Source organism: Streptococcus sp. HMSC034E12, from assembly GCF_001835915.1.
In the GTDB taxonomy this organism is placed as follows: domain Bacteria; phylum Bacillota; class Bacilli; order Lactobacillales; family Streptococcaceae; genus Streptococcus; species Streptococcus vaginalis.
This window is the reverse complement of record NZ_KV826482.1, coordinates 1-57037: the sequence shown is the minus strand read 5'-3', so window position 1 is coordinate 57037 and position 57037 is coordinate 1. Positions and strand designations below refer to the sequence as shown.

The 57037-nt window shown below is 39.2% G+C and carries 62 protein-coding genes, 5 pseudogenes and 1 riboswitch (1 of these 68 cut by a window edge); of the genes and pseudogenes, 9 read left to right on the top strand and 58 right to left on the bottom strand.

The features are described from left to right. The 9 genes and pseudogenes from HMPREF2574_RS09680 to HMPREF2574_RS09645 all read right to left on the bottom strand — a co-directional run. Positions 1-1784: the 5' portion of an HAD-IC family P-type ATPase gene (locus tag HMPREF2574_RS09680; RefSeq protein WP_257374317.1), read on the bottom strand. 517 nt of this gene lie to the left of the window's left edge; only the first 1784 of its 2301 coding nucleotides appear in the window; its start codon is at positions 1782-1784; its stop codon lies off the left edge, out of view. A 248-nt stretch (positions 1785-2032) separates the two neighbouring features. Further along, positions 2033-4330 (bottom strand): DNA translocase FtsK, encoded by a 2298-nt coding sequence (locus HMPREF2574_RS09675; protein WP_070812518.1) that lies wholly within the window; start codon positions 4328-4330, stop codon positions 2033-2035. Between the two features lie 86 nt (positions 4331-4416). Continuing rightward, a complete protein-coding gene (locus HMPREF2574_RS09670) occupies positions 4417-4626 on the bottom strand; it encodes a PspC domain-containing protein (protein ID WP_022525195.1) in 210 nt (69 codons plus the stop codon). 108 nt (positions 4627-4734) lie between these two features. Next, on the bottom strand, positions 4735-4920 hold the full coding sequence (locus HMPREF2574_RS09665) for a DUF2798 domain-containing protein (protein WP_042754003.1): 186 nt from the start codon (positions 4918-4920) through the stop codon (positions 4735-4737). A gap of 147 nt (positions 4921-5067) precedes the next feature. Continuing rightward, positions 5068-5519: pseudogene (locus HMPREF2574_RS10325) on the bottom strand (terminase large subunit); the annotation flags it as partial. Between the two features lie 126 nt (positions 5520-5645). Beyond that, positions 5646-5771, bottom strand: a pseudogene (locus HMPREF2574_RS11010) (KGG domain-containing protein); the annotation flags it as partial. 49 nt (positions 5772-5820) lie between these two features. Next, entirely contained in the window at positions 5821-6051 is a 231-nt protein-coding gene (locus tag HMPREF2574_RS09655; RefSeq protein ID WP_070241577.1) for a hypothetical protein, read from the bottom strand. Beyond that, a complete protein-coding gene (locus HMPREF2574_RS09650; protein ID WP_049507591.1) occupies positions 6048-6266 on the bottom strand; it encodes a hypothetical protein in 219 nt (72 codons plus the stop codon). Before HMPREF2574_RS09650 ends, HMPREF2574_RS09655 begins: the two co-directional genes overlap by 4 nt. A gap of 22 nt (positions 6267-6288) precedes the next feature. Beyond that, positions 6289-6735 carry a hypothetical protein gene (locus HMPREF2574_RS09645; protein ID WP_024051994.1) on the bottom strand — a complete coding sequence of 149 codons (447 nt, stop codon included), beginning with the start codon at positions 6733-6735 and terminating at the stop codon, positions 6289-6291. A 25-nt stretch (positions 6736-6760) separates the two neighbouring features. Between HMPREF2574_RS09645 and HMPREF2574_RS09640 the strand changes: the two genes are divergently transcribed. The 4 genes from HMPREF2574_RS09640 (at position 6761) to HMPREF2574_RS09630 (ending at position 8926) form a co-directional block, all read left to right on the top strand. Then, positions 6761-6964 (top strand): hypothetical protein, encoded by a 204-nt coding sequence (locus HMPREF2574_RS09640; RefSeq protein WP_024051995.1) that lies wholly within the window; start codon positions 6761-6763, stop codon positions 6962-6964. 22 nt (positions 6965-6986) lie between these two features. Beyond that, a complete protein-coding gene (locus HMPREF2574_RS09635) occupies positions 6987-7559 on the top strand; it encodes a type II toxin-antitoxin system PemK/MazF family toxin (protein ID WP_024051996.1) in 573 nt (190 codons plus the stop codon). Then, the gene (locus HMPREF2574_RS10315) at positions 7460-7732 is read left to right on the top strand and encodes a tyrosine-type recombinase/integrase (protein ID WP_081333900.1); all 273 of its coding nucleotides are present in this window, start codon (positions 7460-7462) and stop codon (positions 7730-7732) included. The genes HMPREF2574_RS09635 and HMPREF2574_RS10315 overlap by 100 nt, the downstream gene beginning before the upstream one ends. Before the next feature lie 390 nt (positions 7733-8122). After that, a complete protein-coding gene (locus HMPREF2574_RS09630; RefSeq protein WP_024051998.1) occupies positions 8123-8926 on the top strand; it encodes a peptidylprolyl isomerase in 804 nt (267 codons plus the stop codon). Positions 8927-9198: 272 nt separating this feature from the next. Here HMPREF2574_RS09630 and HMPREF2574_RS09625 read toward each other — a convergent pair whose 3' ends face one another. The 10 genes and pseudogenes from HMPREF2574_RS09625 to HMPREF2574_RS09585 all read right to left on the bottom strand — a co-directional run bounded on the left by HMPREF2574_RS09625 (position 9199) and on the right by HMPREF2574_RS09585 (position 16414). Next, entirely contained in the window at positions 9199-10740 is a 1542-nt protein-coding gene (locus tag HMPREF2574_RS09625; RefSeq protein ID WP_070812516.1) for an ABC-F family ATP-binding cassette domain-containing protein, read from the bottom strand. A 111-nt stretch (positions 10741-10851) separates the two neighbouring features. Further along, on the bottom strand, positions 10852-11160 hold the full coding sequence (locus HMPREF2574_RS09620; RefSeq protein WP_024052000.1) for a DUF898 family protein: 309 nt from the start codon (positions 11158-11160) through the stop codon (positions 10852-10854). A 14-nt stretch (positions 11161-11174) separates the two neighbouring features. Beyond that, positions 11175-11867: a 5'-methylthioadenosine/adenosylhomocysteine nucleosidase gene (locus tag HMPREF2574_RS09615; RefSeq protein ID WP_070812515.1), complete on the bottom strand. Its 693-nt coding sequence runs from the start codon at positions 11865-11867 to the stop codon at positions 11175-11177. A gap of 51 nt (positions 11868-11918) precedes the next feature. Then, positions 11919-12227, bottom strand: coding sequence for a cell wall synthase accessory phosphoprotein MacP (gene macP / locus HMPREF2574_RS09610; protein WP_024052002.1), 309 nt, complete (start codon positions 12225-12227; stop codon positions 11919-11921). 10 nt (positions 12228-12237) lie between these two features. After that, the gene (locus tag HMPREF2574_RS09605) at positions 12238-12789 is read right to left on the bottom strand and encodes an NUDIX hydrolase (protein WP_024052003.1); all 552 of its coding nucleotides are present in this window, start codon (positions 12787-12789) and stop codon (positions 12238-12240) included. Positions 12790-12797: 8 nt separating this feature from the next. Next, a complete protein-coding gene (gene glmU, locus HMPREF2574_RS09600; protein ID WP_024052004.1) occupies positions 12798-14177 on the bottom strand; it encodes a bifunctional UDP-N-acetylglucosamine diphosphorylase/glucosamine-1-phosphate N-acetyltransferase GlmU in 1380 nt (459 codons plus the stop codon). 93 nt (positions 14178-14270) lie between these two features. Next, positions 14271-14711: an ASCH domain-containing protein gene (locus HMPREF2574_RS11005; protein ID WP_042754033.1), complete on the bottom strand. Its 441-nt coding sequence runs from the start codon at positions 14709-14711 to the stop codon at positions 14271-14273. A 39-nt stretch (positions 14712-14750) separates the two neighbouring features. Beyond that, a pseudogene (locus HMPREF2574_RS11000) lies at positions 14751-15473 on the bottom strand (GNAT family N-acetyltransferase); the annotation flags it as partial. 13 nt (positions 15474-15486) lie between these two features. Then, the gene (locus HMPREF2574_RS09590) at positions 15487-16185 is read right to left on the bottom strand and encodes a 3-oxoacyl-ACP reductase (protein ID WP_024052006.1); all 699 of its coding nucleotides are present in this window, start codon (positions 16183-16185) and stop codon (positions 15487-15489) included. Beyond that, positions 16178-16414 (bottom strand): DUF2829 domain-containing protein, encoded by a 237-nt coding sequence (locus HMPREF2574_RS09585; protein ID WP_024052007.1) that lies wholly within the window; start codon positions 16412-16414, stop codon positions 16178-16180. Before HMPREF2574_RS09585 ends, HMPREF2574_RS09590 begins: the two co-directional genes overlap by 8 nt. Positions 16415-16605: 191 nt before the next feature. Here HMPREF2574_RS09585 and HMPREF2574_RS09580 point away from each other — a divergent pair, with 191 nt between their 5' ends. Continuing rightward, on the top strand, positions 16606-16809 hold the full coding sequence (locus tag HMPREF2574_RS09580; RefSeq protein ID WP_003032129.1) for a cold-shock protein: 204 nt from the start codon (positions 16606-16608) through the stop codon (positions 16807-16809). 349 nt (positions 16810-17158) lie between these two features. On the opposite strand, the gene HMPREF2574_RS09575 is transcribed toward HMPREF2574_RS09580, so the two are convergent. The 12 genes and pseudogenes from HMPREF2574_RS09575 to HMPREF2574_RS09530 form a co-directional block, all read right to left on the bottom strand. Beyond that, entirely contained in the window at positions 17159-17824 is a 666-nt protein-coding gene (locus tag HMPREF2574_RS09575) for an RpiB/LacA/LacB family sugar-phosphate isomerase (RefSeq protein WP_070812514.1), read from the bottom strand. After that, entirely contained in the window at positions 17821-18282 is a 462-nt protein-coding gene (locus tag HMPREF2574_RS09570) for a GNAT family N-acetyltransferase (protein ID WP_070812513.1), read from the bottom strand. Before HMPREF2574_RS09570 ends, HMPREF2574_RS09575 begins: the two co-directional genes overlap by 4 nt. A 12-nt stretch (positions 18283-18294) precedes the next feature. After that, the gene (locus HMPREF2574_RS09565) at positions 18295-18723 is read right to left on the bottom strand and encodes a GNAT family N-acetyltransferase (RefSeq protein WP_024052010.1); all 429 of its coding nucleotides are present in this window, start codon (positions 18721-18723) and stop codon (positions 18295-18297) included. A gap of 59 nt (positions 18724-18782) precedes the next feature. Continuing rightward, the gene (locus HMPREF2574_RS10995) at positions 18783-19193 is read right to left on the bottom strand and encodes a S41 family peptidase (protein ID WP_024052011.1); all 411 of its coding nucleotides are present in this window, start codon (positions 19191-19193) and stop codon (positions 18783-18785) included. Continuing rightward, complete coding sequence (locus HMPREF2574_RS10990; protein ID WP_024052012.1) at positions 19186-19731, bottom strand: S41 family peptidase; 546 nt, start codon at positions 19729-19731, stop codon at positions 19186-19188. The genes HMPREF2574_RS10995 and HMPREF2574_RS10990 overlap by 8 nt, the downstream gene beginning before the upstream one ends. Positions 19732-20000: 269 nt before the next feature. Beyond that, positions 20001-21389 carry an APC family permease gene (locus HMPREF2574_RS09555; protein WP_024052013.1) on the bottom strand — a complete coding sequence of 463 codons (1389 nt, stop codon included), beginning with the start codon at positions 21387-21389 and terminating at the stop codon, positions 20001-20003. Between the two features lie 146 nt (positions 21390-21535). Further along, positions 21536-23524 (bottom strand): ABC transporter permease, encoded by a 1989-nt coding sequence (locus HMPREF2574_RS09550; RefSeq protein WP_070812512.1) that lies wholly within the window; start codon positions 23522-23524, stop codon positions 21536-21538. Beyond that, positions 23517-24284, bottom strand: coding sequence for an ABC transporter ATP-binding protein (locus HMPREF2574_RS09545; protein ID WP_070812511.1), 768 nt, complete (start codon positions 24282-24284; stop codon positions 23517-23519). Before HMPREF2574_RS09545 ends, HMPREF2574_RS09550 begins: the two co-directional genes overlap by 8 nt. A gap of 14 nt (positions 24285-24298) precedes the next feature. Next, positions 24299-24427 carry a hypothetical protein gene (locus HMPREF2574_RS10985; protein WP_024052016.1) on the bottom strand — a complete coding sequence of 43 codons (129 nt, stop codon included), beginning with the start codon at positions 24425-24427 and terminating at the stop codon, positions 24299-24301. Between the two features lie 61 nt (positions 24428-24488). Next, positions 24489-25243, bottom strand: a pseudogene (locus HMPREF2574_RS09540) (TraX family protein). A 122-nt stretch (positions 25244-25365) separates the two neighbouring features. Continuing rightward, positions 25366-26346, bottom strand: coding sequence for a sensor histidine kinase (locus HMPREF2574_RS09535; RefSeq protein WP_024052018.1), 981 nt, complete (start codon positions 26344-26346; stop codon positions 25366-25368). Continuing rightward, the gene (locus HMPREF2574_RS09530) at positions 26330-27016 is read right to left on the bottom strand and encodes a response regulator transcription factor (RefSeq protein ID WP_003073462.1); all 687 of its coding nucleotides are present in this window, start codon (positions 27014-27016) and stop codon (positions 26330-26332) included. The genes HMPREF2574_RS09535 and HMPREF2574_RS09530 overlap by 17 nt, the downstream gene beginning before the upstream one ends. Before the next feature lie 93 nt (positions 27017-27109). Between HMPREF2574_RS09530 and HMPREF2574_RS09525 the strand changes: the two genes are divergently transcribed. After that, entirely contained in the window at positions 27110-28291 is a 1182-nt protein-coding gene (locus HMPREF2574_RS09525; RefSeq protein WP_070812510.1) for a DUF2974 domain-containing protein, read from the top strand. A gap of 435 nt (positions 28292-28726) precedes the next feature. Here HMPREF2574_RS09525 and metG read toward each other — a convergent pair whose 3' ends face one another. Beyond that, entirely contained in the window at positions 28727-30724 is a 1998-nt protein-coding gene (gene metG / locus HMPREF2574_RS09520) for a methionine--tRNA ligase (protein ID WP_024052021.1), read from the bottom strand. 249 nt (positions 30725-30973) lie between these two features. On the opposite strand from metG, the gene HMPREF2574_RS09515 reads away from it, so the two are divergent. Next, positions 30974-31219 (top strand): SemiSWEET family transporter, encoded by a 246-nt coding sequence (locus HMPREF2574_RS09515; RefSeq protein ID WP_024052022.1) that lies wholly within the window; start codon positions 30974-30976, stop codon positions 31217-31219. A 362-nt stretch (positions 31220-31581) separates the two neighbouring features. On the opposite strand, the gene HMPREF2574_RS09510 is transcribed toward HMPREF2574_RS09515, so the two are convergent. The 6 genes from HMPREF2574_RS09510 to HMPREF2574_RS09480 form a co-directional block, all read right to left on the bottom strand. Then, complete coding sequence (locus HMPREF2574_RS09510; protein WP_003034245.1) at positions 31582-32214, bottom strand: DUF421 domain-containing protein; 633 nt, start codon at positions 32212-32214, stop codon at positions 31582-31584. Further along, positions 32211-32666: a DUF3290 family protein gene (locus HMPREF2574_RS09505; RefSeq protein ID WP_024052023.1), complete on the bottom strand. Its 456-nt coding sequence runs from the start codon at positions 32664-32666 to the stop codon at positions 32211-32213. The genes HMPREF2574_RS09510 and HMPREF2574_RS09505 overlap by 4 nt, the downstream gene beginning before the upstream one ends. A gap of 179 nt (positions 32667-32845) precedes the next feature. Continuing rightward, positions 32846-33481, bottom strand: a complete 636-nt coding sequence (locus HMPREF2574_RS09500) for an SdpI family protein (protein WP_024052024.1) — start codon at positions 33479-33481, stop codon at positions 32846-32848. Next, entirely contained in the window at positions 33471-33749 is a 279-nt protein-coding gene (locus HMPREF2574_RS09495; RefSeq protein WP_024052025.1) for an autorepressor SdpR family transcription factor, read from the bottom strand. The genes HMPREF2574_RS09500 and HMPREF2574_RS09495 overlap by 11 nt, the downstream gene beginning before the upstream one ends. Beyond that, positions 33736-34635 (bottom strand): CPBP family intramembrane glutamic endopeptidase, encoded by a 900-nt coding sequence (locus HMPREF2574_RS09490; protein WP_070241570.1) that lies wholly within the window; start codon positions 34633-34635, stop codon positions 33736-33738. Before HMPREF2574_RS09490 ends, HMPREF2574_RS09495 begins: the two co-directional genes overlap by 14 nt. Before the next feature lie 369 nt (positions 34636-35004). Beyond that, positions 35005-35238: a hypothetical protein gene (locus HMPREF2574_RS09480; RefSeq protein WP_024052027.1), complete on the bottom strand. Its 234-nt coding sequence runs from the start codon at positions 35236-35238 to the stop codon at positions 35005-35007. Positions 35239-35353: 115 nt separating this feature from the next. On the opposite strand from HMPREF2574_RS09480, the gene HMPREF2574_RS09475 reads away from it, so the two are divergent. After that, positions 35354-36181 (top strand): exodeoxyribonuclease III, encoded by an 828-nt coding sequence (locus HMPREF2574_RS09475; protein WP_024052028.1) that lies wholly within the window; start codon positions 35354-35356, stop codon positions 36179-36181. 24 nt (positions 36182-36205) lie between these two features. On the opposite strand, the gene nth is transcribed toward HMPREF2574_RS09475, so the two are convergent. From nth to tmk, 7 genes are all read right to left on the bottom strand, one after another. Then, a complete protein-coding gene (gene nth, locus HMPREF2574_RS09470) occupies positions 36206-36829 on the bottom strand; it encodes an endonuclease III (protein WP_024052029.1) in 624 nt (207 codons plus the stop codon). Positions 36830-37152: 323 nt separating this feature from the next. Beyond that, positions 37153-37506 (bottom strand): arsenate reductase family protein, encoded by a 354-nt coding sequence (locus tag HMPREF2574_RS09465; RefSeq protein ID WP_024052030.1) that lies wholly within the window; start codon positions 37504-37506, stop codon positions 37153-37155. Positions 37507-37525: 19 nt separating this feature from the next. After that, entirely contained in the window at positions 37526-38032 is a 507-nt protein-coding gene (locus HMPREF2574_RS09460; protein ID WP_070812509.1) for a methylated-DNA--[protein]-cysteine S-methyltransferase, read from the bottom strand. Positions 38033-38034: 2 nt separating this feature from the next. Next, positions 38035-38901, bottom strand: a complete 867-nt coding sequence (gene rsmI, locus HMPREF2574_RS09455) for a 16S rRNA (cytidine(1402)-2'-O)-methyltransferase (protein ID WP_070812508.1) — start codon at positions 38899-38901, stop codon at positions 38035-38037. A gap of 2 nt (positions 38902-38903) precedes the next feature. Then, positions 38904-39221 carry a DNA replication initiation control protein YabA gene (gene yabA, locus HMPREF2574_RS09450; protein WP_003025601.1) on the bottom strand — a complete coding sequence of 106 codons (318 nt, stop codon included), beginning with the start codon at positions 39219-39221 and terminating at the stop codon, positions 38904-38906. A 34-nt stretch (positions 39222-39255) separates the two neighbouring features. Next, positions 39256-40149 (bottom strand): DNA polymerase III subunit delta', encoded by an 894-nt coding sequence (locus HMPREF2574_RS09445; RefSeq protein WP_024052033.1) that lies wholly within the window; start codon positions 40147-40149, stop codon positions 39256-39258. Further along, entirely contained in the window at positions 40146-40784 is a 639-nt protein-coding gene (tmk, locus tag HMPREF2574_RS09440; protein WP_024052034.1) for a dTMP kinase, read from the bottom strand. The genes HMPREF2574_RS09445 and tmk overlap by 4 nt, the downstream gene beginning before the upstream one ends. Before the next feature lie 154 nt (positions 40785-40938). Here tmk and HMPREF2574_RS09435 point away from each other — a divergent pair, with 154 nt between their 5' ends. Beyond that, a complete protein-coding gene (locus tag HMPREF2574_RS09435) occupies positions 40939-41802 on the top strand; it encodes a YitT family protein (RefSeq protein ID WP_024052035.1) in 864 nt (287 codons plus the stop codon). A gap of 69 nt (positions 41803-41871) precedes the next feature. On the opposite strand, the gene HMPREF2574_RS09430 is transcribed toward HMPREF2574_RS09435, so the two are convergent. The 13 genes and pseudogenes from HMPREF2574_RS09430 to HMPREF2574_RS09370 all read right to left on the bottom strand — a co-directional run bounded on the left by HMPREF2574_RS09430 (position 41872) and on the right by HMPREF2574_RS09370 (position 56661). Then, entirely contained in the window at positions 41872-42528 is a 657-nt protein-coding gene (locus HMPREF2574_RS09430; protein ID WP_024052036.1) for a CBS domain-containing protein, read from the bottom strand. A gap of 145 nt (positions 42529-42673) precedes the next feature. Further along, on the bottom strand, positions 42674-43384 hold the full coding sequence (locus HMPREF2574_RS09425; protein ID WP_003032369.1) for an ABC transporter ATP-binding protein: 711 nt from the start codon (positions 43382-43384) through the stop codon (positions 42674-42676). A gap of 5 nt (positions 43385-43389) precedes the next feature. Further along, positions 43390-44148 carry an ABC transporter ATP-binding protein gene (locus HMPREF2574_RS09420; protein ID WP_070812507.1) on the bottom strand — a complete coding sequence of 253 codons (759 nt, stop codon included), beginning with the start codon at positions 44146-44148 and terminating at the stop codon, positions 43390-43392. Next, positions 44148-45098, bottom strand: coding sequence for a branched-chain amino acid ABC transporter permease (locus tag HMPREF2574_RS09415; RefSeq protein ID WP_024052037.1), 951 nt, complete (start codon positions 45096-45098; stop codon positions 44148-44150). Before HMPREF2574_RS09415 ends, HMPREF2574_RS09420 begins: the two co-directional genes overlap by 1 nt. 3 nt (positions 45099-45101) lie before the next feature. Beyond that, positions 45102-45971, bottom strand: a complete 870-nt coding sequence (locus HMPREF2574_RS09410) for a branched-chain amino acid ABC transporter permease (protein ID WP_070812506.1) — start codon at positions 45969-45971, stop codon at positions 45102-45104. 391 nt (positions 45972-46362) lie between these two features. Next, entirely contained in the window at positions 46363-47526 is a 1164-nt protein-coding gene (locus HMPREF2574_RS09405) for an ABC transporter substrate-binding protein (protein ID WP_070812505.1), read from the bottom strand. An 82-nt stretch (positions 47527-47608) separates the two neighbouring features. Beyond that, positions 47609-47878, bottom strand: a complete 270-nt coding sequence (locus tag HMPREF2574_RS09400; RefSeq protein ID WP_042754006.1) for a DUF2129 domain-containing protein — start codon at positions 47876-47878, stop codon at positions 47609-47611. Between the two features lie 92 nt (positions 47879-47970). Then, the gene (locus HMPREF2574_RS09395; protein WP_224783675.1) at positions 47971-48585 is read right to left on the bottom strand and encodes an ATP-dependent Clp protease proteolytic subunit; all 615 of its coding nucleotides are present in this window, start codon (positions 48583-48585) and stop codon (positions 47971-47973) included. Between the two features lie 88 nt (positions 48586-48673). Further along, positions 48674-49303, bottom strand: a complete 630-nt coding sequence (gene upp, locus HMPREF2574_RS09390; RefSeq protein ID WP_003025639.1) for a uracil phosphoribosyltransferase — start codon at positions 49301-49303, stop codon at positions 48674-48676. 97 nt (positions 49304-49400) lie between these two features. Next, entirely contained in the window at positions 49401-52055 is a 2655-nt protein-coding gene (gene mgtA, locus HMPREF2574_RS09385; RefSeq protein WP_070812504.1) for a magnesium-translocating P-type ATPase, read from the bottom strand. A gap of 260 nt (positions 52056-52315) precedes the next feature. Continuing rightward, positions 52316-52468, bottom strand: a riboswitch (M-box (ykoK) riboswitch). A gap of 69 nt (positions 52469-52537) precedes the next feature. Beyond that, positions 52538-53704, bottom strand: coding sequence for a MalY/PatB family protein (locus HMPREF2574_RS09380; protein ID WP_070812503.1), 1167 nt, complete (start codon positions 53702-53704; stop codon positions 52538-52540). Position 53705: 1 nt separating this feature from the next. After that, a pseudogene (locus HMPREF2574_RS09375) lies at positions 53706-54800 on the bottom strand (cystathionine gamma-synthase). Positions 54801-55032: 232 nt separating this feature from the next. Further along, complete coding sequence (locus HMPREF2574_RS09370; RefSeq protein ID WP_070241568.1) at positions 55033-56661, bottom strand: putative polysaccharide biosynthesis protein; 1629 nt, start codon at positions 56659-56661, stop codon at positions 55033-55035. Positions 56662-57037 lie beyond the last annotated feature (376 nt).

Here is a 57037-nt window from a genome sequence, read left to right as displayed (position 1 = left end):
CTGGACAAAATAGCTAGTGAAATGGAAAAGATATTTTTTACAAGAAATAAACTAGCGGAACGCTGAATGTTATTGACAACCCTACGTCCTTCTGTCACAATATGCGGCATATGCGAAAAGTCAGAATCCAGCAAAACAACTTGTGCAATCTGTTTGGTAGCACCGTTGCCTGACTCCATAGCAATGCTGCAATCTGCAGTCTTCATTGCTAAAATATCATTTACACCGTCACCTGTCATTGCAACTTTATGTTGATTAGCTTGAAGTGCTTGAACTAATTTTTGTTTCTGTTGAGGGGTCACTCGACCAAAGACCGTATATTTTTCAACTGCTTGAGTGATTTTTTCATCAGTATCCAAGTTTTGCGCATCTACATAATTTTCAGCATGAGGAATCTCTGCTTTGGTAGCCACTGCAGCAACTGTGACAGGATTATCTCCTGAAATAACTTTGACTTCCACACCTTGAACATCAAAATATGAAAAGGTCTCGGCTGCATTTTCTCGAATTGGATTTTCTAATAAGATGAAGAGTAGGGGTTCTACTGTTTGAGTCAAATCACCTGTAAATGGCTGATCTTTTGATTCAGCAAAAACAAGAACACGTGAGCCGCTTTCTGCATATTGTTGAAAATAGCTGCGATATTCTTCCAACTTTTCTTTTAATACAAACTCTGGAGCACCTAAAATAAAATTGCCTTCTTTGAAAGAAATAGCACCAAACTTGGTCTTTGAACTAAACGGAAAGGTTTTCACTACGGTCCAAGCCTTTTCTACTACTTCTGAAACAAAAAAGTCTCGAATCGCTGCAATCGTTTCATTTTCATCTGGACTTGCTGCCAGATATTGTTTAAGAGCTTCCTGCGAAGCATTCTTGTCTTGCTGAACAGAGAGTACTTGTGCAACTTTCATCGTATTTTCCGTAATGGTTCCTGTCTTATCTACACACAAAACATCTACACGAGAAAGAGACTCAATCCCCTTCATACTGTTTAATAAAACCTGCTGTCTTGCTAGACTAGCTGATCCCAAAGCCAGCGCTAGAGTCATCAAAAGATAAAGCCCTTCTGGAATCATCCCAATAATAGCTCCTACCGTGGAGACAATACTAACTTGAAAACTTTCGTGATTGGTCACATAACTTTGGAAAAATAGAAGAAGCCCTAAAGGAATAATCAAAAATCCAATCACTTTAACCAAATTATTGACCGAACGTACCATTTCAGATTCTTCTTTTCCAGAGACTTCTTTTGCTTTCAACGTCAGTTGATTGATATAGGATTCATCACCTACTTTTTCCAAGCGAGCATAGGCTTTACCAGATACGACAAAACTGCCTGACATAACTGTATCACTTATTTGATTTGCTATTTCATCCGCTTCTCCTGTCAACTGTGATTCATTGACTTTCAATTCACCTGATACAATCTTAGCATCTGCATAGATTTGGTCCCCTGCCGAGAAAAGAACGATATCATCTTGTACTAAATCTTTTGTCTCTAGTTGGATTTCTTTACCGTCTCGCACTGCAATCGCTGTATAGTGATGAAGTAACTGCATGTTGCTCAATATTTTGCGCGCTCTAAGCTCTTGAACAATTCCAATCAAAGAATTGATAATAAGAATAGGTAAAAAAAGTAAATTATTCCATGATTGTACAATAACTAGCAACATAGCAAGGACAAAAAATATAAAATTAAAATAAGTAAACACATTCGACTGAATGATTTGCCAAGTTGTTTTTTCCGTGCTAACTATTACTTTATTGACTAAGCCTTTTTGAATTCGTTCTTCAACCTTTTATTGGCTAAGCCCTGTGTATATCTGTTCTGACATATAGCCTCCATTCACAAATCATATTAGTATTCTATCAAAAAAGTTATCCTTAGGTCATAGAAAAGTCATAAAACTGGAAAACATGAGATTTTTCATACCTTTTCTACAAAACTTTAAAATAGAACAGCTACAAAAAAATCCCAACAGAAATTTGTTAGGAAAGGATGTTACATTTTTTAAACCACACCTATTTAGTTTTAGTTATTCAATAAAACTTTTCTTGGCTTGGTGCCTTCTGCTGGACCGATGACACCCGCAGCTTCTAGCTCTTCCATGAGCCGAGTCGCACGATTAAACCCAACAGACAATCGACGTTGGAGCATTGAAGCACTCGCTTTTTGCGTCTCGATGACTAAAGCCTTGGCTTCTTCAAAGAGTGGATCTCCTTGTTCACTCTCACTACCTGAATCCATGTCATTCTCAGATACTTCGCCTGGGTCAAAATTATCATCATAATCTGCTTCGGCTTGATTCTTAACAAAAGTGACAATGCGCTCTACATCTTCATCGGAAATAAATGAGCCTTGCAGACGGACAGGATGATTTTCATCAATCGGCTTAAAGAGCATATCCCCACGTCCCAAGAGTTTCTCGGCACCATTTTCATCTAGAATCGTTCGGCTATCAGTTCCGCTAGAGACAGCAAAAGCAATCCGCGAAGGAACATTGGCCTTGATGAGCCCAGAGATAACATCAACAGACGGTCGCTGAGTGGCCAAAATCATATGAATACCAGCTGCTCGAGCTTTTTGTCCCAAGCGAATAATGGCATCTTCCACTTCTTTGCTGGCTACCATCATAAGGTCTGCCAACTCATCCACAATGACCACAATCAAGGGAAGAGGAATTTGTTTATATTCTGGTTGACTGGCATTGTACTCGGCTACTTTGGCATTGTAACCTGCAATATTGCGAGCACCGACCTTAGAAAATAGCTCATAGCGATTTTCCATTTCATCTACCACTTTTTGCAAAGCTCGGCTCGCCTTGCGCGGATTAGTCACAACAGGGATCAGCAAGTGAGGAATATCATTATAGACAGACAATTCAACCATTTTTGGATCAACCATCATGAACTTGACTTCATCTGGTCGTGCTTTCATGAGAATACTAGCAATAATGCCGTTGACTGCAACGGATTTTCCAGAACCAGTCGATCCTGCCACCAGCAAATGAGGCATCTTTGCCAAATCAAATGTCCGAACAGAGCCATTGACAGCTTTTCCTAAAGGAATTTCAAGTAATTTCTTGTCGTCTGTCTTAGACTGCTCCCAAAGCTCACGGAAAGTAACCGTCGCAATCTCGGAATTCGGAACTTCAATTCCGACTAAAGATTTGCCCGGAATAGGTGCCTCAATTCGCACATCTTTGGCAGCCAAAGCCAGAGCTAAATCGTCAGCCAGATTGGAAATGCGATTGACCCGCACTCCGACAGCTGGCTTGACCTCGTACTTAGTCACAGACGGTCCGATTTCAGCACGTTCAACGCTAGCACGAATGCCAAAACTAGCAAATGTTTCTTCCAAAATCTTGATATTTTCGCGGACAATTTTCTTTTCTTTGGATTGATTTTTAGGCTTGTCTGGCGCAAATAAATTGATTGTTGGAAGTTTGTAATCTAAACTTTCTTTGGGTGTGAAATTAACCTCAACATCTTCATCTGTGTTATCTTGCTGCTCTTCTTTGTGTTGTTTCTCAGACAAACTCTCATCATAATCATAAATTTCTGGCTCTGCTTCTTCAAACTGAATCGGCGTATGAGCTAAGACCTCATCATCTAAAATTTCTCCCGTTTCAGAATCAATTTGTGGCTCGTCTTGCTCTACCTGAATAGCATTCATCGCTGCTTGCGCAGCTTTTTCTTCTTTTTCGATAAAACGTTGCTGACGCTTTGCTTCTCGCTTCTCACTCCAAGTATGATAGGTTTCACTTAATTTTTCAAAAATATCATAAATCGAATATGGACTGATGAGTAGCGCCCCTAGCAATATTAAGAGGAGTCCGATAAAGTAGGTGCCAATATTTGAAAATAAAAAGGCTATAGGAGTATAGAGTGTCGCTCCTAATAAACCGCCACCAGCAAAAGTACTGACTTTAACAGCTGTCAAATCCGTTAAAATCCGTGACAAGGTTGTACTTAGAACCTGTCCTTTTAAATTTAAAACATTTACAAAATAAGCTTGAAACATAAGCAGCAAGCCAATAAAAATACTGAAAAAGCCTGATTTATACCCTTCATGCTTATTGACCCACTTAAAAAAGAAAAGATAAATGAGACTGGCTATAATAGCCATATAGGCTAAACTTCCTACTAACAATCGAATAAGGTTATATAGAGTGATTCCAACGGCACCCCATTTTAATGCTGCAAAAAGAAGCAAAAAAGCGATACCGAAAGTTGCAAGCATCCTCCGAATGGCTTTTTGCCGCTCCATTTCTGCTTTTGTAGGTCGTCTCGTTGTCCGACCTTTTTTACTATTTTTCTTACTTGCCATAAATTTTATTATACCACAAATTGAACACTAATCCAATGCAAGAAAAAAGCAGAAGCTCCATGCTTCCACTTTTGAAACAACATTGCTTACTTCCATATCACATCATCATTCCCATCATCTTCTGGCAAGACAAACCACAAAATCAAATAAGGGATTAGACCGATTCCATATACAAAAAATGCTACTCCCCAGATCAGTCGTACAATGGTAGGATCAATGTCAAAATAATTTGCTATACCTGCACAGACACCCGCAATTTTCTTATTTCGCACATCTCTTGTCAATCGTTTAGCCATTCTCTGTCCCTCCTTTATAAATCTATTATAACATAAATTTTTTACCATTAAATAAATATCATAAAGAATTTCCATGAACCAATTGTCAAACGTTCATCGTCAGCAAGATTAAAAAAGTTGCTGTTGCAGTTGACCTAAAATAAAGCGAGAAATTGGTCCAACAATCAGAAAATTCAAGGGAAACGCTACAATAAAATTGGTCAACCAAGCTCCAAGGTAATTGGTTACTGAAAGCGGCACGCCGTTAAAAAGCAGATCATAAAGAGACATCAATGAAACCATAATCAGAACCATACCACCTGAAACAACGAGGATCTTCTACCAAGGTTTATGGCGTTCTGTTAAAAAATTAAAAACAAGTCCCTTCACAACTGGTCCTGCCACAAGAAGGTCTAAGAGAAAAGTCTTTTATTTTGTCTAATAGGCTCATTGTTGCCCTCCTTATGTGTTACCCACGCGCAAACCTAGTATTTTAGCATTATCTAATACAAAATATTCGCGGTGTCGCATGTGTGGTCATCTTCTTTGATCACATTAGGATTGTCTGATTTGATAGTTTTCTCATCCCATCTGTACATCTTATGCTCCTCAACAAATATCTTGTTATTCTCTGTATTCAAATAATAAAAGCGACCTTGTGCCAACAATGACTGAAAACTATCAATCATTGTTACCTTTTTGAGTTTAGCTACTGGATGCCATCTGATAGCAAAGTCAAGATACATTTGATTACGCAAAGCACCCTCTGCGCTGTCGATTGTGTATTGCAATACTGGTACTTTATACTTATCCACAATCCGATTGATAAAACTGTTAATATCTTGCGATAGCTGGCTGGGCGCTTTCTTGACAATTTGACCAGCTGGTGAATAGTACCACGTATCAAGTAAGATTGCCATCTCATAAGAGTTTTCAAAGCCCATTTCTTCTAACAATGCTGCTAATTTTGGTTGATGCACTTGCGAGGTCAAAACAACGTTGAGAGCTTTTTTCAACTCTGCTTTTTTGCGTCTCGCAACTCCAGAGGCTTTACCGCCTTTTGATGCAATTTCCCTCTGTTCACTCTTTGTTCGTTGGCTGAATGGCTTTAAGTTTTCTGTTCCATCTCTAGGCAAATTTTGACCTCCTTTCAAACAAAAAATCACAAGTATTTCTACTCATGATTTCATTGTATTTTATAAAAAAGGGGATGTTTTACGCTATTTTTAGGAGCTTTTCAATATTATCGAGTAACTCTCTGTATTTCTCATTGTCATTTTCGTTATTGATTAGATATTCATTTGCGACAATGTTTAGAGATTGATAAAGACCACCCATAATACCAGATTGTTCCTCTGTCATTTTATCTAATTTTGAGTATTTATCATAATACATCTTGCAATTCTCGTAGATGCGTTCATTCAATTTATCATACAAATCAATCATTTTCTATTTCTCCTATCTATTATTTTATTTATATTTCCTTTGAAAGCTCTTATCTCAGCTTCCCAATGGTTAATGTATTCAGTGTCCCGCCCTGTTTTCTTAGCTAACCTTATTTTATCATAATGCTTGTTAATTTGCTTTTGATAACTTGCTATAGCTTTACGTTTGTTTTTAGGTATGCCTGACAAATTTATTTTTGCTCCTCTGCCTCCCATGTTTTAACCTCTTTTTCGTTTATCAATACTTGTGCCAATCCCATTCATTAGAATTAACTACTCTTGATAGTTTCGGATTATATCCTTTAGAGTATTCACCAATAATTTTTCCAATATCATTTTTGGATTTTTTATCTAGGTTCTTATACCCTTTTTGGTTCGCCCATTTTGCTATTGCGTACTCTTCGTTATGAGCTAATATACCGTGAGTCAAGCTGCCATTTTTCTGGAACATTGTAGCAAATGACTTAGCTCCTCTAGGAGTGTTTTCTTTTCTATAAGCAAAATCACTAAATTTACTAATTTCTTTTGCTCTATTAAAGGATGGTTTTGAGTTATTTTTAGGGGCATCCCTTTTCTGCTCTATTTTAAAATATCCTGCTTTTATCAGTCTTCTCCGCTCAGCTCTGGTTATAGAAGGTTTAGATTTATAAAAATTAAAATAATGTGCAATAACTGAACCACACAAAAAGCTGATGTGAAAGGAAAATATTATGGGATTGTTTGCACAACGTTGTCCTTATTGTATGTCAACTGATATTGAGTTTATGAACCAAGAAAGAAAAGGTTTCAATGGTCTTGTAGGATGTATAGGTTTTCTGATAGCTTGGCCATTGGTATTGCTTGGCCTTGTTGGAAAAAACGGAAAAAACAATTGGCACTGTAAAAACTGTGGTAGAACATTTAAAGCAAAATAAAAAGTTTTAGTGGGGTGAAATTTTGGATAGACAAGAAGACTTGGAATTGTTGTCAGCGTCATCTAGCAGATTACTTGAGTTAATCAAGCGTAACCCTCAATATCATAAATCTTTAGGAATGGGGCAAAGTTTTTCAAACTATGTCAATCAACTCGAAAGAGATATTAAACAATATAGACGACGCTATAAAAAATATCTACCCGGTACAATTGTTTATGTTCACTTTGGAATGAATTTTGGGGAAGAATTTTCAAAAACACATTTCGCTATTACCCTATCTAAAAACGATCACAAAAAGAAAAGGACAATAACTGTTGTACCGCTTACCTCAAAGTCAGGAAAAGATAAACTCAAACTTGATTTCAATTTTTCAAGAGAATTATTTCATATGACACATCAAGTTGCGGTTGAAAATAGTAAAAAAGTAGACCAAACATTGCTCGATGAAATCAATTCAGCATTACCATCTAGAATTGAACCAACGACGATTCTTTTATCTTTCTTGCCTCTCATAAAAAGAACCCGCTCTCCATTCGTTCATTTAATTCTGTACTTGCTTCCACAGAAGAAGAGTTACATTTCAAAAAGCATTTAACTAGCCACATATTCAGACATTCTCACATCTCTTTGTTATCCGAGTTAAACCTGCCGCTTAAGGTAATTATGGAACGAGTAGGACACTCTGATCCAAAAACTACTCTAGCTATTTATAATCACGTCACAAAAAACGCAAGAAAAAAAGCTATAGACGCTCTAAACAAGTTATAATCTTTTGCCCCTTTTTTGCCCCTCCTTGCCTTTAATCATGTTTCAGACAATAGTAAAACCCTTGATATTACAAGGGTTTTAGTTATATATACCATCATGCTACACATAAGGGCTGTAAAAAATAATAATTCCTTAAAATTCTTCGGCATAAAAACTCCATTTCTTTGTTGATAAACGCTATTTTAGCACAAAAAATTTTTTTCTCGTAAGCGAATTTACAAAACTTTTCATAAGAAAATATTTTCATACTCAAAACGATTGAGCTATCTTTACATCAAAAAGATAGTCCGATAGTACCTTTCAGTTAGCAGAGACAACCTCTCAAAAGATTTGAAAAAGGCTTTTACTTATAGTAAAATGTGAATAGTTCAACATTCAGAAAGGAAATCTATGAAAAAATTACTTATCTTAGGACTGGCTGCTGGTTTATTTTTGACAGGTTGTACCAATTTACAAAGAGCTATCAGAGGAAATGACTATGTAGACTCCAGTCTTGCTTCCGAATCCAGCTCAAAAGCAGCTGAAAAACAAAAAGAAGAGCAAAAAGCTGCTTTGACCGATAAAAATGCTCATTTCCCACAGTTGTCTGACAAGGTCGCTAACGATGAAGCGGAAGTGAAAATAACCACAACTGAAGGTATTATCTCCTTGAAGCTCTTTCCAAAATATGCTCCACTTGCAGTTGAAAATTTCTTAACGCACGCTAAAGAAGGTTATTATAACGGTGTAACTTTCCACCGTGTCATTAAGGATTTCATGATTCAAACAGGAGATCCTAAAGGAGACGGGACTGGTGGTGAGTCCATTTGGAAAGGCAAAAACTCTAAGATCGACTCTGGAAGTGGCTTTAAAACAGAGATTTCGTCTTATCTCTACAATATCCGTGGTGCATTAGCCATGGCTCGTTCTTCCAATCCAAATTCCAACGGTAGTCAATTTTTCATCAACCAAAACACCAAGGACAGTTCGAGTCAACTCTCTAGCACAATTTATCCTGAAAAAATTATTGAAGCCTATAAAAAAGGTGGAAATCCAAGTTTAGATGGAAATTACACTGTCTTTGGGCAAGTCATTTCTGGCATGGATGTCGTGGATAAAATCGCTACGACTGAGACAGGCGAAAACGACAAACCCAAAAAAGAAATCAAAATCGAGAAAATTGAAGTCATTAAGGACTATACACTTAAGAAATAATTACAAAACGAAGAAGCTGGGATAAAAGTCCGACCTCAAATATAAAAAGCGAACAAAACTAGTTTTCTGGTAATCAGAATTCTGCTTTGTTCGCTTTTCGCATTTAATTATAGATTTGAAGGGCTTAATAATTAAGATTTTTCAAAATTGAAATCTTTTTGTCCCAAACTCTCGTTTACTTTCTAGAATAAAACTCAATACGCAGTAGTTGAGCGCTCTATATGCACTGATGCTATCAGCTTTTACAGACTTACTCCTCATTTTCTTTATTCTCACATTAATTGATTAAAATCCCAAATCTGATCTACCCATCCTTCGTAGAAGTCAGGCTCATGGCAGACCATGAGAATACTGGCTTTGTACGCTTGGAGAGCGCGTTTGAGTTCATCTTTGGCATCCACATCGAGGTGATTCGTAGGCTCATCCAGTACTAAGACATTATTTTCTCGGTTCATCAGGAGACAGAGGCGGACCTTGGCCTGCTCCCCACCTGAAAGAACCTGGATCTGGCTTTCAATATGCTTTGAGGTCAGACCGCAGCGAGCCAGAGCAGCACGAACTTCCGCTTGATTGAGTGACGGGAAAGCATCCCAAACAGCTTCCAGAGGAGTCTGGCGATTACCACCAGCTGTCTCTTGCTCAAAATAGCCCAATTCCAGATAGTCTCCACGTTCTACTTGACCAGCTATTGGAGGAATGATACCTAGCAAACTCTTTAGCAGGGTGGTTTTTCCGATTCCGTTAGCTCCTATAATGGCAACTTTCTGATTACGCTCAAAAGTTAAATTAAGCGGTGAAGTTAATGGACGATCGTAACCAATTTTCAAATCCTGAGTTTGAAAGATAAAGCGCCCTGGTGTACGAGCCATTTTGAAGTCAAAGGAGGGCTTAGGCTTCTCGCCCTGCAGTTCAATCAGTTCCATTTTGTCTAATTTTTTCTGGCGGGACATGGCCATATTACGGGTCGCCACACGGGCTTTATTGCGAGCTACAAAGTCCTTGAGGTCTGCAATTTCCTTCTGCTGACGCTCATAAGCTGCTTCCAGCTGAGATTTTTTCATCTCGTAGACTTCTAAGAATTGATAATAATCACCAGAATAGCGGGTCAAGTTTTGATTTTCTACATGGTAGACGATATTGATTACATCGTTTAAGAAAGGAATATCATGGGAAATGAGCACGAAAGCATTTTCATAATTTTGCAGATAGCGCTTGAGCCAATCAATATGCTCTGCGTCCAAATAGTTGGTAGGCTCATCTAAGAGCAAGATGTCTGGTTTTTGAAGGAGAAGTTTTGCTAAGAGCACCTTGGTTCGTTGACCTCCAGAAAGAGCGGTGACATCCGTTTCCATACCGTAATCCATAACCCCTAAAGCACGAGCTACCTCATCAATCTTAGCATCTAAAGTATAAAAGTCTCGACTTTCCAATCGCTCCTGCAATTCACCCACTTCTTCCATAAGGACATCAACATCAGCTCCATCTTCTGCCATAGCCAGATATATATCATTGATCCGAGCTTCAGTCTTGAAAAGTTCATCAAAAGCAGTCCGCAACACATCACGCACGGATTGACCTTCTTTCAACACAGCATGCTGATCCAAGTAACCAGCTGTCACATACTTAGACCACTCAACCTTGCCTTCATCTGGCAACAATTGACCAGTTACAATGCTCATAAAGGTGGACTTTCCTTCACCGTTGGCTCCAACTAAGCCGATATGCTCACCCTTCAGCAGACGAAAGGATACATCCTCAAAAATAGCCCGGTCTCCAAAACCGTGGCTGAGATTTTTTACTTCTAAGATACTCATCTTTTCTCCTCTATCATTGATTACAGTTTCTTGATTATACCATCAAAAGGGATTTTTTGGCAAGGTAGAACAAATGAAAAGCGAGACTGCTTCATTCTCGCTTGCTTTCATCTAATTCAAATGATGGGTGTGTTTGGTAATCCACTGGGTTAGCTTGATATTAAGCCAAAAACCATAAATGCCAAAAGTAATGATCGTCAAGAGCCACCACTTCACCCAATTTCCAAAAAGCTGCATCGCAGTACCATCAAAATAGAGACGGTGTCCGTCAATGACTGTGTGCTTAATCTTCCAATTATACAGGATACACATGCCCCAAGGAGCACAGATACCCAACGTCATGACAGTAATCAAAATGGCTAAGATGACATGACCAATGTAAGAAAAGAGGCCACCGTCGAAATAAGATTCTTTATACACTATATTCTCCTTGTCTAAACCAATTCTTTCAGAAATTGAATCAGAGTGTCTGCTGAGCGCTTGCCAGCTTCATGAATAAATTCGTCAAAGCTAATATTGGCGTCATGAGAAGCTGTATCACTCATGGCCCGAATAACCATAAAAGGTAGCCCAATCGAATGCGTAGCCTGAGCGACGGCTGCGCCCTCCATCTCAACCGCTAGAACGTCTGGAAAGTGTCCTTTGATACGGTCAATCTTGTCCTGACTGGCAATAAAGCTATCCCCTGTTGCAATCAAGCCAACGCGACTTGTCTGATGTGTCTTTTCTAAAGTCTTTTTCATCTCAGAAACCAAATAACGGCTCGCTTCAAAATAAAGTGGCTGGCGTGCCATTTGTCCGTATTCATAGCCAAAAGCTGTTACATCTACATCATGGTACACTAGCCGGTCAGCCACTACAATATCGCCGATTTGCAAACCTTCAGCTACCGCACCAGCAGAACCTGTATTGATGACAGCCGTCACTTTAAACTCATTGACCAAAACAGCCACGCTCATAGCAGACATAACCTTGCCGATCCCGCTTTCCACCAGCACAACTTCATGACGACCGATATTTCCCGTATGATAAACATGCCCCAAACGTAAGTGTTTTTCGGCATTTTCCAAGTTTTCCACTAAAATTTTTAGTTCCTCAGGCATGGCCGCAATAATTCCGATTTTCATTATTTCCTCTCATTCTATCACAAAAAAAGCGAAAGTCGAGCTTATCGCTTTTTATAGCCAAATAATAGCAGCAATCAAAGCAATCAAAAGCAGGACAATCCAAAATAGAATTTTGTTTAATTTTGCTTGAAATACTCCACGTTTTGCATTTTCAATGCGTCGGCTTTTGGTTACCGTTGGTTCCACATCAATTTGCAGCGTATCTTGATTGAAGACACTATTTTGAGAGGAATAACCAAACTGGCTTCTAGGCGTTTTTAAAATTTTGGTTTCTTCCTCATCATGCAAAGGTGGACCTGAAATATCTTCACCACGATTTGCCCGTTCAATCATTTCATCTGTTAATAAAGGTCTTCCCATGAGCGTCCCCCTATCTTCGATTCATTTCCATTTCCCAATATTGGAGTGCAATAATAGTTTTTGCATCACAAATACCACCACTAGCAAGGAGAGCTTTCGCTTCTTCCAAGGTCACTTCATAGAGTTCTAACGTCTCGTCCTCATCTTGTGGACGAGGATTTTCAACTTTTGTCAAATGGCTAGCGCTATAAAGTCTGATTCGCTCATTGCAAAAGCCAATTGCCGAATAGAAATCATAGAGCAGTTCTAACTCACCTGTATAACCCGTTTCTTCTTCTAATTCGCGCAAAGCTGCAGCCTTTGGATCTGCATTTTCACCAACTTCTAACTTTCCAGCTGGAATTTCATAAGAGGTTGCTTCAATAGCTTTGCGGTACTGCCTGACCAAAATCATTTTGTCTTCTGGCGTTAGCGCAATAACTGCCACCGCTCCATTATGGAAAATCAAATCACGGTAAGCAGTCCCTTTTCCTGCTGGTAGCTGAACTTTATCCTTGACAAGGTTAAAAATAGGACCTTGATAAATTTCTGTTCGTTTTAGCGTTTTTTCTTCAAAATCCATAGCCGTTCCTACTTATTATCTGGATGATGTGGCAAGCGTTTTGCGTATTCATCTTTGTTAATCTGACGTCCACGTCCGATGGCAATAGCGTCTGCTGGTACATCCTTAGTAATGGTTGAGCCTGCACCTACAAGAGAATTGTCCCCAAGTTCTACCGGCGCAATAATGGTCGAATTAGAACCTACAAAGACATTGTTCCCAATGACGGTCTTAAACTTGTGCTGTCCGTCATAATTAACTGTAATTGTTCCAGCGCCAAAATTGACATTCGCACCCACTTCAGAATTACCAATGTAAGTCAGATGCCCAGCTTTGGTATTTTTACCGATAGAAGAACCTTTCACTTCAACGAAATTACCAACATGTACATTTTTAGCAAGGCTTGAATCTGGGCGAACATGAGCGTAAGGTCCCACCGTTACACCGTCTGCAACCGTAGACTCTTCAATCATCGAATTGGTAATAACCGTTTGTTCACCGATAACAGAGTCAACAATATACGTACCATTTGTCAGAATACTGCCTGCGCCAATTTTCGTTTGCCCTCTCAAGCTAACATTAGCTTCAATTTGTACTTCTGGGTCAATCTGTACATCTGCATCAATATAAGTCGCTTCTGGATTTACAAAGCTAACCCCATTCACCATATGAGCTTGATTGATTCGGCGACGCATAATACTTTCTGCCGTTGCCAATGCCACGCGGTCATTGACACCAAGACTTTCATCAAAATCTTTCAGAGTATAAGCGCCGACTTTTTCGCCATTCTCACGGAAAATGCCGATTACATCTGTGATGTAGTATTCTCCTTGCGCATTATTGGTATTGATATTTTTCAAGGCTTCAAAAAGACGAGCGTTATCAAAAACATACGTTGCTGTATTGATTTCCTTGATTTGCTTTTCAAAATCCGAAGCATCCTTTTGCTCCACAATTTTGATCACTTCTTCATGCTGATTACGGACAATCCGCCCATAACCAAATGGATTTTCCGCTTCTGCTGTCAAAATCGTTGCAACATTTTTGTGGTTGACATGAAAGTTAATCAAATTTTTCAGGCTTTCTCCTGTGATTAAAGGAGTGTCTCCTGCAATGACTAATGTTTGCCCTGCCAAACCTTCCAGCACAGGCTCTGCCATCATCACAGCATGACCAGTTCCTAATTGTTCCGTTTGACGAACAAACTCTGTCTGCCCCGCCAATACCTGCTCCACCAGCTCTGCCTTGTGTCCGACCACTGTCACAGTCTTTTCTGGTGCAATGGCAGCAACACTTCTAAATACGTGTTCTAACATCGAAATTCCAGCAACTTTGTGAAGCACTTTTGGTAAATCTGATTTCATGCGAGTGCCTTTTCCAGCTGCTAAAATAATTGCATAGTTTGTCATAATAGTTCCTTTTATCAAAATAAATTTATTTTATTATAGCATTTTTTATATCATTTGTTAAGATTCTCTCTGTAATGCTTTAATCCGCATCTTTTATATCGGATAAACCTTGCAAAACTCCTCCAAGACCACGCCCGTCTCCTCTGAGAAAGCTAAGCCGGCTTCAGCCATCCATTCCGTGAAGAGTTCCTCATGCACCTGCCGCCAGTAAGCCAAAGATTTATCTCCCTCTCCTTCTTTAAAAGCGTGCTCTGCAGACACTTGATTGAAAGGGACAACCGTTACCTTGGTAACTTTAATGATGCAGACAGCTTGACCTTGACCGTCTAAAATCACATCAAAGGTTCCTGCTTGAGGAATCGGCTCACCATCTATCTGATACAAATCGTAGGCAGAAGCTGTCGCACTCTTCTCTCTTTTCAAAACTAAATCCGCCAGCTGATCTGGCTCTACACCAAATGCCCAAGCATCAATGTCATCACCAATTGCGGGGTTGATTATTTTGTATTCATTCCATAATTGTTCTGGGGTAATGGTTTCTCCTATCTGTAATTTTAACTCATAAGCTGGGTAAGCTCCTAAGCATTGATAACCTAGCTTTTCAGCTATTTTCTTTGAGGCTTCATTGTGGGCGTCCCAGAGCGGAAAAACGCCGCATTGCAGGGATGCCAAAATCATCTTCGCCCCAAGAACAGTAGCTAAACCTTGCTGTTGATAAGTCGGTTTTGTTGCAATCTCAATTTCAATGGCTTTTTGGTAGACAAGTGCTGTCGAGACCCCAGCGACGATTTCCTGACCCTTCCGGATCACAAAGCCAAAAGCTCCGCCTTCTTGAAAGTCTTTAAAAGTTGCAAAATTCCCCTGCAAATCCTGAGACCATTCTTCCTGAGCTAGTTCTTGATAGGTTCTTTGATTAATTGCCTCCATACAGAACTGCTCCGATAACTGCTCCACGATGTTTTTCAAAACCTTGTCATCAAAATCTGCCTCATCTTTAAAAGCATAACGGGTAAAAGGAGATAAGGCTGGACAAGAGGACAAGCAGCCTTGCCAAGAAGCCTCTTCAGATATGAGAATGCGGTAGTCTGGCTTACAAAAGTCCCTATAATCCGCCAGTAATGCCATATCTGCCTGCCCAACCAAAAAGAGAAAATCTCCTTGTTCATACAAAACGGCAGTCTCGTCTTTATTTGTATAAAACTGCCCTAACTTCGCCTTCAAACTATATCTCACCATGTTCTTTTGCCAATGTTGGAAACATTCCTGCAGTCTTGGCTCAATGCTCACTGCTTTCATTCTACTTGCCTCTTCACTTCAAACTCCAGCCACCGTCAATCTTGACAATCTCGCCCTGCATGGACTGAGCTTTTCCCGAGGCGAGAAAGAGGGTCAACTCGGCAACTTCTTCTGGTTCTATCCAACGCTTGATGGGAGTTTCGTCTGCTACCCATTGGGCTAAGCCTCCCGGCTCAAAGTCCGTTGCTGTCATACTTGTTTTAACTGCGCCCGGTGCAATCCCAAAAACCTGCACTCCCTGCTCCGCATAATCCAGTGCCAACTGTTTGGTAAATCCTGCCAGAGCATGCTTGGAAGAAGTGTAAGCATGACCACCACCGCCAGCTAAGCTAGATGCAATTGAGCACATATTGATGATGATGCCTGATTGTTTCTTCAGCATCTGCGTCAGATAATAACGAGTTAGCTCTACTGGTGTTACATAGTTAATCTCGAAAATTTCTTGGATCTCCTGAGCAGTCTGCTCCAGTAAGGGCTTGTAGTCATCCAGCACTCCAGCTGTATTACAGAAGACATCTACTTGCGAACACCAAGCAAAAACTGGTTGAAGTCCTAACGTCAAATCTTGTTGAAGGAAATAAAAATCCCCTGTCAAACTTGGCTTTTCAGACCGGTCTACACCGTATACGCGCCAGCCATTTTCCAAAAAAAGCTGCGCCTGAGCCAGACCAATCCCTGAGCTAACACCTGTCACCAAAACCGTCCTAGTCATGGACTTCCACCCAGTCATCTGCTAATACGTCACAAGGCGTCGGACTCCACATGGAAAAGCCTTCTCCCTCGCCTGATACATTGATGAGAAAATAAGGCGTCACTTCAAGCGCCACTCCGTTCTGCTCAATACTGTCAAAAAGCTGGACATAATTCTCGGCACCGCCCCAGCCTGTGCGGACATATTTCTTTTTGGCTTTCAAACCCGGTAAAATTTCTTCAAATGTCATGATATACCTCTTTCTGCTTTTCATATTACTAGTATAGCAAAATATATTGCCAATCGCTGGTTTTTCCTTGCCTTTTGCTGTTACTTCTGTTAGACTAGCAAGAGTAAATGAATTTTGAGTGAGTATTTTTGTTTTTCATCTTTACTTTTTCTATTTTTTACGCAACATTTTAGAGAAAGGAAGTAAGATGTATGGCACAAGGTACAGTAAAATGGTTCAATGCTGAAAAAGGCTTCGGCTTTATTTCACAAGAAAACGGGCCAGACGTATTTGCTCACTTTTCAGCGATTCAATCCGACGGATTCAAATCACTGAATGAAGGCGAAAAAGTAACTTTTGACATTGAAGAAGGTCAACGTGGTCTTCAAGCAGTCAATATTACAAAATTAGCATAAGACAAGAAAAGGCTGGGCAAAAAGTGTCCCAGCTTCTATCATATTTATTAATAAACGAATAACGTAGCTTCAACATTCAGTGAATTGTTGAAGGCGGGAAATCAGCCTTGCACAGCAAGCCACCGTGATTGGACTCTTCATTCGCTTTTCAAGCTCGGAAGAGCACCTTTGACGAAAACTTCGTTTTCTTCATCTGCAACCTTAAATAGCTTGATAACTGTTTAAGCACCCTTGCAGGGGTGGGACTACGAACTAAAAATTTTCTATTTTTAGTTCTATCCCACTCCCTTTTTTCTCAAATAACGATAACTGCAACAGAAGTCAATCTCATACTTTCCCTATTTGATTGTCAAACTTTATTCCACTTTCTATCTGCGTCCATTTTATCTGCTTTCGCTTTCAGCAATCGGATGAACTCTTTATTACTTTCCTTATTTATAATGGCATTCATCACTATCTTTCTTTGCAACAGCTTGTTGAGATTATCTTTTGGAATTTGGTCTAATAATTCTTCCCAACTGCGTTTCGTTAAACGGTTCAAATTCTTTAGGGCACTTGCTTCCAACCTTTTTCTTTCCGCTTCATGTTCAGGATAACCCATACCAAACTCACCATCAAATAGTTTATCTAATGTATATTGCAGGTTCAATTCGCCTTGCCAACCAAAATTTAAGTCGAGTGGCAGGGAAGCAACATTTCCTCCATTGATGCGTCCAAAGAGGAACGCGTCTTGAGGATTTTCTATATAACCACACAAAAGATCCGGTAAACTATTACAGGCAAGCATCATACCTTGACCTGAGGAACATCCTGTTACGACAAAATCGACTGCTCCGCTTTCCATTAAGAAACTGATCAAGATCGCTATTTCAACATAAGAATACTGCTCGTTCTCCTCCTCAAAAATACCAAAATTCAGCACTTCGTCAGACGATTGGACTGCTTTTTTTACAGATTCAAATAGCAGCAAATTCATATTTCTTCGAGTGGTTCCTTGGATAACCGCAACTCTCATTTCAACTCCTTTTCCATTTTGACAAAAAGGTAACTATCGCCATTGCTTTCCTGAGGCTGCCGTCCGATTACGTTGAAACCACAATTGAGATAAATCCTTTGAGCTCTTTGATTAAAATCTGCAACTGAGAGAGTCAGGATTTGCACTGAAATGTTTTCCTCGATAAACCGTAAAATCGTTTGTAAAAACTCTTTGCCTTGACCTTTGCCACAATACTCTGGCTTCATGCCTAAACCTAGCTCCTGCTTGGCCTTGTCAACTGGAAAAAGGCAAAAAAAGCCATATAATTCATCATTTTTGAGAACCTGATAATAGTGATCACCACGCGCTTCAGGAGATAAAATTTCTTCATAATCCTCAGAATCTGCTTGCATATCATAAAAAGCATAGATGCCTTCGTAATGCCAATGATTCGCAATTTCTTCTGCATTGCTTTGACTTAATGGTTCAATTTTCATAGATTTCCTTTCTTAAAATTCCCAATAAAAACGTTTCTGATCAGCTTTTTCCTCACAGCCCAGTTTTCGATAAAATTCATGGGCTTCAGTTCGAGAAATGCCAGAGTTTATGCGAATACCTGCATAGCCTGCAGCTGAACCCTCTTCACGCACGACTCGCATAAGCGATCTGCCATGTCCCTGTCCTTGAAAATCTGGAGCAACAGCCAAAGCCAACAGATTGAGCAAAGATGAAAAGTAAAGGCAGTCATAACGACAAGCGTGGGCATAACCGACAAGTTGACCTGCTGCATTTTCTGCCACCAAGATAAAATGATCTGACCTATCCAACAGCTCTGATAGTTTCTGACGAGTTTCTATCAAGCCAAAATCATAGCCGAGAGCAGTTGCATTGATTTCCTGAATAGCCGCTGCGTCTGAAAGTTCTGCTGGTCGTATCATATTCGCACCTCTTTTTCTTTCTATTATGACAAAAAACAGCGGTAATCGCTATTTAGAGATTATTTCGATATTTGCTCTAGTAACCAAGTTCTAGCATCATTCAATGGTGTGGTTGCAGCAATATCTGGCTCGATTGGAGTATTTTCATAACGATTACCCTTTCGGTCAATAATCCGAGAAACCGTCAGCTGAATTGTTGCCCCGTCATAAAGAGAATAAACCATATTTCCTGTTGTATAGCCAGCTGTTGGCTTGCCAAAAATTTTAACGTTTGGTAAGCCTTTGAAAGCTAATGTCGTCATTTCACCAGAGCTAGCTGTATTACCATTAACTAGAATTGCTATAGGAATTGTTTTGGAACTGCTATTTGAATTTTCTTCTGTCTGCTTGCTTGCCAATATTTGTGATAAAGTAGTACCTATTTTTTGACCATTTGCATATTCAAATTGAAAGAGAGTATCATTAGGCAAAATAAGCAGCTAATCCACCAATCATAGGATACATATTGCCACCGCTATTATTCTCCAAATCCACAATTACTCCCTTGTAAGTTTCCTTAGTTAGTGCCCGATTTAGGATCGTTTGATAAGCCTTAGCTTCTTTCTCGTTTCCCATAAAAGGAGGTAATTTCAAGTAAAGAATGCCATTCTCATTTTTTACAACAGGAAGCTGACTTTCTTCCTTTTGTGAAGTTTTAAATTCCTTCGGTGTATAAAAATAAGAATGTTTTCCTCCCGATAGTTTTGTCATTTTCTTTAGAATTGGATAGGTATCTGCATAAGTTTTGGCAGATTTGACTTCTTTTAATGTTTTTTCCTTTTCTTGTGACCAATTTTCATCAATATAAAGAGCAGAATTCATCTTATTTAGAGCAGATTTTGCGTATTGCTCAGGACTAGGTGGTAAAAGATAGATATCATCATTAGGACCGAAATATAACACTGCTCCCAATGCCGCTAAAAGCAATACTCCTAGCACACCTAGACAACCAATACATCCCTTTTTCATTTTTTCCTCCATCACTTACTTTATTATCACTATTATATGGAAAAATGAGAGTGGGACAGAAATCAATAATTCGAAGAATTTGATTTCGTCGTCCCACCTCCGCACAGTTGGTTAGGATAGCCGTTATCACCGGTATAACAAGAGATAAGGATATCCAACCAACCACTGCGTCTTACAACCCAAACTATAAAATGCATGAAGCTGGGGCTTTTCCCTAACCTCATCTTACAATTTACAATTATTTCTTACATTTTTGTAAGATAAACTCATCAATTGATTTCCGAATGTTGGTAGCCATAGATAAAATAAATAATTGTTCCGACTAGTAAGGCAAGGCCGAATGCTAGCCAAGTATCAGAGCCATATTGGGTCATGAAAGACAGGCAAATAATAATGGATAAGATTGGCGTCAGAGGTACCAGAGGAGTTTTAAACTCCCCTGCTTGAGGAAGTCCTTTATCCTTGCGCAACTTCAAAATAGCCACTGCTAACAAAATCAGATAAGCCAAGGTGCAGATATTTAGAAAAGATGCGATACTGGCTAACGGGAAAATACCAGCACATACTGCCGCAGCTATCCCTACCAAAATCGTAGCATTTTTCGGTACCCGACTAGTGGCAGTTAATTTTCTGAAAGACTTTGGCAACAAACCGTCACGCGCAATGCTGTAAATCATACGCGACAGAGCATAAGTCATGGAAATGCAAACGGTAATCAAAGTTAAAATCGCTACCACTGACACATAATTAGCCGCCCAGCCAAGCCCAGCACTGCGAAGCGCAAAAGCGACAGCATCTGCTACATCTAGCTTGCTATAGTGAACAATCCCTGTCAAAACTAGTGTCACCAATATATAAAGCACCGTTACAATAGACAAAGACAGCACAATCCCTCGTGGAACATTCTTTTGTGGCTCCTTAATCTCGTCCACTGCCATAGAAATAGACTCGAAACCTAGAAAAGCAAAGAACATCAGAGAAGCACCAGCCATAATTCCAACATTACCACCATATAATTTTCCAAAGCCAAATGGGGCAAAATGAGACCAATTTTCAGGTTTAATAAAGAAAATCCCTACAAAGATAAAAAGGGCAAGCGCCGAAAACTTCAAGACAACCAAAGCAGAATTAAATCGCAGAGCTGCTTTAGAATTTAATAAAACCACACCTGTTACAAATACCAAAACAAGAATCGGCAGTAAGTCTACATAGGTTCCCACTTGCGGATTAAAGGTTCCATTAAGCGCTCTTGGCATACTCAAACCAAATCCATTCAGCAAGCCTTTCAAATAGGAAGCCCAACCAGAGGCAACACTAGATACCGCCGTCATAAATTCCATAATGGTCAGCCAACCTGCTATCCAAGCTGGAAATTCTCCAAAAACAGCATAGAGATAGCTATAAGCACCTCCATTTGCAGGAATTCTTGACGCAAATTCTGCATAAAAGAAAGCAGAAATACTCACGCAAAGAGCAGAAATAATAATCGAAATCACCAAAGCTGGACCAGCTAGAGTTGCAGCCGCCGTTCCAGTAATAGTGAAAATACCCGTTCCCACCATAGCGCCAATTCCTAACAAAATCAAATCAAGCAACCGTAAATGACGACGCATGCCAGTCCGATCTCTACTGACATCTTTTTTACGAAAAATATTCATCCTAAACTCCAATTTATTAGATTGAATTATTCTACCATAAAAGCAATCAAAAAGGAATCAAACGTCCCTCTTTTTTGTTAAATAAATTGAAAAAGGAGCAAGAATAGCCCTACTCCTTTTCACTATTATCCGTACCTATCGCTAACTCACATCGACACAATTCTACGATAACTGCGTGATGTGATGAAAAAGACAAGTACATAGACGATAAAGAAAACAGCACAAACGCCAAGCGTAACTTCCAACATCAATGTAGCATTTACGACACCCAGCACTTTCAACATGAGACTCAGCATATGATAAGCAAATGCCAGATGCACAAAAGCGAAAGCAAGCGGTAAGAAGAACACAGTCAAAATTTGTTTGCGAATGGCGCGCTTGGTCTGCTTTTCATCTAATCCTACCTTTTGTAAAATTACAAAGCGATCGCGGTCTTCATACCCTTCTGAAATCTGTTTGTAGTAGATTACCAAAACCGTTCCCAGCATAAAGACAATTGAAAGGAAAATACCAATAAATAAAACGCCACCTAACATACTCATAATTTCCTGCACACCTTGGATTCTTGTATAACCATACACACCGGCATTATCGGGGAGCGTCGTATTGAACTGTTTCAGCTTCTTCTGGTAAGCTGTATCCAAATCGCCCTTTTTCTTATTAGAAGCCCTGATATTCAAACCGCCATATAATTCTGTATTAATCGTGTAATGTTGCTTTTGTGAATCCACCAATTTTTGTGGGTCATTGACCACCATAAAAAGTGACTGCGGCACAATGATATTATACTGATCTACGACATTTCCAAGAACAAAGTCCTCTGTTAAAAGTTCTTTCACTGTCAATTCTTGTCCAATCAGTTTAAGAGGTTGATCTTGTTTAATAGACATTCCTTTTGCAAAGATTGCTGTCTCATTATCTTTTAAATTCAATATTTTGCCCGTCATTTTCCGATAATCATCAGCTGAAAACAGCAGAATATAAGCCTGTGGAGAAACTCGTGTTTCACCTTTTGGATAAATATCAAGCTGATTGCCCTTTTGATTTTTAATTCCCATCGAATAATATTGATAAGCATTTTTCTTAGTGACTGTTAAATGATTCTCTTTTGCAAATTCTGTCAATGCCTGATCCAATTGAGCAGCTGACACTCCCTTCCCCTTTATCGTATAATCTTGGGGATACATCACGCTTTTAAGATAACCAGCACCTGCATAAATATTGACACCTCCAGCCAAGGTGACCAAAACCATCGTTGAAAGAATCGCAATCGTTGCCAATCCCACTGCATTTTTCTTCATCCGAAAAATCAAATTGGACACAGAAATCATATTATTAGGTTGATAATAATACCGTTTATTTTTCTGAAGCAACCGTAAAAATACCGTAACTCCTGCATTGAACAGCAGATAAGTCCCTAAAATAACAAAGAGAACAGCTATAAAAAATATACCAATTGCTGTCAATGGATTTTTGACACTCAGAGCTAGGTAATAAGCATAGCCTAAAGAAATCGATCCAATAATCGTTTGAATCAGAAGAAATCGTCCTTTTCTTTCACCACTATTCTTTTCCTTGGCCAATTGCAAAGCATTAAATCGTAGAATCCTCAAACCGTTGACAAGCACCAAGCCCGCAAAAATAACGCCATAGATGACAACAACTGAAATAAGAACTAACCATTGAAACGTGGATACTAGGACAACTTTTAACCCCATTAATTTCAGTAAAAAAGCATAAATCAGTTTATCAAATACAATACCAAATCCAAGACCAATCGTGACAGTCGTCGCTCCTAAAATCAATAACTCAATGAACACCATGGTAAAGAGATGACGTTTATTAAGCCCTAGCATTCCATAAAGACCTAGCTCTTTCGAACGGTTTTTCATGACGAAACTATTAGCATAAAAAACGATAATCGCTGCAGCAATCGTCACAATAATCACTCCAAGAACCAAGACAAATGAAATAGAACTTGCCCCCTGCATTTTTTGTAAATGAGGATTAAACGTTAAAGAATTAAAAATATATGAAATAGCGACGACTAAACAAGTTGCCAACGTAAATGGATAGTATAATCTACGATTTTTCACTAGGTTAGAAACCGCTAATTTTCCCGCTAATCTAAGCACCTTGATTCACCTCGCTTGCCATAACCCTTAAGGTATCAGAAATCTCTTGGAACATCTGGCGCTCGGTCTTATCTCCTCGGAAGATTTGATTGTACAAAATTCCGTCCTTGATGAACAGTACGCGCTTAGCACGGCTTGCCGCAGAAGTCGAGTGCGTTACCATAAGAATCGTCTGTCCGCGGTCATTGATGTCATCAAATACATCTAAAAGCGCCGCAGAAGACTTAGAATCGAGCGCCCCTGTTGGCTCGTCTGCCAGCAGAATTTCTGGATTGGTGATAATAGCACGCGCTACTGCCACCCGCTGCTTTTGACCACCGGAAATTTCATAGGGGAATTTTTCCTGCAATTGGTTAATCCCCAGTTCATTACAAGTAGTAACCAACTTTTGCATCATTTCTGTAATCGGACGGCGCGACAAGACGAGCGGCAAGAGGATATTGTCCTTGACCGAGAGCGTGTCTAACAGGTTGAAATCTTGAAAAACGAAACCTAATTTTTCCCGACGGAAGCTCGAAGCTTGACTGTTTTTAATCGTCGCTGTATCCGTGCCATTAAGAAAGACGCGTCCTTCGGTTGGCTTGTCTAGCATGGCAAGAATATTGAGCAGAGTGGATTTCCCAGAACCCGACTCGCCCATGATAGCGACATAATCACCTTCATCTACTGTAAAATGAATGTCTTTCAATGCTTCTACTTGATTGCCTTGAAAGCGAGTTTTGTAAATTTTCTTCACGTGTTGTACGTCTAATAGTGTCATCATTTTCTCCTTTTTTAAAATCTAAAATATAACTGTTGCGCTGATTGACTCACTTCATAGCCAAATTGCGCTTTTCCAATATCTTTTACGTTTGTCTGAAGCAATTGACTGTCTTGTTTCAATAAAATTTTACCATATTTCATCTTGTTCTCCTTTTTTGATACTACTTTGCAGCGAATTGCTCGCTGCAAGACTATGATTTACTCATTTTTGAACGAGGTAAGCAATGCAAGTAATCAACCATAAGTGAGCTGGATAAAAGATATAAAAGAAATACTTGCTCCACTTAGTCACAGAACCGCGTTCGCCATTATAGAGTGAAATGAAAGGCAGTACTGTGATAAAAAGCCAATCGGAATTATAAAACATCATTAACAGCGTATCGCTCCATGTCGGGTAAATCTGAATACTCATACAAAATAGGACAACCGCTAAAATACCATACAGAAGATTGCGGAGATTTCTCTTTTCTCTACAAGTATAGGTGATCAACATAAATGGAATAATGACCATGCCGCCTTCTGTCACAAAACCAGCAAGCAAACAACAAGTCCTAAGATAAAGCGGATGGGCTGCCGTTTAATGTTAATTGGGTCGTCATTGGGCGAAATTCCAAAAAAGAGAATTAGCGCAAGTACACCGCAAGCTAACGTTAGGAAAATATTATTATATATCTGAACTCCTTTAGAGTGAAACAGCAAATTGAGAATAGTATTTCCAACAAACATGATCATTGCCCAGAAAAAGAGACGCAGATTGTAAAGCAAGCGACTCCGTGTGTATCGAAACCCTTCTACTGCTGCGAAAGCGAACCAAACAGCTACACAACGTGTCAAAGCATGAAAAATTCCCTCCCATTCACCAGACAGTAAGCCTGGTATTTTCCCAAGATGATCAAAAACCATTAATAAAGCCATGAAGAGCTTCAGCTGAAAAGCATTCAATCCTTTTGTTTTTATGACTACCTCCTTTATCAAACATTGTTTATTTTCTAATCTTATGATACAAAAAAAGAAAGGCTGCTACCATAACATAACCTTTCATTTTTAGATATCAACCTTACACTTTTGTAAGATTGCATTCATTCAAATAACAATTTCTTCTCTTTGAACGTAATCATCACAGTTGTCCCTTCGCCGACCACAGAATGCAAATGTAATTCATGACCCAATTTATCCGCAATTTTCTTAGATAAATAGAGCCCTAATCCTGAAGATTGATGCGTCAAACGTCCATTATAACCAGAAAAACCTCGCTCAAATACACGGAGAAGATCGGAATTTTGAATCCCCAAACCAGTATCTTTCATATGCAAGGTATCTTCCTGAAAGAAAATTTCAATGCTACCTTGCTTCGTATATTTGAGACTATTAGAAAGCACTTGCTCTAAAATGACAAGAAACCACTTTTTATCTGTAATAACGGTGTGATTTAAATCATGCAAATTCAAACTAAGACCTTGCTGAATAAAGAAAAGCGTATATTTTTTGACGACTTCTTTAACTAAATCCTCTATATTTTCTTTCTCTACGACCAAGTCATCATGGAAGCTTTCTAACCGCAAATACTGCAAGACTAAGTTCGTATAAGAGTCAATCTTAAACAACTCCTGCTCCAATTGATTTTTGAACGTCTGCTCTTGTAAATCCTGCACCAAGAGCTTGCTCGCAGCAATCGGTGTCTTAATCTGATGCACCCAAAGTGTATAATAATCCAGTAAATCACTCTGCTTTTCTTGATGCTGTATTTTTAGCTCTTTTTTATCTTTTTCTAAAGTTCTAATTCTGGAGGTGAGCAATGCTTCTAAAGGAGTGTACGCATCGCTTTCACCATATAAGACAGCATGACGAAAATTTTGATATTGTTTCACAAAGTCTAAGATGAGTCCTATTAAGCTCGTCAAAAGCAAGAGTATTATAACATATTGCAAAACGGTGCGTTCATCTTCAAAAAGATAAGAAAAAATAAACAACAAACTATAAAAAATAAATAACAATGAACATAAAAGTTTTCGAGAACGCAGATAATATTTGAAAAATAGATGCTTATTCTGATGTTCCATTAATTAACCTGTACCCTATACCTTTCTTTGTTTCAATGAAATTCTTGAGACCGACTTCTTCTAATTTCTTGCGCAGCCGTGCAACATTCACAGATAAGGTATTATCATCAATAAAGAAATCACTATTCCAAAGTTCTTTCATGAGATCATCACGCGAAACAATACTGCCAGAATGCTCAAATAGCACACGCAGAATTTGAAATTCATTTTTCGTTAACGTAATCACTTCTCCATCATACATCATATCCATGGACTTGAGATTGAGAATAACCCCATGGTATTCCAACAAACTTTGATCTGTCCCAAATTCATACGAACGACGCAAGAGTCCTTGAACCTTAGCCAACAAGACATTATTGTCAAATGGCTTCGTCACAAAATCATCTCCGCCCATGTTAATCGCCATGACAATATCCATCGCCTGATCACGTGAAGATAAAAACATAATAGGCACTTTAGAAATCTTGCGAATTTCTTGGCACCAATGATAACCATTAAACAACGGTAGACCAATATCCATCAGGACTAGATGCGGTTCTTCCTTGACAAAAATCGTCAGCACCTGCATAAAATCCTCTACAGCAATCACCTCAAATCCCCATTGTTCCAGCATTTTTTTGACTTGTTGACGAATGACGGCATCGTCTTCCACTAATAATATCTTGTGCATCCTATCCCTCATTTCCGCTTTCTTTCTCTATTATAACAAAGACTTGCGAAAATATGCTATACTAACAATAGATTTTCAGAAAAGAGAACCTTTATGGGAAATATTTTTAACTATTTAGAAGATGTACAATACGACAGTATCTACGATCAGCCCTTTACAGAGCTAGATATTCTGCTTTTGACCGAGATCACGTATCTAAACTATGACACAATCGTAACGGACGATTTTGACCTGCAAAAAGCCAGCCGTTTAACTGATGTGCCACAATACATGCCCCAAGAAAATTCCATGATGAATACCAAACACCGCTTGACACTTTTGGACCAAGCCGCTAAGGTGAAACGCTATAAGAACATCAAACTCTTGGGTTATGTGAATGATATTGATCTTGATGTGCAAAAACAATTTGCTGCTATGACTTATAAGATTGATTTGGATACCTTTGTCATTGCTTTTCGCGGAACAGATGATTCCATTATCGGCTGGAAGGAAGATTTCCATATGACTTATATGGAACATGTCCCTGCCCAGCAAACTGCTGTACGCTACGTTCAAAAGGTCATGCAGGCTTTTCCAACAGCGACCTTTATCTTGACAGGACATTCCAAAGGTGGCAATCTAGCGACTTACGCTGGCAGCCAAGTGGAGCCTGCCTTGCAAGCAAGAATTTCTCAAATCTATAGTTTTGACGCTCCGGGATTGAATCACACAGTGATTGAAACAGACGGCTATCAGGAAATGGCTTCAAAAATCAAGCGCTACATTCCGCAGGGCTCTATTGTCGGGATGATGCTGGAAACACCTAAGCAAGCGCACATTGTAAAGAGTGTGGCTATTGGTGGTATTGCCCAGCATGATACCTTCTCTTGGCAAATTGAAAATGAGCACTTTGTCTTACTTGACACGCTCAACCCAGACAGCATTCAGACAGACAAAACTCTCAAAGAATGGGTGGAGACGGTTCCCGATGATGAACTTAAAGATTTCTTTGATGTCTTTTTCGGCCTCATTTTAGACGCTCAAATTACGTCCATTGATGAATTTTTCCAATCCAACAGTATCAAAAAATTACTGACTATTATCCAAAATGCCCAAGCCCTTACCGAGCAAGAAAAAGAAATGCTCAGCCGCCTAACACGCCTGCTCATCTCTATCCGTTACCAAGCTTGGATTGACGACTTTAAAACACCTAATCCAGCTGTTTTTATGATCGATATACGAGAAAGCTGGACTAGTCTGACGGAGAGGTTTTCGTTTTTAAATAAAGATGAATAGTGCATCATTATGTTTTATACTACAAAAGGGAGTCCTGTCTCACTCCTTTTTTTAACTACTACTCAAATAGGTCGTCCGAGCCTCGGACAGAGTGAACCATTTTTCAGGCAGGTTGTCCGACCCTCGGATGAAGTAAATCTATTTTCGTGAAGGTCGTCCGAGCCTCAGACGGAGCAAACTTCTTCTCAGGCAGGCTATCCGAGCCTCAGACGAAGTGAACCACTTTTCAGGCAGACTGTCCGACTCTCGGACGACGTGAACTACTTTTTAGGAAAATTATCCGGCCCTCAGACGTGGGGAAACAATTCTTAGATAAGCCGTTGATGTAGGTATAGACTACCAATTTCTTTTATTCCATTGACCGTAACGATAAACAAAGCGAGGCTGAGACATTATTGTCCCAGCCTCCTTTTTAATTCTAATCTTCCTGTGGGCTCACCCAATCAAGCTACCATTTGGTACATTTTGATTTACTGTGAGCAGAGTTAGTTGATTACCATATTCTGCTGAGAGGATCATGCCTTGGCTGATACGTCCCATCATCTTGCGTGGTTTGAGGTTCGCTACGATTTGGACTTTCTTGCCAACCAATTCTTGCTCGTTTGGATAGTATTTAGCAATCCCAGACAGAATTTGACGATCTTCGCCGTCTCCCGCATCCAAGCGGAATTGAAGCAATTTATCAGAACCTTCAACTTTAGAAACTTCTTTAACCTCTGCGACACGGATTTCTACTTTGTCAAAATCGTCAAACTTGATTTCCTTGCGGTTGAGTTTGAGTTCTACTTCTTCTGGCTCCCATTCCTTTTCAATGGCTGGCTTATTGGCTTCCATTTGCTCCTTGATGTAGGCAATCTCTGCGTCCATGTCTAGGCGTGGGAAGATTGGTGTTCCTTTTTTAACCACAGTTAAGCCTGCTGACAATCCTGCCAAGTTAAGATTTTCCAGCGAAGTTGCCTCTGGCAAACCAAGCTGACTCAAGATAGCGTCACTTGTTGTCATCATAAATGGCTTGATCAAATGTGCCACCACACGTAAACTAGCTACCAAATGTGCCATAACCGCTGCTAAATCATCACGTTTAGCTTCATCCTTCGCCAATATCCACGGAGCTGTCTCATCAATGTATTTATTGGTACGAGAAATAATATTCCAAACCGCTTCAAGGGCGCGTGGATAATCCACAGCATCCATCTGTTTGTGGTATTGTGCCAAACTATCAGCAACTACTGCTGCCAAATCAGCATCGAAGTCCGTCACATTTTCCACATAAACTGGAACTTCACCTTCAAAATACTTGTTAATCATAGCAACCGTGCGGTTGAGGAGGTTACCAAGGTCGTTAGCTAGTTCATAGTTGATACGACCAACATAATCTTCTGGCGTAAAAGTGCCATCAGAACCGACTGGAAGACTACGCATGAGATAATAGCGAAGCGGATCAAGTCCAAAACGCTCTACCAGCATTTCTGGATAAACGACATTTCCTTTAGACTTAGACATCTTGCCGTCCTTCATAACAAACCAACCGTGGGCAATCAGGCGCTCTGGTAATTTCAAGTCTAACATCATGAGCATAATTGGCCAATAAATGGAGTGGAAGCGCAGAATGTCTTTCCCAACCATATGAAAGACTGTACCGTTATTCCAGAATTTTTCAAAGTTGGCATCCGCATCCTGACCATAGCCCAGAGCTGTTACATAATTTAGCAGAGCATCAATCCAGACATACACAACGTGTTTTGGATTGGACGGTACAGGCACTCCCCAAGTGAAGGAAGTCCGTGATACTGCCAAGTCTTCCAATCCTGGCTCGATAAAGTTTTTGATAATTTCATTCATGCGACCATCAGGCTGAATAAAGTCTGGATGTGCATGGAAAAATTCTACCAAACGGTCAGCGTACTTACCCAAACGCAAGAAGTAAGATTCTTCTGACACCCATTCAACTTCGTGACCTGATGGGGCAATTCCTCCGATAACCTTGCCAGTTTCATCACGGAAAACTTCTTCTAACTGACTTTCAGTGAAAAATTCTTCATCAGAAACAGAGTACCAGCCTGAATATTCACCCAAGTAAATATCATCTTGAGCTAAGAGACGTTCAAAAACATCTGCTACTACTTTTTCATGATAATTATCGGTTGTGCGGATAAACTTATCATAAGAAATATCCAGCAGTTGCCAAAGTTCTTTTACTCCTTTCGCCATCCCGTCAACATATTTCTGAGGAGTAACACCCGCTTCTTCTGCTTTCTGTTGAATCTTTTGACCGTGCTCATCAAGCCCTGTCAAATAAAAAACATCATAACCCATAAGACGCTTGTAACGAGCAAGGACATCGCAGGCAATGGTCGTGTAAGCAGAGCCAATGTGGAGCTTGCCACTTGGATAATAGATTGGTGTTGTAATATAAAAATTCTTTTCAGTCATAGTTTTTCCTTTCAAGGCAAATGAAACCTTTTTTAGTAACACTCTATTATAACATATTACACAGCTTTTTAAATGAAAAATAGAGTTGACTTACGTTGTACTCATAATCATTAGTATATTATTCTTGCTTAAATCTTATTCTTAGTATAAAATAATAGTATTGAATGAGGCTTGTTTTATATGAACTTAGTATGTTATCAATGAGTTTTCGTTCTCTACACTACGTTTTATGAGGAGTTATGGAAACGAATGAAAATGATAGGTTGGGTGGCGACATTCATGTCTGTTATGATGTATGTATCTTATATCCCACAAATTATGGACAATTTAGCTGGACATAAGGGAAACTTTATCCAACCTTTGGTAGTTGCAATCAACTGTAGCCTTTGGGTTTATTATGGTTTGTTTAAAAAAGAACGCGATTTACCACTTGCTACTGCAAATGCTCCAGGTATTGTATTTGGATTTATTACTGTACTAACAGCAATGTTCTAACCCTGATTGAATTCTCTTACTGTCCTATCTGACAGTAAGGATTTTTGTTGACAGTTCTTACAAGAATAGAATTACAAACAAAAATTCTGATTTACTCAAAAACAAAAGCTCTATCTGAATGGACTAGTCAGATAGAGCTTTATTTTTTATATTTGTGCCGTTTTAGAAAAAGATTTTTTAATATTCCTTTGCTATCTTTAATGCTATCTGTTTTTAAACTATAATTTCAACAGCAGCTTCATTTTTCACCTTTTTATCTCAAATAAGCTTCGCAGCACCTTTATCCTAATTTCTCTGCAAGATTCCTAGCAAGATCTCCTTTTCTCTTTTTCGCTTTTATCTATTCAAAAAGGAAAATACTCTTAATACGTCACAACGCTCAAGTTACCACTTTCATATTCTGCGATGAAGATATTAGAAATATCAGTATAGCCTTCCTTAGCAAGCCTCTCGATTAACCATTCTTCTGTTTTGTCAATAGAATCTAAAATATCAATCTGGACAACACCGTCTGTGATAATGGGGTATTTCGGATTTTCCTCACCTGCCTGTACGACAATAAGCTGACCGTTTTGTTCCATGACTGCTCGTTTAACTTGCTTTAGTTGAAAAATTCCTTGGCTACGCAACTTCAGAGCCACATCAGCCGCTGAAAGGCCAACGGAGCGGCAGGCTTCAGGGCTTAACTTCCCGTGCTGAATCAGGGTAGTCGGTTTACCATCAATCAAATGCTTGACTGTCCGAATATTGTTATTGAGCCATTTTAGAGTCAAGACCAAAATCGTCCACATAATGAGGATGATCGCATACTGGAGAATGTTAATAGAACTATTGTAAATCACCCCACCAATAATACCACCTAGAACATAATTTTGAATCTGGTCGATTGCGGAATTAGGTGCCAGATTTCCTTTTCCTGTCACATTGATAACAAACACGAGTGAAAACAGCCCCAACGCTAGTTTAATCAGGATTTCAAGAAAATTCAATGTCATTTTTTAACCTCCACTAATTTGATATCCGTTGTCTTATGTAATTTAATTTTTTCCAGTAAATACTTATCTGGCTCACTGCCACTCATAGCTCGATAAAAATCTTCTCCAACTTTTAAAATCGCTCCATCCGTCGCAGCTGAAGTGTTGACATAAACCTCTGACTTATCTACTCCCAAATCTTTTGAAATAACTTCAATAAAATGAAGAGAAGTTTGGAACTGGTTATTAGAGGCTTGATTGGTCTGAAAAGTACTAATCCCAATCAGAACGATAGCAATCAAAGACAAAATGGAGATAATCGCCAATTCACGAAATTTCGAATCGCGCTTATTTCGATAAGCCTTAAAAGCAAAAAAAACTGTCACAAGTAACAACAAAATAGAAAGTCCAATCGTCACCCAGTTTTGCTGGTTGATTTGACTCAAAACATAATCATAAGAATAAAATTTCATTTTTTCTCCCTCTATTTTCTCGGTCTATTATAGAAAATTTTTCAATATTTCTAGAAATCGTATTTTAACAAGATAATAGGAGCGAGACAAAAATCAGCAACTCAAAGAGTTCAATTTTGTCGTCCCGCTCCCACAACGATAATTAGACTAAAAAAGTTTCAAGCTAAACAGCAAATGAATCAATGTATCCTTTTAGATAACCAGTAAGAATAAATCATTGGCACTACAATCATAATGATTAGAGTAAAAACAAGCACGAACGTAACTGCAATCTGAACGAAACTATTAAAGAAAATGATAATACCACCAATTACCCAAATTTTACCAGCCAGACGATGTGTCTTTATCCAATTATCATCATTATCCAAAGTCCATGGGAGACGTATACCAACCGTATAATTGCGACGAGTTTTTGGCATGTAATTCCCAATAGCAATAAATAGAACTCCTAAAAACATACCATTCATCAGAGCATGATTAACTGCATAACCCAAGGCTTGCGCGTAAATAGCTGTCATGACTAAACAAGATGTCAAAGGAATAATCCAATAAACCAGATGCCACATTTTCAAGCTAATATTCTTAGATTTAGGATCCTTGCTAGTCACAAATAAACAAAACCAATGTAGAAGCAGCAGAAAACTAGGAATACCAAAAACAGTAAACCCTCGACTACTGAATCCATTTACTTGATTCGAAAAATCAAAATGCGTTGCGACTGTTTGGGGCAACTGTTGCCAGAAAAAGCAGCCTATCAACATAGGCACCAAAATACTAGCACTTGTTAGTATCAATAGTTTTTTATCAATCTTCATTAGTCTTATCTCCTTTCAATTCAGCTAACCAAACTACAATTTCTTCCAAGACTGAAGTATTGAGTTCATAATAGATATAATTTTTCTGGCGCGTCTCCAAAATCAAATCTGCTTTTTTTAAAATATTAAGATGGTGCGAAATGGTAGCTCCCGTCAGCTCAAAATGTTCCGCTATTTCCCCAGCAGACAGACTGCCCATTTTTAACAAATCTAAAATCGCTCTTCTCACAGGATGAGATAAGGCCTTAAAGGTATTAGCGAAACTCATGAGTTTCCCTCTTTTCTTTTTGTAAAATGGCTAGCGCTAAACACAAGAAAGGTAAAACTGCCAGAAGTCCTGTGGGTGTCGGACCTAGAATACGCAAGGCTAATGCTTTTTCTGTTGGCAATTGAAATAAAAGACCCACGCCAACAATGGCATTAACAGCACCGTGCAAGAGTGTTGGAGCCCAGATAGAATTCGTCTTTTCCATCACCCAACTTAATAAAACGCCTAAACTAAAACAAAAAACAAACATTGCAAGCACTCCCAGCCAAGGATATGCAAAATAAGTTAGTCCATAATTATATCCCTGCAAATTAATCGGCAGATGCCAAATACTCCAGATAAGTCCAACTAATAAGTGTGTTTGAACTATTGAAAAACGCTTGCGTAGTGCTGGATAAAGATAACCACGCCACCCAATTTCCTCACCAATAGCAAACAGACTATTAAGAAAAGGCGCATACGTCAAAGCTGAAAATAGTTGTGCAAAAATAACGATCTGTATGGGAAGATTTATTTGAGGACTACCTGTTCTTCCCAGCATTTCTCGCAACATCTCAAAACCAAGACTAAACTGTTTGCTAAAGACGATGTAATACAGTCCTGCTCCTAAAAAACTCAATACCGCAGGCAACCAAAGCACTAATAAATAATAGCGCCAACATCCTTTGAGATTTGTTGAAAATTGAGCCTGTAATTTCATGTTTGCTGATCTCATTTTCTTTAAGATAAAAAAAGCAAAAGCTGGCATCCACATGGCAAGAATAGTTCCAGCCTGAGCGATAGGCTCGCCAAGCTTGACATTAGCTAACCATAGCCCAATCCAAATCAACCAAGCTAAGCTATAAGATAAAAAAATAAAAGTAAGCATATCCGTTTTCTTCGACATTTAAGTTACACTTTCTATTTAGATAATCTTCTAAATAGAATTATACTCTTTCTTTTAAAAAACACAAGACCTATTTAGACTTTTTTCTAAATAGTTTTAAAAAAGAAAGAGGGCAGGACAAAATCAATAACTTAAAGAGTTGGATTTTGTCATTCCGCTCCGCAGCAGCAATGATTAGCTCCAGTAGTCCGAGGAGCTGTTGAAGGCTACAAATACAGCTAACGAGAGCAGCGTCAATAAACTTGATTAAAACTTTGTTATTGCTTTCTACGAAAGATCTATTTATCACCTGCCCTATTTTTTGAGTAAACCACACTAAACTGCGTTTTACAAACAATATTATTATAAAAACATTTTCCCAAATCTCTTTTACAAAATCAAAGATACTATCAAAACAAGAAGAACAGTAAGAATAGAAAGTGTCACAGCCAGACTTACCCAAAAACCAGCTGTGTTCCTTGGATTGTTCCCAATTCCCACACCGATTTCTTTAGGTATCCAAAATGGTTCAGTAGAAGATTGCTTTCCCTTCAAACGAAGTAACCTAATCAGGTACCAAATAAAGAATATGAATAAAACAATATGTAACAATAGTCCTCCCATTATATCTCCTTTCACCAGTATTATACACTTTACTCTCCTTTTTACAACCTCAAACTCGCCGAGTCAGTCATTTTTTGATACAATAGAAAAAAATGAATCTAGAAAAGGTATCTATATGAAACTCATTTCTTGGAATATTGACTCTCTCAATGCAGCTTTGACCAGTGACTCCGCACGCGCGCAATTGTCACAAGCTGTTTTACAGACTTTAGTAGGATTAGACGCTGATATTATCGCCATTCAAGAGACTAAATTATCTGCTAACGGACCAACTAAAAAACATCTAAAAGTTTTGGATGAATTATTCCCACATTATGAAACTACATGGCGCTCTTCTATAGAACCTGCACGTAAAGGTTATGCAGGAACTATGTTTTTATACAAAGAGAATCTATCTCCAAAAATAACCTTCCCAGAAATCGGTGCACCTTCTACTATGGATGCCGAAGGGCGTATTATTACCCTTGAGTTTGAAAAATTCTTTGTCACACAAGTCTACACTCCCAATGCAGGTGATGGTTTAAAACGTTTAGAAGAACGACAAATCTGGGACAAAAAATATGCTGACTATCTAACAGCTTTAGACATAGAAAAACCTGTCCTTGCGACAGGGGACTACAATGTAGCCCACAATGAGATTGACCTCGCTCATCCTTCTAGCAACCGTCGCTCACCTGGATTTACAGATGAAGAACGATCCGGATTTACCAATCTGTTAAATCGTGGTTTTACGGATACTTTCCGTTACATTCACGGCGATATTCCAAATGTTTATAGCTGGTGGGCACAACGCAGCAAGACCAGCAAAATCAATAACAGTGGCTGGAGAATTGATTACTGGCTGACTAGCAATCGAATTGCAGATAAAGTAACCAAGTCAGAAATGATTGACTCAGGTACAAGGCAAGACCACACACCAATTGTATTGGAAATTGAGTTATAAAAAAAGAGGTTTCTCCTCTTTTTTTCAATCAAAATGATACAGTTGTGGATACTGGTCACATTCAGGATTTCTTGGGTGGCAAATTTCACGACCAAAGCAAATCATAGCTTGGTGAGCTGGAAGCCATTCATTTTTGGGCAGAACTTCCATCACACGTTGTTCGACTTCTAAAGGACTAGCGGACTTTTTAACAATATCATGGTGTTTGCAAATCCGCTCCACATGGGTATCCACCGCAAAAGCTGGAATACCAAAGCCAACACTCATGACCACATTGGCTGTTTTGCGTCCCACACCCGCAAGACTTTCCAATTCTTTTCGTGTATGTGGGACTTGACCGCCAAAGTCATCTAGCAACTGCTGAGCACATTTTTTCAAAAACTTAGCCTTATTGCGATAAAGCCCCAGACGAGCAATATAGCTGGCAATTTCGCTTTCTGAAGCCGCCGCCATTTCCTGTGGAGTTGGATAGGCTTTAAAAAGGGCTGGTGTGACTGTGTTGACTGCTGCATCGGTCGTTTGAGCTGACAGCATGACTGCGACTAACAATTCAAAATGATTGGTAAAATTCAAGCTAGGTTTTGCATCTGGAAATAGGGCGATGATTTCCTCAATTACCTTTCGCGCACGTTTTTTTGATAAAACCATTTTTTCTCTTTTCGTTTTTTACTAATATTCAATGAAAATCAAACAGTCTCACAGACTGTTTAGCAACCTTGCAAGGTGAGACTATACAAAATATCTGACGGAATATGTTGTATCGAATGATTAAATCAAAAGAGCGACGATTAACATTTTCAAATTTTAGTTCTATCTCACTCCCAAGCTAACAAGGTTTGAAGAAATTTTCTCAGTGTATAAAAACATTATAACACGAACAGCAATGATACCAAAATAGAGAGCTTAAAAAGAAGTGAGACGACAAAATGGATTTCTTTAAAATCGCAATTGTTGCCTCACTTCTTTTTTATTTACAAATCTAATATTGCATATTCTATGCGGTATCCTATTTGCAGGATTTTTCCGTCTTTTTCTAAGATTGGTCGTTTGATGAGCATGCCATCGGTTGCTAAAAGCTCTGCAGCTTCTTCGTCGGACAATCCTGATAGTTTATCTTTCAAACCTAGCTCACGATATTTGAGCCCGCTAGTGTTGAAGAAAGATTTGATGTTTAAATCAGAATTTTCCATCCAAGTTAAAATTTCCTCTTTACTCGGTGTTTCCTTGACAATATCTACTGCTTCAAAGTCCAAACCCAACTGGCTTAATTCAGCCTTGGCTTTGCGACAGGTCGAACATTTTGGATATTCAATAAATCGTAACATATCATTTTCTCCATTTGTATCATTTATCTAAAGCTTTCTCGCTAAGCTCTACGCCTTCATGCTTCAGCAACCACATTTTCTTGTCTAATCCCCCAGCATAACCGGTTAATTGCCCTTGACTTCCCAGAACTCGATGACAGGGAACGATGATAGAAAAGGGATTTCTGCCCACAGCGCCACCAACAGCCTGCGCCGAGTGAATATCTAACTCCTTTGCTATCTGACCATACGTGACCGTTCTCCCATAAGGAATAGTTTGCAAATAAGCCCAGACCCGTTGTTGAAAATCCGTCCCAACAGGAGCCAAAACAAGACTCGAAAAGTCTGGATACTTTCCGCTAAAATAATCATCTAGCAAAAGACGAGTTCTTTTCAGAATATCATTTTCTACTGGCATCGTGGCTTTCTCTAAACCACGCTCAAAATATTTCTGCTTGAAAAACCAAGCTCCAACAAGCCCTGTCTCATCAGCAACCAAAGACATTTCTCCTAAAGGGGAAATATAAATTTGTTTATAAAAAGTCATTTTTACTCACTGACTTGCTCATGATAACGAGCATATAATTCACTCTTATTCCAGCCGTATTTTTTCGCTACTTCTTTGATAGCTTGATTTTTCTTTGCTCCTGCTGCTACTAGAAGATCAACCTCTACCAACAAATCCGCTTCTGACTGTTCAATCTCTTCTTCCTTAAAACCTTCTACGATTAACAAACATTCACCTTTTAGTGGATTTTCCGTAATAAAGCCAGTCACTTCCGAAATCAAGCCGCGCTGGTATTCTTCATAAATCTTAGTTAATTCCCGTACTAGTACTACAGAACGATCCCCATAGATACTGAGCATATTTTCTAAAGTGGCTTTGACCCGATGAGGAGATTCGTAAAAAATCTGTGTCTCTGGATAGGCTTTTTTATTAGAAAAAAACTCTTTTTGCTGACCAGCCTTGCGTGGCAAAAATCCATAAAAAATATGAGGTTGTGGAGCTAAGCCACTAGCTATCAAAGCTGAAATGCCTGCGCTGGGACCAGGCACAGTCACTACTGCGATTTCCTCAGCAATAGCAGCTTTAACTAAATCATGCCCCGGATCCGAAATACTAGGCAAGCCGGCATCCGAAACCTGAGCAATATTCTGCCCGCTTTTCAGCAAACGAATCAAATCAGGGATTTTTTCTTTGGCATTATGCTCGTGAAAGCTAATCTGCTTCGTAGTAATACCAAAATGCTTGAGCAACAAACCAGTATTTCTGGTATCTTCTGCTGCAATGAAATCGACTTCTTTCAGAGTATTCACCATACGGATGCTCATATCGTCCATATTCCCAATCGGAGTAGCCACCAGATAGAGCTTCCCATAAGGAGACTGACCTTTAAAACTTTTTTGAATCTGCATGCTTACTCCCTAAACAGCAACTCGTCACAAAACATGCATTCTGCATCATTTTCACGGCGTTGACCATAAAAATCCGTACAGACATGAAAACCGTCTTCGTATAATTTACGCAGATTATCGCGATTTCTTTTTGTTTTTGGTGTTGTTGTATGCTCCACTTGGCCCAATCGCTCTCGTAATTTATCATTTTCCAAACGAAGCGCTACGTTTTCTTCTACTACGCCTTTCAGATTTTTCTTAATTGCCTCTACTTCTGCCAAAGTCACAAGCAGATTTTGAGAAAATTCATCAAGAGCATCAAATAATTCTTTTTTATTCATCCTCACTACCATTTTCCTGTGCCAACGTAGCACATCATTCTCTTTCTTGTAACACCATATATTCTAGTGCATTTTGAAAACTAACATTTGCTTGCCACATTTTCCTCGCTGTAAATATACCGTCTAAGTAATAGCGTCCACACTCTGTTTCCATCTCTTTAGCAAATAAAATTTCCAGCACCTTCAAAGCCTGTCCTTGCTTTTCCTTATCATCAGCCAGACTAGCTAACTTCGCAACCTGCAAATAGGCGATTGCTTTTTGATTCAAGCAAAAAGATACAAGACATTCACATTCATTAACTAGTTCAAAAAATGATGAACTAGCTGCCAAACGCATAGCTTCTTCTTCCGTCTGACTGTAAACTGTCAACAATTCTGCTTGCATCTTCATCACTCCAGCTTGTTCTAATTCCTCAAACAAATATGCTTTATTTTTCGGAAAATAAAATCGCTGCGCTCGACTTTTAATGGTCGGCAAAATAAGGTTTTCATCTGCCGTCAGTAAAAAAATATACACTTCACTTTGCGGCTCTTCAATCACTTTCAGCAGTGAATTAGCCGCATTGACATGCATTTTTTCTGCGTCACAAATGATAAAAACTTGCTTGTTGCTCTCAAATCCAGACTGCGAAAAATTGCGTACCAATTCTCTGACTCGCTCTGTCTTTATAATATTATTGATTGGTCGAACAACCGTCACATCTGAAAAATCCTCTGCCTCAATCAAGCAGCAATTTCGACATTCACCACAGGGTAAGACACCATTTTTATTGGTACAAAATAAACTCTGTGCTAAACATTGAGCCATCTCAAAACTACCGCAAGCTCCTGTAAACAAATAAGCATGATTCAGCCGATGTTGCTGTAAAATGTGCTCAAAACGCTCAAACAAAACTGGCTGCAACTGAGCTAATTCTTCTATTTTCATCTTAAACTCTCAACTCGTTCTGCCAATACTGCTAAAGTATCTGCGACGACCTTTTCTAATGGCTGACTGGCATCAATCTTTCTCACACGATTTGGCTCTTTTTCAAGAATAGACAAATATCCCTCACGCACGCGCTGGTGCCATTCCACACTTTCACGATCCAAACGGTCCGCACCACGCTCTTTGCTCTTAGCAATACGAGCCAAGCCCTCCTCTGCTTCAATATCAAAATAAAGGGTCAAATCTGGCTTCAAACCGTCGGTCGCAAAATCATTCAGCCAATCAATATCAGCCACCTTCAGACCTCGACCAAAACCTTGATACGCCACCGAACTATCAATAAAGCGATCCACCAGCACCATTTCACCACGATCTAAAGCAGGCAAAATACGTTCCACCAAATGTTGCCTGCGACTGGCAATATAAAGGAGCAATTCCGTTTTTTCATCGATTTCCGTATGCTTCGGATCTAAAACAACATCGCGAATCTTCTCCGCAACTGCCACTCCACCAGGCTCACGCGTTGTGACAAACGCCTGCCCTTTTGCTTCTAAAATGGGAATCAAAGCTTCTAAAACACTTGATTTTCCTGCACCATCTGGTCCCTCTAAAGAGATGAACATTCCTTTTGACATACTAACTCATTTCTTCCTTTTTCTCCTTTCTATTTTAACAAAAAACTCCAGAAAAATCATTGTCAGAAAAAGTTTAAAAAAATTTTTTCAAAATGATACATAAGTTTTCAAGATTTGATACAATAGAATGTACAGAAATTATTAGGAGGTTATCATGTCTAAGTTTAAAAACTATCTAACGATTGTTCTAGGAGCTGGAATTTTTGCTTTTGCAATCAATTATCTGATTATTCCGAATCATTTGTATGAGGGAGGCGCAACTGGTGTGACCCTCATTACATACTATCTTTTTAAGATTCCTGTTTCACTGATGAATCTCATCATCAACATTCCTCTTTTCATTATTGCTTGGAAAATTTTTGGATCGCGGCTTTTGTACTCTAGCATCTTAGGAACCTTTGCCGTTTCTGCTTGGCTGGCGGTCTTTGAAAAAATCCCTTTCGTGATTAACCTTGAAGGCGACCTCGTGATTGTGACGCTTCTGACAGGGATTATTGCTGGTGTTGGACTAGGAATTGTTTTCAATGCCGGTGGTACGACTGGCGGTACCGATATTATTGCTCGAATCGCTAACAAGTATACGAATATCTCCATGGGAAAATTGATGTTTACTGTAGACTTCTGCGTCCTTATTTTCGTTATACTTGTTTTTAAAGATGTTCGCCTAGTGACTTATACCTTGATTTTTGTCTTTATCGCTTCACGAGTGATTGACTTGATTGGTGAAGGCGGTTATGCCGGCAAGGGCTTCATGGTTATTACTAGCCGCCCAGAAGAATTGGCAAAGAAAATTGATGAAGATCTCGGTCGTGGAATTACTTTCATCAATGGACAAGGCTACTACAGCGAGAATGATTTGAAACTCATTTACTGCGTCGTTGGACGAAACGAAATGCAATCCATGAAAAAAGTTATTCATAGCGTCGATCCACATGCCTTTATTACCATTACAGATGCCCATGAAATCCTTGGTGAAGGCTTTACCTTAGATGTCAATAAGCAACCGATTCAGAAATAATCTTGCTCCCATTATAAAAAAACGCATGAACACAGTTAAATGAACTGCTCTCATGCGTTATTTGTTGTCTTATAATGCTTTTGCTGAAGTACGGGTAATGTTTTCTACCTGAATGCCTTTGTCTTCAAATTTCGCTTTTAAAGCCGGCAAATCCACATTACCATCAATTTGAACTTCAATGATAACTTTGCCATCTTTGCGTGGAATATTAACAGCGTTAGAGATATTGAGATTTTCTTCGACAATCAAATGCACAATCTTCTCCAACACGCCGACTTCATCTTCTGTAATGAAACGCACGCGAATGCCTTCTTCACCATAGCCAGCAATTTCAAGAAAGGCTCTGAAAACATCACGATCTGTAATGACGCCGTATACTTGCTGATTGTCCACCACTGGCAAAATGCCAATTTTATTTTTCAACATCAAGTAAGTAGCATCTTCCAAACTAGCAAATTGTGACACCGTCACCACATCACGAATCATGACGTCTTTAATCTTTGTCTTGTTTAGCAAATAATTCATCTCGTAAATGGATAAGCTCGTTGCTTTTGAAGGGCTTGCTTCGGCAATCGTTCCTTCAGTCACCAAACCAACCAATTGGTCATTTTCAATAACAGGAAGCCGGTGTAATCCCTGCTCACGCATAATATCCGCCGCATGCGCTACTGTCGTGTCTGGGCTAATATACACCACTTTTCGCGTCATAAAATCTTTAACTGCCATGGAAATCTCCTTTATCTCTGATTTTTCAGTTCTATTATACTGTATTTTCTAGTTTATTTCAAACGCTTTCAAGGTACTTGCTTATGTTTTCAAGAATACTATTAGTGAATAAAAAAGAAGTAGAAAACCACTTCTTTCTCCTTTTTCACCCACCAAGATAAGCCTTGCGGACTTCATCGGAAGCGAGCAATTCTTTTCCTGTGCCAGACAACACGATGTTTCCTGTTTCTAAAACGTAGCCACGGTCGGCAATTGAGAGGGCTTTATTGGCATTTTGCTCGATCAATAGAACAGTTGTGCCTTGCTTTTGAATATCTTGAATAATATCAAAAATTTCTTGAATGAAGAGAGGAGCTAGCCCCATTGAAGGCTCATCCAAAAGTAGGAGTTTTGGAGTAGACATAAGTGCTCTCCCCATAGCAAGCATCTGCTGCTCACCTCCAGAAAGAGTTGCAGCGTCTTGATTTTTACGTTCCTCTAAACGCGGAAAGCGTGAGAAGACTTTTTTTAGATTCGCTTGATTTTCATCACGATTTGTCTTTAAGAAAGCACCCATTTCTAGGTTTTCCAAAACAGTCAGGCCTGGGAAAACATGGCGTCCTTCGGGTACCTGAGAAAGCCCTGCTGCTACAATTTTCTGAGCAGGAACTTTTTGAATTTCATTTCCTAGAAACTCAATTTTTCCTGCACTTGGACGAACCAGTCCTGAAATGGTCCGAAGAATCGTGGTTTTTCCGGCACCATTGGCACCGATGAGAGAAACAACTTCGCCCTCATTGACTTCAAAGCTGACATCTCGGACAGCCTGAATCATGCCATAATGGACAGAAAGATTTTCAACTTTTAGCATAGACATTAGGCTTAACCTCCCAGATAGGCTTCGATAACACGCTTATCATTTTTGATCTCGTCAGGAGTTCCGTGTGCGATCAAACGACCATACTCCAATACATAAATTCGCTCCGTCACTTCCATGACTAAACTCATGTCATGCTCAATCAGCATAATTGTAATCTGAAATTCATTTTTTATGCGACGAATTAACTCTGTCAATTCTGCTGTTTCTTGTGGATTCATTCCCGCAGCAGGCTCATCAAGAAAGAGAATTTTTGGTTCTGTTGCTAGAGCACGCACAATTTCCAAACGACGTTGTTGACCGTAAGCTAAATTCTTAGCAAGTGTTTCTGCTTCACCGTCTAGGTCAAAGATTTTTAGTAATTCCAGAGCCTTCTCACGCAATTCTGCTTCATTTTTATAGAAAGCTGGCAAACGAAAGAAGCTAGCAAAAACATGTGCTTTGTGGTGATTTCCCAAAGCAATCAAGACATTCTCTAAGACTGTCAAATCTTTAAACAAGCGAATATTTTGGAATGTTCGACTGAGCCCTAAAGAAGCAATCTTATAAGGAGCCTTGCCATTGAGCAAATGCCCATCCAAGGTCACGCTTCCTTCACTTGGCTCATAAACACCGGTCAGTAAATTAAATAAAGTTGTTTTTCCTGCACCATTTGGACCAATGAGACCGACTAATTCCCCATCATTCAGCTCCAAGGTTACATCACCAACAGCAGTCAACCCACCGAAATTTTTTGTTAGATTTTTTACATCAAGAAGCGCCATTAGTTGACCTCCTTATCTTTTTTAAAGAAGCGTGAGAGGCTTAATTCCCATGTACCAAGAAGTCCTCCTGGACGGAAAATCATCACCAAAATTAAAGCAAGAGAGTAGATAATCATCCGAATACTTGCTACATTTTGAAGTACCATGTTTAAAATTCCCAAGACAATCGCTGCAACAATGGTTCCTGTCATGGAACCCAAGCCACCAAATACCACGATAATCAAGACATTGATGCTATTGATAAAAGTATAATCTTTCGGCACAACAGAGCCGATAAATCCTGCTTGGAGTGAGCCTGCGATACTAGCTGTCATCGCCCCAAAAACAAAAGCAATGACTTTGATTTTAGTGGTATTAACCCCTACAGATTCTGCTGCAATTTCATCTTCACGAACTGACAAGGTTGCTCGTCCAATCGGGCTGCGCAAGAAATTGATGGTTAAAATGGTTGTGATAACTACAAAGAAATACACCATTTGCCAATTGGTAAAGGCAGGAATACCCAATATACCCGCAGCTCCATTGGTCAAATCACCACCGTTAATGATTAAAATGCGAATGATTTCAGAGACTCCAAGCGTTGCAATCGCCAAATAATCACCTTTCAAGCGAAGAGTAGGAATCCCGACAACCAAAGCCACTGCTCCTGCAATCAATGCTCCTAACACCATAGCCGCAAAAAAGGCAGGATAAGTAGCTGTTCTCGAACCAATAATTGCAGCCGCATAAGCACCAATTGCCATAAAACCAGCATGTCCCAGAGAAAATTGACCTGAGAAACCGACAATCAAATTCAAACCTACTGCTAAAATAATGTTAATGCCGATTTGTTGTAAGATTTGTAAGTAAAAATCATTCAAAACTCCAGCGCTGACAAGTAAGGCAATCAAACCATACCCTGCAAGAAGGAGCACAAACCATAAAATATTTACTTTTACATTCTTTTTCATAGTCTATACCTTCTCTTTCACATTCTTACCAAGAATTCCTGCAGGACGAACAAGCAAGATTAAGATTAAAATACCATACACAATCGCATCACGGAAATCTGACATACCAAAAGCTGTCGCAAAAGTTTCTAATAGACCAATAACAAAGCCTCCCAATGCTGCTCCTGGGATAATACCAATCCCACCAAGTACTGCAGCGACAAACGATTTCAACCCTGGTGTCATTCCCATCAAAGGCTCAAGGGAATTATAATAAAGCGCGATGAGTACACCTGCTGCTCCTGCCAAAGCAGAACCTAAAGCAAAAGTGAAACTAATTGTACGATTGACATTGATTCCCATTAACTGCGCCGCATCACTATCGACCGAAACTGCCCTCATCGCTTTCCCCATTTTGGTCTTTTGAACAATGACTTGCAATAACACCATCAAGATTAAGGAAATGACCAAAATCATCAGTTGGATATTGGTGAGACTAATCGGTCCAAAATTATAACGAACCGTTTCAATCACTTGCGGGAACGAACGAGTATTGGCTCCCACAAAATAGACCATCACATATTCCAAGAAAAATGAAACACCAATCGCAGTAATCAAAGCTGCAATCCGAGTTGAATTTCTCAATGGACGATAAGCCAGAAACTCGACCAGCACACCTAAAGCTGCTGTCCCAACCATCGCCAAAATCAAGGCAAGGAAAAAATTAAGATGAAGATAGTTAATCAGGAAATAGCCCATAAAAGCGCCCATCATATAAATGTCTCCATGAGCGAAGTTGATGAGTTTGATAATTCCATAAACCATGGTATAACCGAGAGCGAGCAAAGCATAGACACTCCCCAGAATCAGACCATTAACAAGTTGTTGGAGCATGGCCACCACACTTTCTAATTATAGTTATAGAAGAAAGAACTATGTGATTTTTCACATTTTCTTATCTATCGTGAAAAAAGAGCGAGTCAAGTCATCATTTCAAAAAAATTGATTTTTCTCACTCATCTATTCTAAGTTTGAGCAAATGAGACCGTTAAACCTTTTAAGTCTCACTTCACAGTTGATTACTTTTCAACAGCTTAAAACATATCTAACAATCAATCACTAGGTATTACAAACCATAATAAAAAATATTCTTAAGACTAAGACTTTTGTCCCGCCTCTTTTCTTTTAGCCCGTATAAAGAGAAGTAACTATCTACGATGTTCACCATAAATAGTTACTCTTTTATACACTATAAAATATATTTTAAGCAATTTCTTGAGAAGGATTATGGCTTAACCGTTTCAGCTGCTGTGACCTTTCCATTGTTCATGGTCATCATAAAGGCTGTTTTAACAGTATTATGATTCTTGTCAAAGCTAGTATCACCTGTTACACCTTCAAAATTCTTTGTCTTAGCAAAATTGTCTTTGATATCAACAGATGTTTTAGCACCCTTAGCAGCATTGGCAACAAGATAAACAGAGTCGTATGCTAGCGCTGCAAATGTTGAAGGTTCTTCATTGTTGTATTTCGCTTTGTAAGCTTCAAGGAATTTCTTTGCTTTATCTGAGACATCAACTGTTGAAGAGAAGCCTGAGATATAGTAGATATTTGAAGCTTTAGCTGGTGTTGCTTGTTGGACAAATTCTTCGCCATTAAAGCCGTCACCACCAACGATTGGCTTATCAATGCCCATACCACGCGCTTGGTTTACAATTTTACCAGCTTCTGTATAATATCCAGGTACGATAATGGCATCAAAATCTTTGCCTTTCATTTTGGTAAGAGCTGCTTGGAAATCAGTATCACCAGCGACAAACTTTTCATCTGCAACAATCTCACCTTTGTAGGCATTACGGAAAGCTTTTGCAACACCTTTAGCATAGTCACTTGAGTTATCTGTATAAAGTACAACTTTTTTCGCTTTTAACTTTTCTGTAACATATTTAGAAATGATTTTCCCTTGGAAACTGTCTTGGAAAGTTCCGATGAATAAGTATTCTTGATTTTTCGTCAAACCGTCTTGTGTCGCACTAGGAGAAATCAAAGGGACACCTGCTTTTGTCGCATTGGGAACTGCCGCTGCTGTTGCACCAGAAGTTGCAGGTCCTACGACTGCATTTACTTTTGATTGGGTTACCAAGTTAGTCGTGACAGAAGCTGCTTCTGCTGTTTCAGATTTATTATCCTTGTCAACAACTTCAAGTTTCTTGCCGTCAACACCACCGGCTTTGTTGATTTCATCAACAGCCAGTTGGGCACCTTTTTGTTCAGCTGTCCCGTATGCTGCTGTTGCACCAGTTTCTTCAAAGTTGAATCCAATTTTAATGGTCTTGTCAGCAACTTTTGTACCAGTTGCATTGGAACCACCTGACTTTACTTCCCCACAAGCGGCAAGAAGGGCAACGCTTGCAAGAGCAACAAATGATAGAGCAAATTTTTTCTTCATATTCTTATCTCCTCGTTCCGAAATGATATGTTAAGAATATACCGAATTATCTGACAATTGTCAAGCGGTAAATGAGATTTTTTTATATGTTTACGTTTTCTTTATCTCTAAACAGACTTCCAACAAAGTCTGTGTCTAATTCTTGAATATGGCAGACTCGTACTTGTTTGACATATTTTTCTTTAGATAGTTTCTCAACAATACGATCTACTTGCACAGTATCTACATACAGCTGGAGGTAACGATGATTTTTAGAATGATAGACAATGTCCCCAATAGCTTCTATTTTTTTCACATCTCGATTATAATATAAATACACAATTATCCCTGTGCGTTCTTCTTTTTTAAACATGAATTTTCTTTCTAATTTATTTTTATCATTTATAAGTATATCAAAAAAATGCCCATCAGAGGACATTTTTCATACAGTAATAAACAAATGGATTAGTTTAATTTATTATTTGCCATAATTTCATCAATGAAACCATAATCCAAGGTTTCTTGAGCGCTCATCCAATAATCGCGTTCTGCGTCTTTATGTACTTGCTTAATGGTTTTCCCTGAATTATCCGCAAGGATTTTCTCCAAGTTATTCCGAGTTTTCAGCAAATGCTCAGCTGCAATCGCCATATCGGTTTGTTGCGTACCGCTACCAGTTCCGCCCATTGGTTGGTGAATCAAGTATTCTGCATTCGGCAACATGAAGCGTTTGCCTTTAGCACCGCTTGAAGCGATAATAGTTCCCATGGAAGCAGCCATCCCCATGACAATTGTTTGGACATCTGACTTGATGAAGTTCATGGTATCAACAATCGCTAGACCAGCCGATACAGAACCTCCTGGTGTATTGATATAAAGATAAATATCCTTTGTACTATCTTGAGCATCTAGGAAAAGCAGTTGGGCAATAATAGAATTGGCCATGTTGTCTTCAACTGCTCCAGTTAGCATAATAATGCGATCTTTTAAAAGACGCGAGTAAATATCGTAGGAACGTTCTCCACGGCTTGTTTGTTCAATAACTACAGGAATCATTGTATTCTCCTTTTCATCTGATATTTTAATCTGATCAACAATTCTTAGTGAGATTTTTCAAATATGAGACTATTATAGCCTTTTGGTCAAAAAAGGTCAAACATAAAACTCATTATTTTGTACCGAAAAGACGATCTCCTGCATCTCCCAATCCTGGAACGATATAGCCGTTTTCATTCAAGTGATCATCGAGGGCCGCTGTAAAGATTTCTACGTCTGGGTGAGCTTCTTGTAAAGCTTTCACACCTTCTGGCGCTGAAACAAGGCATACAAATTTAATATTGTGTGCTCCGCGTTTTTTCAATGAATCAATGGCTAAAATAGCTGAACCACCTGTCGCCAGCATTGGATCTACCACAAAGATTTGACGTTGGCTAATGTCTTCTGGTAACTTCACGAGGTACTCAACTGGTTTTAGGGTTTCTTCGTCGCGATACATACCAATATGTCCAACTTTAGCAGCTGGCACAAGGCTCAAAAGACCGTCCACCATACCGATACCTGCACGTAAGATTGGGACAATGGCTAATTTTTTACCAGCCAATTGTTTTTGAACCGTCTTTGTAATCGGCGTTTCAATTTCCACATCTTCTAATGGTAAGTCACGTAAAACTTCATAGCCCATCAGCATAGCAATTTCATTTACTAACTCACGAAAAGCCTTAGTAGAGGTATCCGTACGACGTAAGATAGACAATTTATGCTGAATGAGCGGATGTGCGATCACTTGAAATTTTTCCATGATTGGTTTTCCTTCTTTCAATTTATTCTTCTTATTATATCAAAAAAACATAAAAAAGGCTCGTGACAAACAAGCCTTTTCAAAGATTGTCAATTGTTTACAACCATTCATGGTATTTCTTAATATAAAGATGCTTCACAAACGTAACACTTGCCATATATAAAATCATGACAAGGATTAAGAATAAGAAATAAGTACCATTTAATGGAGCGACTTTTAAGAGAGCTGCAAAAGGACCGTAGGGCAATAAGGTTACAAAGAAGACGGCTGCTAGGGTCGTCATGACTACAGACAAAGCCGGTCTGCTTTGAATAAATGGCAATTTGGGTGAGCGCAACATGTAAATAACCATCGTTTGTGTCCACATGGACTCAATAAACCAGCCTGTTTGGAAAATAGTAATGAACTCGCTAGACATCCCATGATGATAAACAGAGCCAGTCATCATCGGTGCAACGATAAAGAACAAAATCAAGAAGGTCATACAGTCAAAAATAGAACTGATTGGACCAATCCAAGCCATGAAACGAGTAATGGATTTTGCACTCCAAATGCGCGGTTTTTGTAAAAATTCACAGTCGACATTGTCAAACGGCAAAGCGATACAAGAAATGTCATACACCAAATTTAGCACAATCAGATGAATCGGTGCCATAGGCAAAAATGGTAGGAAAATACTTGAAATCAACAAGGAAAAGATGTTCCCGAAGTTGGAACTGACTGTCATCTTGATATATTTGGTCATATTAGCATAGACTTTGCGACCTTCCACCAAGCCTTTTTCAAGCACCAACAAGTCCTTATCTAATAGGATAACATCAGCTGTTTCTTTAGCAATATCGACAGCTGTATCAACTGAAATCCCTACATCAGCTACTTTCATAGAAGGTGCATCATTGATGCCATCTCCCATATAACCAACCTTGTGCCCATTTGCTTTCAGCTGCAAAATGATACGCGCTTTTTGGTCAGGAGATAATTTTGCAAAAACAGTTGTAGTTTCAACTACCTTGCTCAATTTTTCATCTGACATCGTTTCAATCACAGAGCCAAGTAGGATATGTTCTGCATCTAAACCAACTTTCTCACAGACCGCTTCTGTGACTTTTTCATTGTCACCTGTCAAAATTTTGGTGGCAACACCATATTCTGCTAAAGCCTTGATAGCAGGCGCCGCAGAAGGTTTTGGCGGGTCAAGAAAGGCAAGATACCCCGTCAAAATCATATCAGATTCATCTTCTACTGTGTATTCATAGTCAGCATCTAAGTCTGAGTGATAGCTGACGCCCAGTACGCGCAGTCCTTGTTCATTTAACTGTGCAACTTCTGCTAAAATTTCTTGACGAATTTCTTCCGTCAAAGGAAGGATTTTCCCTTTGTCTTCGACATAATTTGAAATGTCTAACATTTCTTCCAAAGCACCTTTTGTTACCATGCTAACGACATTTTCATCATCTCGAACCAGCACACTCATGCGGCGGCGTTCAAAATCAAAAGGCAATTCATCAATTTTCTTAAAAGTTTGGTCCAAGTTCCGAACGATTTCATGCTTTTCAGCTTCTTTTTCTGTCCGATTGATAATAGCACGATCCATTAGGTTTTTTAGCCCTGTTTGGTAATACGAATTAAGATAAGCCCTGCGAAGAACGGCTAAATCAAGCTCTCCATGAATATCCAGCGGATATTCCAAGACAATCTCATCTTGCGTCAATGTACCTGTTTTATCCGTGCAAAGGATATCAATCGCTCCCAAATCTTGAATGGCATTGAGTTTCTTGATGACAACTTTTTCTTTTGCCATAAGAATAGAACCCTTAGCCAAGCTTGCAGTGATGACCATAGGCAGCATTTCTGGTGTCAAACCAACACCGACACTAAGTGCAAATACACCAGCCTCCAACCAATCTCCGTCTGTCAGACCATTGATGAAAAAGACAACGGGCACAAGTACCAGCATGAGACGAATGAGCAGCCACGAAATACTGTTCATTTCCCGCTCAAATGAAGTTGGTTCGTCATACGTATTGAGCGTTTGCTCAATAGCACCCATCTTGGTATCGTCTCCAACGACCAGAACAAGAGCAATGGCACGACCAGAGATTACATTGGTTCCCATAAAGGCAAGTGCTTCAGACTCAAGCAAGCTATCTGTTTCTTTTGTCTCACATTTATCCAGCGCCATTTTTTCAACAGCATCACTTTCACCTGTCAAACCTGACTGTTGCACAAAGAAGTCGCGCGAATCTAAGATTAGCACATCTGCTGGTAGCATATCTCCTGCACTCAAGCGGATAATGTCTCCTACTACTAATTCTGTAATCGGAATTTCTTGCTCTTTTCCCTCACGGACGACTGTCACTGTATTGACAATCATACGTGAAAGATTGCTGGCTGCTTTGTCGCTCCGCAATTCTTGCACAAAGCGAATACTACCAGACAACAAGACAAGGACAACGATGATGATAAATGTCGTCGGGTCTTCTTGCCCTGGCTTTGCCAGCCAAACATTGGTCACCAAGGATACCAATGCAATGAGTAAGAGAATGACGGTAAAGGGATTGATAATGGATTCATAGATCTTTTTAAAAATTGAATCTTCTTGCCCTTTAGTCAATTCATTTTCGCCGTATATATCACGGTTTTCCTCAACTTGCTCTTCTGTCAGCCCTGCTCTGGAAGTGTTGAAAAAAGTCATCGTATCCAGTACAGACATGCGAAGAGCATCTGTTAATCTTTCTTTTGCTGTTTTCACTGATTTCTCCTCTATCTAAGACGCATCCAAGCAACAAAATAACTGCACACAGCTTTTTGCTCAGATATCGTTCATTTGCTAGAGTCGATTCCAAAGGGAGCATGAGGAATGCTCAGATATGGCAATCGACTGGTTTTCTGTTGACTCGGGTGATCATCATTTGCCATATTCCTCACTCCTTTCCCCTGCAGTTTCCTTTTAAAAAATCAGCTAAAAAACAATAAAATCCTACCATGAAAAACATGGCAGGACTGTATGTCTTGTGTTACCGTTCAAGCTTTAACTCCGTAGGGCGGTGAAATGACATTAGTCGAAACCTTAGCGATCTCAACTGCTAACCAACGCGTAGTGTCTCCACTACTTTGCGGTAGTCATCCGTATCCCTATGGTAGCCTCACCTACCGATTTTTCATACTAACTATACTCCACTTAAGAATGATTGTCAACCCCAAATGGCTGTTTCTGAAAATTTCTTTTCATTCTTATTGTGGCAAACAACGTACAATTCTCTTGCAAATCTCTTCTACTAAAGACTTAGGCGCTGCAATATTCAGCCTTGCATGAAGTTCGCCCTCACTTCCATAATCGCTTCCTCGATTGAGAATGACTTTGGCTTGGTCATGCAACAAAGTAAAAAGTTCATCATCTGTCAAACCATAGGCACTGAAATCAAGCCATATCAGATAGGTCCCTTGTGGTTTCATTACTTTTAAACGCGGAGCCTCTTTGGCAAAATACTCGACTGCAAATTGAATATTTTCTTCTAAAACAGCTTTTAGTGCCACTAACCAAGGTTTGCCATAACGATAGGCCGTTTCTGTCGCAATATAACCTAAACTTGACACTTCATGGTGGTTATTAACAAGTTGCTGGTGTTTAAACTGCGCACGTAATGAAGGATTTTCAATAACAGCATAGGAATTTTTAGTCCCTGCAATATTAAAGGTCTTGGTAGCACTAGACAGTATAATGGCAAATTCTTTAAAATCAGGTGAAATGGTATTAAAGGAAACATGCTCATGACCAAACAAGGTCAAATCTTGATGAATCTCATCTGATACCAAAATAACCTGGTGTTTTTGACAAAGATGACCGATTTTTTCCAAAACCTCCCTTTCCCAGACACGTCCTCCGGGATTGTGCGGATTGCAAAGAAGATACAATTTCACATTATTTTCGACAATCTCTTTTTCCAATTGTTCGAAATCAATTTGAAACAGACCATTTTCTTCTTTGAGAGAATTAGATACTAATTTTCGATTGTTTAAGCGAACGCTACGAGCAAAAGGTGGATAGACAGGAGAATTGATTAGAACAGCTTCCCCTTCTTTGGTAAAGGCTTGAATCGCAAGGGAAATAGCTGGCACAACACCTTCTACAAAAACAATATCTTCCTTATCAAACGAATACTGATGTTCGCTCTTTTCCCAATCCAGCACCGCTTGGAGCAGCTCATCACTCGCATAAGTATAGCCATAAACCAACTGCTCTGCATAGTCATGAATCGCATTTTTCACTTCCGGCATAACCTCAAAATCCATATCTGCAATCCATGCTGGCAGCAATTGAGGATCTGTCTCTGTCTCTTTCCACTTATAAGTGTGGTGAGATAAGCGATTCGGTGCTGTTTGAAAATTGTATTTGCTCATATTATACCTCCAAAGCAAATTTTAAATCTGTTATCAAATCTTGACTATCCTCAATCCCAATGGACAATCGCAACAAGTCATCCGTTAAGCCATAGGATTTCCGCACGTCAGCTGGAATATCTGCGTGTGTCTGAGTCGCAGGATAGGTAATCAAGCTTTCGACACCACCCAAGCTTTCTGCAAAAGTAAAGACTTTTAGCGTATTTAGCAGCTGTGGAATAACTGCTTCATCCTTTACTTTAAAGGAAACCATGCCACCCTTTCCTGGATAGAGAACCTCTTTTACTGCTGGCGAATCTTTCAAGAAAGCTGCTACAGCTTGCGCATTTTTTGTCGAACGCTCCATACGCAAAAACAAGGTTTTCAAACCTCGAAGCAAGAGATAACTATCAAATGGAGATAAAACAGCTCCTGTTGTATTGAGATTGTAGAATAGATTCTCATAAATCTCTTTATCACTCGTCATAAGAGCACCAGCCAGAACGTCATTATGTCCTCCTAAGTACTTAGTTTCCGAATGTAGCACAAGATCCGCTCCATTTTCCAAAGGGCGTTGATAGATTGGAGTATAAAACGTATTATCTACAATAACCTTTGTACCTTTTGCATGAGCTTTTTCTGCAATAGCCGCAATATCAAACTTAAGCATTAAAGGATTGGTCGGGGTTTCCAGATACACCACATCTATATCCTCTGTTAAAGCAGCAAGCAATTCTTCTTCCGTATTTGCATATGTAAAGTGAAAGCGCCCTTCTTGCTAGACTTGATGAAACCAGCGAAAAGAGCCGCCATAAAGGTCACGAACCGCCAGAACCTTGCTCCCAACTGGAAAAACACTAAAGGCCAAAACAATGGCGCTCATTCCTGAGCTAGTGGCTAATGCATAATCCGCATGCTCAATGGCTGCTAACGCCTTTTCCAAGCTGCTTCGCGTTGGGTTTTTCGTGCGCGTATAGTCATAACCTGTAGATTTTCCAAATTCTGGATGCTGATAGGTCGTTGAAAAATGCAAAGGAGTTGTCAAGTCACCTGTTGCTTCATCCGTTTTAATACCAGCATGAGCTAAAATCGTGTCTAATTGTAACTTTTTATCCATAATAAATAACCTCCATAAGATAAGCGCGGAATCAAGCAATTCTTATATTTCTAAGTGATTCTATTGTATCATCTTACGAAAGCACTGTGTTTTGTTCTTTTCAAGAGCCAGATATAGTTTTAAACTATACTGACTATTCAAAAGATTATAGAACTTGATTGCAAGAATAGCTATTTTCATTATAGCTTAATTTTTATAAATTTTCTACAATATTAAAAAGCCTTTCGGCCTTTTAATGAATATGAAATTTTTGACGTAAGGTTTGAGCTTTCTCACCAATAAAACGGTCTAACAAACGGACTCGCAAAGCCATTGCTCCATAAATAGCCATGCCCAAGCCACCGATGATAACCAAATAAAGCATACTAGAAATGCGTCCACTTGGATGAAAGACAAAGCCAAGTACGACTTCTACAATGGCAATCAAAAGAGCCATGACTGTCGTTAAAATCCCAATCAACAAACTCCGTTTGAAGAGAATGATTTGATTGAGTCCAGTTACTTGACGAATGTGTTGGTACATCAGAATGATTGGGACGATGAGTCCAATTGTTGTTGCCAGAAGCGGTCCATAGGCTCTAAACAGATAAATAAATGGAATTTGCAAAATGAGCTTAACAAGAACTCCGTAACCAAAATAGAAAATTGCTTTACGATTTTGAAAAAGCGCCTGAATCATTGGCGACAAGACAGTATAGACACCAAGAATAATCGTCTGTAACATAGCAAAAATGAAGAGCCCCAAAGCTAAACTATCTGGTTGTCCGTAGAAAATCGTATACAAAGGATGGGCTACTAAGACGGAACCAATCGTTGCTGGTAAAAGAAACAGCAGTAACATACTCAAATTATCTTGAATCAAGCGCGCAGCCGCCTTTAAATCACCTTTGACATAGTTTTCTGTCAGCAAAGGAATCCCCACACCGCCGATCGAAGTTGCTACCGCAATCAAAATCATGGTAATCTTATTTGGATTAGCAGAGAAATAACTGAACATGACTACCAGCTGAGAATTGCTATAATTGGTGAACCATTTCATCGTATTGATAAATGTCATCTGGTCAATAATTTGGAAAAGCTGAATAGCAGAACCCGTGATGATAAAAGGAATGGCTTCACGAATCGTATCCACCAGCAAAGCATGACTGTTGATTTCAGCACTATTAGCTGGTTTGTGTAAGATAGATGTCAAGAGATTGGTTTTCCAAAGAAAATAAACCAAAACCGCCATACTGGCAAACATGCCGACAAAGGCTGCAAAAGTGGATTGGGTCACTGCAGCAACATAATCTTTAGAGCCCAATTTCATAATGAAGAATGTTGCAAGCAACATCCAAATCACACGAATGACCTGCTCGGCAATCTGGCTCATGGCATACGGTTTCAAATTGTTAAAACCTTGGAAAAATCCACGAATAACACTCATGGCCGGAAATACTAGCACAGCCCACGACAGACTCTGCATAACTGGAATCAGCTCTTTCCCAACTCCTGATACACGCGCAAAGAACGGTGATAAGAGATACATAATCACTGCAAAAATGACTCCCAACAAGAGCATGAATTTCAAAAATTCACGAATGAGAGTAAAACTATGATCTTTTTGATCAATCGTATTGTACTTGGCGACTTGCTTGGCGACTGCAACAGGTACACCTGCCGTGGAAATCAGAAGAAACCAAGCATAAATATTGTATCCCATGGTAAACAAACCATTGGCTTCTGCACCATGTTTCCCCATCCAGATATACCAAGGAATAATATAAATTGCCCCTAAAAAGCGGCTGATAAAGTTACTAGCTGTCAGCCACGCTGTCCCTAGAAGCATTTGTTTTTGTTGATTTGTTGTTTGTTGCTCCATACATAACCTCTGAAAATAATCTCATCTTATTATAAACTTTTCCTTTCCGCTTGTAAAACCTCGCCATTAAGTTTACAATAGAAATAATTCCACAAAATGAAATTTCAAAAAATCAAAAAACGCCTTTAAATCTAGGCGTTTTTTGATTGTTATTTTTATATCGTTTTACGTCATTTTACAATTTTTTTGGGCGGTTTTTGGGTTTTAAAAAATATAAAGTTTTTTTATTTTTTTGAGCAAATAAAAACCCCTAGCTTTTTTGCTAGGGTTTACTTGTTTTATTTAAAAAGAGATTTCAGCCATGTAACAAATGGTCAACGCTCCAAACAGAGAGCCAAATTTGACCGCTTGCTGCAAGTGTAACGTGTCGCCAATA

Coding starts and splice junctions, on each gene's coding strand:
- HMPREF2574_RS09675 (WP_070812518.1), bottom strand. CDS start 4,330: ATGGCAAGTAAGAAAAATAGTAAAAAAGGTCGGACAACGAGACGACCT.
- HMPREF2574_RS09670 (WP_022525195.1), bottom strand. CDS start 4,626: ATGGCTAAACGATTGACAAGAGATGTGCGAAATAAGAAAATTGCGGGT.
- HMPREF2574_RS09665 (WP_042754003.1), bottom strand. CDS start 4,920: ATGGTTCTGATTATGGTTTCATTGATGTCTCTTTATGATCTGCTTTTT.
- HMPREF2574_RS09655 (WP_070241577.1), bottom strand. CDS start 6,051: ATGATTGATTTGTATGATAAATTGAATGAACGCATCTACGAGAATTGC.
- HMPREF2574_RS09650 (WP_049507591.1), bottom strand. CDS start 6,266: ATGGGAGGCAGAGGAGCAAAAATAAATTTGTCAGGCATACCTAAAAAC.
- HMPREF2574_RS09640 (WP_024051995.1), top strand. CDS start 6,761: ATGGGATTGTTTGCACAACGTTGTCCTTATTGTATGTCAACTGATATT.
- HMPREF2574_RS09630 (WP_024051998.1), top strand. CDS start 8,123: ATGAAAAAATTACTTATCTTAGGACTGGCTGCTGGTTTATTTTTGACA.
- HMPREF2574_RS09625 (WP_070812516.1), bottom strand. CDS start 10,740: ATGAGTATCTTAGAAGTAAAAAATCTCAGCCACGGTTTTGGAGACCGG.
- HMPREF2574_RS09615 (WP_070812515.1), bottom strand. CDS start 11,867: ATGAAAATCGGAATTATTGCGGCCATGCCTGAGGAACTAAAAATTTTA.
- macP (WP_024052002.1), bottom strand. CDS start 12,227: ATGGGAAGACCTTTATTAACAGATGAAATGATTGAACGGGCAAATCGT.
- HMPREF2574_RS09605 (WP_024052003.1), bottom strand. CDS start 12,789: ATGGATTTTGAAGAAAAAACGCTAAAACGAACAGAAATTTATCAAGGT.
- glmU (WP_024052004.1), bottom strand. CDS start 14,177: ATGACAAACTATGCAATTATTTTAGCAGCTGGAAAAGGCACTCGCATG.
- HMPREF2574_RS09590 (WP_024052006.1), bottom strand. CDS start 16,185: ATGACTAGGACGGTTTTGGTGACAGGTGTTAGCTCAGGGATTGGTCTG.
- HMPREF2574_RS09585 (WP_024052007.1), bottom strand. CDS start 16,414: ATGACATTTGAAGAAATTTTACCGGGTTTGAAAGCCAAAAAGAAATAT.
- HMPREF2574_RS09580 (WP_003032129.1), top strand. CDS start 16,606: ATGGCACAAGGTACAGTAAAATGGTTCAATGCTGAAAAAGGCTTCGGC.
- HMPREF2574_RS09575 (WP_070812514.1), bottom strand. CDS start 17,824: ATGAGAGTTGCGGTTATCCAAGGAACCACTCGAAGAAATATGAATTTG.
- HMPREF2574_RS09570 (WP_070812513.1), bottom strand. CDS start 18,282: ATGAAAATTGAACCATTAAGTCAAAGCAATGCAGAAGAAATTGCGAAT.
- HMPREF2574_RS09565 (WP_024052010.1), bottom strand. CDS start 18,723: ATGATACGACCAGCAGAACTTTCAGACGCAGCGGCTATTCAGGAAATC.
- HMPREF2574_RS10990 (WP_024052012.1), bottom strand. CDS start 19,731: ATGAAAAAGGGATGTATTGGTTGTCTAGGTGTGCTAGGAGTATTGCTT.
- HMPREF2574_RS09555 (WP_024052013.1), bottom strand. CDS start 21,389: ATGAATATTTTTCGTAAAAAAGATGTCAGTAGAGATCGGACTGGCATG.
- HMPREF2574_RS09545 (WP_070812511.1), bottom strand. CDS start 24,284: ATGACACTATTAGACGTACAACACGTGAAGAAAATTTACAAAACTCGC.
- HMPREF2574_RS10985 (WP_024052016.1), bottom strand. CDS start 24,427: ATGAAATATGGTAAAATTTTATTGAAACAAGACAGTCAATTGCTTCAG.
- HMPREF2574_RS09535 (WP_024052018.1), bottom strand. CDS start 26,346: ATGGAACATCAGAATAAGCATCTATTTTTCAAATATTATCTGCGTTCT.
- HMPREF2574_RS09530 (WP_003073462.1), bottom strand. CDS start 27,016: ATGCACAAGATATTATTAGTGGAAGACGATGCCGTCATTCGTCAACAA.
- HMPREF2574_RS09525 (WP_070812510.1), top strand. CDS start 27,110: ATGGGAAATATTTTTAACTATTTAGAAGATGTACAATACGACAGTATC.
- metG (WP_024052021.1), bottom strand. CDS start 30,724: ATGACTGAAAAGAATTTTTATATTACAACACCAATCTATTATCCAAGT.
- HMPREF2574_RS09515 (WP_024052022.1), top strand. CDS start 30,974: ATGAAAATGATAGGTTGGGTGGCGACATTCATGTCTGTTATGATGTAT.
- HMPREF2574_RS09510 (WP_003034245.1), bottom strand. CDS start 32,214: ATGACATTGAATTTTCTTGAAATCCTGATTAAACTAGCGTTGGGGCTG.
- HMPREF2574_RS09505 (WP_024052023.1), bottom strand. CDS start 32,666: ATGAAATTTTATTCTTATGATTATGTTTTGAGTCAAATCAACCAGCAA.
- HMPREF2574_RS09500 (WP_024052024.1), bottom strand. CDS start 33,481: ATGAAGATTGATAAAAAACTATTGATACTAACAAGTGCTAGTATTTTG.
- HMPREF2574_RS09495 (WP_024052025.1), bottom strand. CDS start 33,749: ATGAGTTTCGCTAATACCTTTAAGGCCTTATCTCATCCTGTGAGAAGA.
- HMPREF2574_RS09490 (WP_070241570.1), bottom strand. CDS start 34,635: ATGTCGAAGAAAACGGATATGCTTACTTTTATTTTTTTATCTTATAGC.
- HMPREF2574_RS09480 (WP_024052027.1), bottom strand. CDS start 35,238: ATGGGAGGACTATTGTTACATATTGTTTTATTCATATTCTTTATTTGG.
- HMPREF2574_RS09475 (WP_024052028.1), top strand. CDS start 35,354: ATGAAACTCATTTCTTGGAATATTGACTCTCTCAATGCAGCTTTGACC.
- nth (WP_024052029.1), bottom strand. CDS start 36,829: ATGGTTTTATCAAAAAAACGTGCGCGAAAGGTAATTGAGGAAATCATC.
- HMPREF2574_RS09465 (WP_024052030.1), bottom strand. CDS start 37,506: ATGTTACGATTTATTGAATATCCAAAATGTTCGACCTGTCGCAAAGCC.
- HMPREF2574_RS09460 (WP_070812509.1), bottom strand. CDS start 38,032: ATGACTTTTTATAAACAAATTTATATTTCCCCTTTAGGAGAAATGTCT.
- rsmI (WP_070812508.1), bottom strand. CDS start 38,901: ATGCAGATTCAAAAAAGTTTTAAAGGTCAGTCTCCTTATGGGAAGCTC.
- yabA (WP_003025601.1), bottom strand. CDS start 39,221: ATGAATAAAAAAGAATTATTTGATGCTCTTGATGAATTTTCTCAAAAT.
- HMPREF2574_RS09445 (WP_024052033.1), bottom strand. CDS start 40,149: ATGAAAATAGAAGAATTAGCTCAGTTGCAGCCAGTTTTGTTTGAGCGT.
- tmk (WP_024052034.1), bottom strand. CDS start 40,784: ATGTCAAAAGGAATGTTCATCTCTTTAGAGGGACCAGATGGTGCAGGA.
- HMPREF2574_RS09435 (WP_024052035.1), top strand. CDS start 40,939: ATGTCTAAGTTTAAAAACTATCTAACGATTGTTCTAGGAGCTGGAATT.
- HMPREF2574_RS09430 (WP_024052036.1), bottom strand. CDS start 42,528: ATGGCAGTTAAAGATTTTATGACGCGAAAAGTGGTGTATATTAGCCCA.
- HMPREF2574_RS09425 (WP_003032369.1), bottom strand. CDS start 43,384: ATGTCTATGCTAAAAGTTGAAAATCTTTCTGTCCATTATGGCATGATT.
- HMPREF2574_RS09420 (WP_070812507.1), bottom strand. CDS start 44,148: ATGGCGCTTCTTGATGTAAAAAATCTAACAAAAAATTTCGGTGGGTTG.
- HMPREF2574_RS09415 (WP_024052037.1), bottom strand. CDS start 45,098: ATGAAAAAGAATGTAAAAGTAAATATTTTATGGTTTGTGCTCCTTCTT.
- HMPREF2574_RS09410 (WP_070812506.1), bottom strand. CDS start 45,971: ATGCTCCAACAACTTGTTAATGGTCTGATTCTGGGGAGTGTCTATGCT.
- HMPREF2574_RS09405 (WP_070812505.1), bottom strand. CDS start 47,526: ATGAAGAAAAAATTTGCTCTATCATTTGTTGCTCTTGCAAGCGTTGCC.
- HMPREF2574_RS09400 (WP_042754006.1), bottom strand. CDS start 47,878: ATGTTTAAAAAAGAAGAACGCACAGGGATAATTGTGTATTTATATTAT.
- upp (WP_003025639.1), bottom strand. CDS start 49,303: ATGGAAAAATTTCAAGTGATCGCACATCCGCTCATTCAGCATAAATTG.
- HMPREF2574_RS09380 (WP_070812503.1), bottom strand. CDS start 53,704: ATGAGCAAATACAATTTTCAAACAGCACCGAATCGCTTATCTCACCAC.
- HMPREF2574_RS09370 (WP_070241568.1), bottom strand. CDS start 56,661: ATGGAGCAACAAACAACAAATCAACAAAAACAAATGCTTCTAGGGACA.